The following is a 57,671-nucleotide window of genomic DNA, read 5'->3' as shown; positions in this document are numbered from 1 at the left end:
AGGGCAATTGCCCAATGGGTTTAAAAAGGTGGATACCAAACTGCTCAAACCCACCTTGATCACCAAGGAGAACATGGATCTGCTGGTGAAAGAAGGGATGTACACCCGCGAACAACTGGGGATTTGAGCCGTACCCCGTTGACGCTGATCAGAGTGGAAGAGGCGCCACAGCACTAATGCCGTTCACTTAGGTGAGCGGCATTTTTCATTTTTGGGGTTGTGCGAAGGTGTAGAAAAACGACGGGGGCGAAAATGCCCCCGTGTCGTCAAAGCAAAATCCCCACAGCTACTCAGTTCGGCACATTAAAGAGCCTTAACTGAACTGCATCAGCGCACTACTGCAGGCTTTGGTGTTTTTTTGTGCTTCTCGGTGCCAGCTATTGCCAGACGCCGAATCATTCCCATTCAATCGTTGCGGGCGGCTTACCGGAAACGTCATAGACGACACGGTTGATGCCACGGACTTCGTTGATGATGCGATTGCTGACCTTGCCCAGCAATTCATGGGGCAGATGCGCCCAGTGGGCCGTCATGAAGTCCTGTGTTTGAACTGCGCGCAGAGCAACCACGTATTCATAGGTGCGCCCGTCACCCATCACGCCTACACTCTTGACCGGCAGGAATACGGCAAAGGCTTGGCTGGTGAGTTCGTACCAGGTTTTGCCGGAATTCTCATCCACGGTTTTGCGCAGTTCTTCAATGAAGATGGCATCCGCGCGGCGCAGCAGATCGGCAAAATCCTTCTTGACCTCGCCCAGAATACGCACGCCCAGGCCCGGCCCGGGGAAAGGATGGCGGTAGACCATTTCGTGCGACAGACCAAGGGCCACGCCCAGCTCGCGCACTTCGTCCTTGAACAATTCGCGCAGCGGCTCCAGCAACTGGAGGTGCAGCGTATCAGGCAGCCCCCCCACGTTGTGGTGGCTCTTGATGGTCTTGGCCTTCTTGGTCTTGCCTCCGGCGGATTCAATCACATCGGGGTAAATGGTGCCCTGTGCCAACCATTTGGCATTACTCAGCTTGCCAGATTCTGTCTGGAAGACTTCGACGAATTCCTTGCCGATGATCTTGCGCTTGGCTTCGGGATCGGAGACGCCTTCAAGCTTGCCCATGAATTGAGCCGTGGCGTCAACGTGGATCACTTTCACCCCCATATTGCGGGCGAACATGTCCATCACCATCTGGCCTTCGTTGAGGCGCAACAGGCCGTGATCGACGAATACACAGGTCAGCTGGTCGCCAATGGCACGATGGATCAGCGCAGCGGCCACCGAGGAATCCACACCGCCAGACAGACCGAGGATCACTTCATCCTTGCCGACCTGCTCTCGAATCCTGGCGACGGCTTCGGCAATGTAATCGCCCATCACCCAGTCGGCCTTGCAGGCACAGATTTCACGCACGAAGCGTTGCAGGACTTCCGCGCCACGCAGGGTATGTGTCACTTCGGGGTGGAACTGCACGGCATAGAAGCGGCGTGACTCATCGGCCATGGCCGCAATCGGGCAGGATGGCGTGGAGGCCATCACCTTGAAGCCTTCGGGCAACTCGGTGACTTTGTCACCGTGGCTCATCCATACCTTGAGCATGCCGTGGCCTTCAGCCGTGCTGAAATCCTCGATGCCTTCCAGCAATTTGGTGTGGCCATGCGCACGTACTTCGGCGTAACCGAATTCGCGCTCCTTGCCCGCTTCGACCTTGCCGCCAAGCTGCTGGGCCATGGTCTGCATGCCGTAGCAGATTCCCAACACAGGTACGCCCAGGTCAAACACGGCTTGCGGGGCCTTGTCGGTGGCTTCTTCATAGGCCGACATGTGCGAACCGGAAAGGATGACCCCTTTGGCGCCGTAGTTGCGAACAAATTCATCGCTGACATCGGCAGGATGGATTTCGCAGAAGACATGCGCTTCACGCACACGGCGGGCGATCAACTGGGTGACCTGGGAACCGAAATCAAGGATGAGGATCTTGTCGTGCATGTGGAAAGCTCAAAGTAGTTCGGGTTAGAGAAAAATAGACTTCACGCCGCCGTGGAAGGCGCTTTTTGCCCTTCCCGATGGGTCATGACATAACGTACCGACAACACTGCGGCAAAGGCTTGTAGTACGCCACAGAAGAAGAACGGAACACCCATCAGCACACTGGTGCGATCAAGGTGCGACACCGATACCATCAGCGCCGCCCCCAGGATTTGCCCCACCACCGCAGTCAGGCTATTCAGAGAGGCTACGGCCCCCTGGATTTGCCCCTGGCTGCGTGCGTCAACAGAATTCGAAATCAGACTCTGGATCGCCGCCGACGCGCCGAAGGCAAACATGTTCATCAGGATCACGATGTACATCATCCAGCCCTGGGTTGCCAAGCCAAACAGAAAATATGCACAGGAACCGGAAGCAAGGCCGATCACCGTCAAACGCTTTGCGCCAAACTTTGCCAGCATGTGCTTGAGCAGGAAACCTTGCACGATAACGGACACCACCCCGACAGCGCACAACGACAAGCCACTCTCAAGCGGCCCCCAGCCAAAGCGGAAAGAGCAATACAGCACCCAACTGGTTTGCATGGAAAACTGGGCCAGACCAGCAAGACCAATCATCACGACCAAGGGTCCGCCACCACGCAAGCCGGAGAGTTTGATAAACGACGCTGCCGGATTGGCGGCGCGCCACGAAAACGTCTTGCGCCGTTCCTTGGGCAAGGACTCTGGCAGCACAAAATAACCGTATAACAGGTTAGCCACGGACAGAAGCCCCGCGACCAGGAAGGGCAAATGGATATTCAAGTGTCCGAGAATCCCGCCCGCCACCGGCCCAAGGGTGAAGCCCAAACCGAACATGGCGCCGAGCATGCCAAAGCTGCGTGCCCGGTTCTCAGGCGCGGTGATATCTGCTACGTAGGCGTTGGCTACTGCGGCGTTGGCCTGCATGGCACCGCCCAGGATGCGAACAGCGATCAGCATCCACATTGCCGTGGCAGCAGCTGTCGCAAAGAAATTCAGCGCCAACCCGCAAAACCCGACCAGCAGTACAGGGCGGCGACCATAGTGATCTGACAAAGCGCCCAGCACTGGGGAGCTGATAAAGTTGGCTACGGCAAAGGTCACCACGACCGCGCCATACCAGAAAGCATTCTCGGTTGGATTGGCTGTGAAGCCTCCCACCAACTTGGGGAGGACAGGGATGATCAAACCAATCGACAGCATGTCGATCAAAACGGTCAGCATGATAAAACCCATGCCTGCGTTACGCGTTTTGACCTGCTTGTTGTTTTCAGTCTCTGCCTGGGGCATCGTCGGTCTCAATCAAGAACAACAAAGGGCGCAAACCATCCGGCTCGCGCCCTGGAACCTACCAAGTTGCTTGCGATCTTGCCCAGGTTTGGCGAATCAGGACAAGATCGCTACACACCACACAGGTTTAATCCACGTGGTAGTTAGGTGCTTCCTTGGTAATCTGCACATCGTGAACATGCGACTCACGCATCCCGGCCGACGTGATCTCCACAAACTGCGCACGGGTACGCATGTCTTCAATGCTAGAGCACCCTACGTAACCCATGGAAGAACGCAAGCCCCCCATCAGTTGATGGATCACTGCAGCAACGGGGCCCTTGTAAGGCACACGGCCTTCAATGCCTTCCGGCACCAACTTCTCTGCGTTGGATGCCTCGTTATCTTGGAAATAACGGTCAGCCGAGCCTTGTTGCATGGCGCCCAATGAACCCATGCCTCGGTACGCCTTATAGCTGCGGCCCTGGAAGAGCACGGTTTCACCCGGGGATTCTTCCGTGCCGCCGAACAGCCCACCCAACATCACGCAATAGGCACCGGCTGCAATCGCCTTGGCAATATCACCCGAGTAGCGGATACCACCGTCAGCAATGAAAGGCACACCTGAGGCTTCAAGCGCACGCGCCACATTATCAACTGCCGTGATTTGCGGCACACCGACACCGGCCACAATCCGGGTCGTGCAGATGGAGCCTGGGCCGATCCCGACCTTGACGCCGTCCGCCCCTGCATCAACCAGCGCCAGCGCGGCTTCGCCCGTGGCAATGTTGCCGCCGATGACGTCCACTTGCGGGAAATTCTTCTTGACCCAGCTCACACGATCCAACACGCCTTGCGAATGGCCGTGTGCGGTATCCACCACGATCACATCCGCACCAGCCTCGGCCAGCAATTCGCAGCGTTCTTCCGTGCCAGCACCTACGCCAACAGCCGCGCCAACACGCAGACGACCTTGTGCATCCTTGGCTGCCAGGGGGTGTTCGGTGGCTTTCTGGATATCCTTGACCGTCACCAGGCCATACAGCTCGCCGGATTCTTTCATCACCAACACACGCTCCAGGCGATGGCGGTGCATCACAGTCTTGGCCTCTTCCAGCGAGCAGCCTTCCTTGACCGTCACCAGACGGTCGCTAGGGGTCATGATCGCCGCAACGTTCTGATCCAGGTTGGATTCAAACCGCAAGTCACGGTTGGTGACGATACCCACCACACGTCGGCCATCCACCACAGGCAGACCGGAAATCTTGTACTGTCGTGTCAGCGCAAGAACTTCCCGGACAGACATCGTCGGAGGGATTGTGATGGGGTCACGCAAGACACCTGATTCAAAACGCTTGACCCGGGCGACTTCCTGGGCCTGTTGTTTTGGCGTAAAGTTCTTGTGGATGATGCCAATCCCACCTTCCTGCGCCAGTGCAATGGCCAAGCCGGATTCCGTCACGGTATCCATGGCAGCAGACACTAAAGGGAGATTGAGTTGAATATTACGCGACAAACGCGTTGCGAGATTTACGTCGCGGGGGAGTACATCAGAATGGGCAGGAACAAGCAGGACGTCATCAAACGTCAGTGCCTTCTGGATCAAACGCATGTCTATAATCCTTACCAGCAAATCAGCATTATACAGAGTAGCCGGGCAGCTTGAAAGTATGTCCAGGCAAATCAATCAGTAACCGGAGCAATCCTATGAAGGGTACCAAATTCCTCGTCGCCTTGGCTGTGCTTTCAGCATCCACTCTTGCCTCGGCAGAAATCTACAAGTGGAAAGACGCCAACGGACACGTTCATTTCTCCGACCAACCACCTGCAGACGCCAAGGCCAATACCACAACGCTCAAAGGCGGAGCCCCGGTAGCCACGCCCGCATCGGCGCCTGACAGTGATGCCAGCAAACCCGCTGGCCCCAAGACCTGGCAGGAAAAGGAACAGGAAGCCCGTCAACGCAAGGCCGAGCAAGCCGCTGCCGACAAGAAAAAGAAGGACGAAGATGATCGCGCAGCCGACAAGGAACGTTATTGCACCAACCTGCGTAACAATCGCGCCATGATGCAACAAGGTGGCCGAGTCGGCACCCCGAATGCCAAGGGCGAAATGGAACTGTACTCTGACGAGCAGATGGCCAAGAGAATCGCCGAACTCAACGACAAGATTGCCAAGGAGTGCAGCAAGTAAAACGCGAGGATCTGCGCCGGGCTCAGCACCGGCATTGCGTCTGGTGCAAGGGCCGCAACCGGGAAGCGCTCCTGATCAAGGCCCCTGCAACCCGCTACAAAATCAGGCCGCCGGAGGCAAGTCTCCGCCCCCCTTCTTCATGGCCTTGCCTTCCTCGGTGCGTTTGCGGCGCACTTCTTTGGGGTCTGCAATCAGCGGGCGATAGATTTCCACTCGATCCTGATCCTGCAAGGGGGTGTCGAGCTTAATAAGCTTGCCAAACACCCCCACCTTGAAGCGATCCAGATCAATATCCGGGTGTTTTTGTTGCAGGCCCGAAGCTGCAATTGCTTGCGAGGCGGTACTCCCCGCCGGCAGCTTGAGTTCTACAAGATCCTGGCGCTGCGGCAGCGCATAGCAAACCGCCACATTAATGAAATCGCTCATTGTAACTTTCCTTGGGATTGGAGTTGTTCAGCGCGCTTGATAAACGCATCGACAAAGGTCGTGGCAATGTGGTTGAACACCGGCCCCAGCACTTTATCGAGCAAACGGCTGGAAAATTCGTAGTGCAAAGAAAACTCTACTTTGCACCCCACGTCCCCCAACTGGGTAAAATGCCACTGCCCTTCCAGCTTTTTGAAGGGGCCTTCACGCAGATTCATTTGCATGGCAACAGGCGCCTGCTTGGTGTTACAAGTTGTAAAATGGGCTTTGACGCCATGGTAGTGGATATGGAGCGTTGCCACGGTGGTGGTGGGGGAACGCTCCAAGACCTCAGTTCCGCCACACCAGGGCAAGAACTCGGGATACGCTTCAACCTGATCAACAAGATTGAACAAATCCTGTGCGGAGCGTTCAACAAGTACGACTTTCCTGACATCCGCCATTCTGTTTCCAAGCTTCTGCGCGCGACGCTGGTAAAATGAGAGATTGTAACGGAAGCAAGGCGCTTAAGTTTGCCTGCCCCGCATTAGCAAGAACAACAAGCCACAAATTTAAGAAATTTCAGACACCTCATGAGTATCATCGATAACCGCAAGGCGTTCCACGACTACTTCATCGAAGAACGCTTCGAAGCCGGACTTGTGCTTGAAGGCTGGGAGGCGAAGGCCATCCGTGCCGGACGTGCCCAGATCAAGGAAGCCTACATCATTCTGCGGGGCGCGGAAATCTTCGTCATCGGCATGCACATCAGCGCACTCCCCACCGCTTCCACGCATATCAACCCGGACCCCACGCGCACGCGCAAGCTGCTGCTCCACGCAGAGGAAATCGACAGCCTGATCGGCAAGGTGGAACGCGCGGGCTTTACGATCGTGCCGCTGGATCTGCACTACACCAAAGGTCGCATCAAGCTGGAGATCGGGCTGGCCAAGGGCAAGAAGCTCTACGACAAGCGTGAATCGGAAAAGCAGCGCGACTGGGACCGTGAAAAACAACGCCTTGTGCGCGAAAAAGTCCGCTAGGCAGGCTCACTATGATTGATACCATCATCTTTGACATCGGCAATGTGCTGATCCCCTGGGAGCCCAAATGGCTCTTCCGGGATTATTTCGATTCCGATGAAGCTATCGACCACTTCCTTGCCGATTCAAAATTCCATGAATGGAATCTTGCGCAGGATGCCGGGCGTAGCTTTGCGGAGGGCGTTGCAGCCCATCGTCAGGCATTTCCGCAATATGCGAATCTGTTCCAGGCCTATGCGGAACGTTGGGAACAAGCCTTGGGGCCAGCCATTGAGACATCGGTGGAGCTTGTTCATCATTTCAAGCAGGCAGGGTTTCGGGTGCTGGCGCTCACCAATATGTCGCATGAGGCATTTCCACGGATTCGGGAAATCTACCCCTTCCTGAATGAATTTGAAGGCGTGCTGGTTTCCGGACAAGAAAAGCTCGTCAAACCGCAGCCAGAAATCTACGCGCTATTCTGCCAACGTTTCAAGGTAGAACCCTCAAAAGCACTTTTCATTGACGACAGCGCCAAAAATATTGCTGCCGCCCGCGCCTTCGGCCTGCATGCCGTGCTCTACACCAATGGCGGCAATGTACGCACCGAATTGCGCCAGATCGGTCTGCCCGTCTGATGGATTTGTGCGCTATTGGCAGTGCGTTGTGCATCAAGTAGTTCCAGGGAACTGGAGTGGCCTGCTGTATAGCGCTTGCGCGTGAGCGAAAGCGCATTGAATGCGGCATGCGCTGTTGCCTGATAAGCGGCTTGTGCCTCTGCATATCCCGCGCGATTCTTCCGCCGACAAAGAAAAACGCACCCAAACCCGATCGGTCTGGGTGATCGTGGTCAGCACCGTGTCACTGCCTTGCGTCAGAAGGCATCCCTATGACTTTGCTGCACAGCCAGCAATGCCGAAAATCGGGACAATGACTAAAGTATAAAAGAGATTCGGCTCTGCATTTCGAAATGCAGCACGTGCTGATTCAAAATTTGCCAGGGCGAGTTCTTTGTTTGTACTACTTCGTCATATTCGCATTGCGATATGACTTTATCCTTAGCAAGTGGCTTAGGGCGCTTGGTCTCACCTTGGGCCTGTTCTGCCTGGGCCTGCCATTGTGCAAGTTCAGCTTCCATTTCCGTAAAACATGGCGCCAGCGTACCAAATAGCTGCTGACCTCTCTCGGCAGGGTGATGCTGCGTGTGTCGTGTAGGGCTTTGTTGTTTGTGGCGAGGGGAGATTTGAGCGTCTCTGGCAGATATCGGCATCTGTTCATAAATGATGAAGTAATTCAAATGCTTATGACAAAAATTTCGGATGTCGTAGCTTTCATGGATGTACATAAAAACGAAATTTCTCCATGAAGTAAAGATATCCGTTCATCCGAAATTTTCAAACCGTAATGAAAAACTTTATTTGCTGTGGTAAAAATCTGCAACTAAAGCACTAGGTCTGATTGCGCTTGCTTTTTCCATTTTTTAATCAAAATTAGATGTATTTGAAATAATAAAAATATCTATTAGGTAAAAGAGCGTCTTGTTTTGTAGTGCGTTTATGACTTGCGCAGGGTTTTGTGTTGCCTGTTTTTTTAGTTTGTATGGCTTGAGGGCGTCATTTGTTTTGGTGGGAGCGGGTTAATTTTTTTATTGTCTTTGCTTAAAAAGGTGGCTTTATGCTATGTAAAAAGTATTCGCTCAGGTTTTTTGCGGTATTTGTTGGTCTTCTGTTTTCAGGGGCGTCTGTTGTACCTGCTATGGCCCAAGATGGGGCTCGTGTCTCTATTCAGCAGGATTCTGTTGCAAATACCGTCTCGACTGTTGGGCGTTCATTCGTAGATCCTCAATTGCTCATGGTGTATCAGCAGTACATGAACAATGCGGCAAGAGGTAAAGCTGCGAAAGCGAGTGGAGGCGGTTTCTCGGGGCCTGCGATTGTCAATGGGGTCGTTTCAATCGAAGCGATGGCTGTAGATGCAAAGCACGATAGCGCGTTGATGGCGGAACTGAAAGATGCCGGAGTTCTAGAGATCAAGCAGACGGGAAATCTGATTGTGGGCAAGATTGATCCAGCCAAGATCGGTGCTTTGATCAAGCTTACCACTGCGCGTTTTGTGCGTGCTGCGCCAGGGCACGGCAGCAGTATTGGGGCCGTGACTTCACAAGGTGATGCGGCTCAAAAATCCAGTGCCGTGCGCCAATCAATGGGGTTTGATGGAACGGGCGTGACCGTAGGTGTGACTTCCACCTCGTATAACGTGCTGGGCGGCGCAAGCAAGGATGTTGCTACCGGAGATCTCCCCGGAGCGGGCAATCCATATGGGCATTTGACGCCGGTAAATGTGCTTAAGGACAAAGCAGCGAATTCAGGAGAGAATGACGAAGGCAGGGCGATGCTGCAGATTGTGCATGACGTTGCGCCGGGAGCCAAACTCGCCATTTATGCGCCCGATAGCATAGTAGATCATGCAGCGGGATTACGAGCCTTGGCACGCGCTGGTGCCAATGTTATCAGTGATGATTTGTTCTGGTACAGTGACCCTTGGTTTCAGGAAAGCCCGATCAGCGTTGCTCAGCATGATATTCTGGTCAACAATAATGTAGTGACTGTGAATGCAGCAGCGAACCAGGCAGATAAATCGGCGGAAGCCAAATTCCGCCCTTTGCCTGCCCGCAATCTGTTTATCAATGGTTCTTCAGCCGGACGTTGGAGTCTGCATGACTGGGGTAATGGTCAGGTAACATTTCCAGTTGTGTTGCATAAAGGTGCTGCGGTAACTTTGGTTTTGCAATGGGATGAACCTTTTGCATCCTTTTCCAGTACGCGTACCGGTTCGGCATCTGATCTGGATTTGATTGCATTTACTGACTCTCAAGGTAGCAATATCAATTTTTTCTCCGGTAATCGTAATGTAGGCGCAGATCCATTCGAGTCTGTGTATGCTTACCTGAATTCAGATGCCAGTAGCGATACTTTTACCATTTATGTTGGCGTGGCGATGCCTGAGAATGTTGGGAAACTGCCCGGCCGCTTCAAAATTGTTGCCTTTTCACCCGATATTTCTTATGTCGATTGGCCTCAAGGTGCTGCGTTTAAAAACAGCACAATCGTTGGGCATAATGCTTCGGAGTGGGGGCTTACTGCCTGTGCTGTGCGCTATAACAGAGTCAATACGGTTTTTGGGCCGCAACCAGAACCCTTTTCTTCTTTAGGTGGTTTTGTCCGTACCCGTGATGCAGCTGGAAAACTGTTGTCTTCGCCACTGGATACAAGGAAACCGGATGTATGCGGCCCAGACGGCGTGGACACAACGTTTTTTGGTGAAGGGGATGAGGAGCCGAATGGGAAACCGAACTTTTACGGAACTTCTGCCGCATCGCCACATTTGGCCGGAGTTGCTGCGCTGATGCTTCAGGCTTCACGCATGAGGTTGAAGGCAGGTCAAATTGGATCGGTGATGAAGTCCAGTTCTATCGATATGATGAACTCGAACGATCCCCAGTTGGGCGTTGGCTATGATAGAAAGTCAGGTTACGGTTTTATTGATGCCATTCGTGCGGTATCCGCCGCTCAGGCATATTGAAACCTGCCACGCAATGCATATCCAACTGCCGGTAGTGTATTTGAATAGTTATTGATTGCACTAAAAGTTGGTGTGCCGAAGGTATTTTAAAAATGGAAGGGGCTGAAATAGGGCCCCTTCCATTTTTTTACGCCCATTCAGGTCAAAGCCATTCAGGCAGGTTTGCCAACAGCCCCAACTCGGTTACATCTGCTGGATGTGCCATGTAGTGGCCTTTGTGACTTTGGGTCGATCTGCTGTGCGGAGGGCGTAAGCTTGTATCCTTACCAGGGATGCAATCTGAAGGGGGCTTGATGAATACTGTTCATCCACGTACATCGCTTGAGCAATGGCTGGTGTTGCAGGTGGTGGTGGAGGCGGGCGGCTACGCGCGGGCAAGCGAGATTCTGCACCGCAGCCAGTCTTCCCTGAGCTATACGACCTCCCAGTTACAGCAGCGCCTGGGCGTGCAGTTGTTGCGTACCGAAGGTCGGCGTGCGGTGCTGACCGAGGTGGGGGCGGTGTTGCTGGCCGAAGCCAAGTCTTTGCTTGCGGGTATGGGCAAGCTCGAAGCCTTGGCGGGCACGCTGGCGCGTGGTTTGGAGCCGCGCGTGCGCCTGTCGGTGGAGAGTCTGTTTCCCAAGCCTTTGCTCTTTGAAGCTTTGGCGCAATTTCATCAGAGTGCCGAGGCCACCTATGTGGAGTTGCGCGAAACAATGCGCCTGGATGTGGCGGCGGAATTGGTGGAGGACCGTTGTGATTTGTGTGTGGGGATTACCATCCCCTCCGGTTACCTGGGAGACCCTTTGCTGGACGTCGAACTGATTGCGGTGGCTGCTCCCACGCACCGTCTGCACGGTTTGGGGCGAGCCTTGAGTCGGGATGACCTGATGCATGAGGTGTTCATCGCCCTGGAGGATGCCACGGCCAAGTCTCCGGCTTCGCGTTCCTGGCTCGTTACCAATCAGCGTTGGACGATGAGCACGGTGGAAAGCGCTATCGCTGCGGTGTGTAGCGGCATGGGCTTCGCGTGGTTACCGCGTCACCGCATTGAAGAGCATTTGCAGAGTGGGGCGCTCAAGCCTCTTGTTCTTAAGACGGGGGGTGTCCGCCTCGTCCATCTCTACCTTGTCCATGCCAGTGCACGTCAGGCAGGGCCTTCCACCCTGGGTTTGGCCGAGGCGATCCAGTCTGTCTGCGCCAGCCAGCGCTTGGTCTGAGCGTGGCAACACATCGAAAATTTCGATGTTTTTGTGCGGATCTTTGAACTGTTCTTTCGTCTGAGGCACTCCTAGTATTTCTCTTATAGAACAAGCCTGATAGCTCCTTTGGTGGGGCTTGGTCAGCATAATGAGACAGGAACCTTTGCGCCTGAATGCGCGAGAAAATGGTTCATCCAACCGTCCAGACAGAGACCGCTTTTGCTACATCCTATGGTGAGACGTTCATGGACAAGAAACACGAAGTGCTTTTTTCGCCGATCCGCATCGGCAAGCTGGAAATCAAGAACCGCTATGTGATGGCGCCCATGGGCCCTGGTGGCTTGTGCGACCCGGATGGCTCCTACAACTATCGCGGCGTTGAATACTATGTGGAGCGTGCCAAGGGCGGCACCGGCCTGCTGATGACAGGCGTGACGATGGTGGAAAATGAAATCGAGAAGTGTGCCTTGCCCTCGATGCCATGCCCAACGCTCAATCCGCTGAATTTCATCAAGACCGGCAAGATCATGACCGAGCGCATCCATGCCTATGATGCGCGGATTTTCTTGCAACTCTCTGCCGGGTTTGGCCGGGTCAGCATCCCTTCCATCGTTGGCAATACCGCAGTGGCACCGTCGCCCATTCCCCATCGCTGGATCAAGGGGGTGACCTGTCGTGAATTGACGATTGAGGAGATTCACACCTACGTACGCAAGTTTGCCGATTCGGCTGAAATTGCCAAGAAGGCAGGCTTTGATGGCATTGAAATCCATGCGGTGCATGAAGGCTATCTGCTTGACCAGTTTGCCATCTCAATGTTCAACCAACGTACCGATGAATACGGCGGCAGCCTGGAAAACCGCCTGCGTTTTGCGGTTGAAATCGTTCAGGCGATCAAGGCCCGCTGCGGTGAAGACTTCCCCGTGTCGCTACGCTACAGCATCAAGAGCTTCATCAAGGATTGGTGTTCCGGGGCGCTGCCGGGTGAGGAGTTTGAAGAGAAGGGCCGTGACATTGAAGAGGGGATCGAAGCCGCGAAGCTGCTGGAAGCTGCCGGGTACGATGCCTTCAATGGTGATGTAGGTTCCTACGATTCGTGGTACTGGAGCCATCCGCCCATGTATCAGGCCAAGGGGCTGTACCTGCCGTACAACGAGATACTCAAACAGCATCTGAAGGTGCCCATCATCACCGCTGGGCGCATGGATAATCCTGATCTGGCTGTCGCTGCCATCGAGAAGGGGCAGACTGACATGATTGGCTTGGCCCGCCCGCTGTTGGCAGACCCGGCACTACCCAACAAGGTTCGCACGGGCAAGATTGATCGCATCCGCCCGTGTCTGTCCTGCCAGGAAGGCTGCATGGGCCGCTTGGCGACCTACGCGCAGATTTCCTGCGCGGTGAATCCGGCTTGTGGGCGTGAGAGTGATTACCCCATTGTGCCTGCGCTGGAAAAGAAAAATGTGATGATTGTTGGCGGTGGTGTGGCCGGGATGGAGGCTGCACGTGTCTGTGCCCTGCGTGGCCACGCAGTTACGCTCTACGAACAGTCTGATCGCCTGGGCGGGGTGGTGATTCCGGGTGGCGTACCTGACTTCAAGGAAGATGATCATGCCCTGATTGATTGGTATGAGCGTGAGTTGCGCGCGTTGAAAGTGCCGCTGGTCTTCAATACCAAGGTGACTGAGGATTCCATTAGCAAATCCCAGCCCGACGTGCTGATTGTGGCAACCGGATCACGCCCCAAGGTGCTGAAGATTGGGGACGCGGAAAACGTCTATACGGCTGAAGATGTGCTCAACGGGGTCAAGCAGGCGGGTGAGAAGACCATCGTGATCGGCGCCGGGCTGGTGGGCTGTGAAACTGCGCTTTGGCTGCACGACCAAGGTAAGGATGTCACCATTGTTGAAATGCAGAAAGATATCCTGGCGCTGGCGGGCCCGTTGTGCCATGCCAATCACGACATGCTGCACGATCTGCTCCACTACAAGCGTATTCCGGTGATGTGCTCCAGTTACGTTGCGGCACCAACCGAAGGTGGCTTCATCGTCAAGACGGGCGACAAGGAAACCGTGGTGGCCGCCGATTCGGCAATCATCGCGGTGGGCTACACCTCTGAGCGCAGCCTGTACGAAACGGTGCGCAACAAGGTGGGCGAATCCTACGTGTTTGGGGATGCACGCAAGGTGCAGAACATCATGTATGCAATCTGGGATGCCTACGAGGTAGCACGCGGGATCTGATCTGCAACAGGCAATCAGGGGGTCATGGGCTTGCCATGGCCCCTTTTTCTTTTTGCGCAGGTAGGTATAGTCCATCTCAAGCTCGCCATGGTGGCGATGCGCGGGTGGATTCGGGAGGGGCTATGGATGGCTTCATGCTGGTACTGGTGCTTCTGGTTTTGGGGTTTCAACTCTTTGTCTCCTGGCGCCTGCTGGCGAGTACGGAGCTGACCACCACTCAGAAAGTGGCCCAGATCTGTCTGATCTGGCTGCTCCCCTTGCTTGGCGCGCTGGTGATCCATTTGTTCTTGCGCAACCTCAATGGGCAGGCACCAGTTCTTGATCGTCGGTTTGTGCAGCAGGATGAACAAATGACGGACTTGCTTGATTGATTATTGCTTGAAGAAATAGCGTTCCACGCCTACAGGTTAACCAGAATTCTTGATTTTTGTCAGTTGTGTCCTTCCATGCCGACAAGGGGGCTTCGCATTGGGCGAAACTTGATTAAACTGGCGCCTCACGAATGTGTCTGACAAATTCCGTTGATTTGCCTGAGCGTCCGTGCTGACACCTGATTTCACTCTTTGCTGGAATGGAACCGATGGAAAAGAAATGTCGTATTGCGCTGCTTGGCGAATGCATGATCGAGCTGCGTGGCCAGATGTTTGGCGTGATGCATCAGAATTTTGGTGGTGATACGCTGAATACCGCAGTCTATCTGGCCCGCCTGGGCGCAGACGCAGGCATTGAAGTGGCCTACGCGACACAGCTGGGTACCGATGCCTACAGCGATGCCATGGTGGCAGCGTGGCAGCAGGAGGGGATCGATACCGGGTTGGTCAAGCGTGAAGCCGGGCGGATGCCGGGCTTGTACACAATCCAGGTGGATGAAACCGGGGAGCGTACCTTCTATTACTGGCGGGACTCCAGCGCGGCGAAGGGCTACTTTGAAGGCCCTTCCTGTCTGCTCGAAGATGCGCTGGACAATCTGGATGCGTTGTATTTCAGCGGGATCAGTTTGGCGGTGTTGCCGGTTTCAGGGCGCGAACGCTTGTTCAAGCTCATCGACAAGTTCCGCGCCAAAGGCGGGCAGGTATTCTTCGACAACAACTATCGTCCCCGCCTCTGGGCCAACGGGCATGCCGATGCACGTCTCTGGTACGACCGTGCGTTTGCCAGTTGCGACATGTGCATGATCACGCTGGACGACAACCAACTGCTCTACGATATTCCCGATGAAGAGGCCGCTGTTCGCCATGCCTTCTCCTTGCCGCCGCGTGAGGTGGTGATCAAGCGTGGTGCTGCACCCACCATGGTACGCGTGGCCGGGCAGGATGAGATTGTGACGGTGCCTGCCTTCAAGGTGGCCAAGGTGGTCGATACCACAGGGGCAGGGGATTCGTTTGCAGGGGGCTATCTGGCGGCGCGGATGCAGGGAATGAACCCGGAAGTCTCCGCCCGTTCAGGCAACAAGATCGCTTCGATTGTGATCCAGCACCCTGGCGCCATCATCCCCAAAGAAGCAATGCCGGTCTTCTTCTTCGTCTGACCCACATTAGAACGGCTGGAAGATGCCCCCGCCAAGCCTGCGGGGGCATGGAGCGATTCGTTGCAGCTTATTTCTTGGCTGTGCGCCGCGCGCAGTTCGGGTTCAGGCATTCCACATACAGATGCATTGCGTGTTCGCGCACCTTGAAGCCACGTTCGGCAGCAATCTCATTTTGTCGCGCTTCAATTTGCGCGTCGTAGAACTCTTCGACGTGGCCGCAGTCAACGCATACAATGTGGTCGTGGTGATTGCCGCTGTCGAGTTCGAAAACGGCTTTGCCTGACTCAAAGTGCAGACGCTTGAGTAGTCCGGCTTGCTCAAACTGGGTCAGAACGCGATAGATGGTGGCCAAGCCCACATCGATCTGTTCTGCCAGGAGTAGGCGATAGACATCCTCAGCGCTCAGATGGCGGTCTTCTGAGCGATGGAACAGGTCAAGAATCTTTAGGCGAGGCAAAGTTGCCTTCAGGCCCATATTCTTGAGGTTTTCAGGTGTAACCATGTCTTCTCCTGCTGGGTTGTAAAGCGTTGCGTATGATATAGTCGGCCGCTTATTCTTGGAAACGCATTTCGGCTTGCCTCCTATTCTACTTGGCCCAAGCCGGGGTTACTTACTCATTGGTCAGATGCTGCCTCAAATTATTCGTACTTCAGTCCGTGTGTGTACCGGCTTGCTTGTGATGGGTTCTCTGGTGGCGCTGCCTGCCTGCTCCCGCTTTCCATTCAAGATTGATGTCCAGCAGGGGAACTACATCACCTCTGAGAGCGTGGCCCGGATCAAAACTGGCATGCCGCAGGAACAGGTGCGCTCGCTTTTGGGGGCCCCCTTACTGGTCGATGGTTTCCATGCGAACCGCTGGGATTACATCTATCTTTATACCCCCGGCAACGGCGGTGAGAAGATTCGCCGCCATATGGTAGTGTCTTTTGCTGATGGCAAGGTCAGCAATATCGACATCCGGGCGATGGACCCTATCCCCAATGAGGTGCCTGCGTCTGCCGTGCCGCATGCGCTGGACCTGGATGTGCCGCCTGCCACCGAGGCAAAATAAGATTTTTGCTCCCGTTTTGTTCTGCAAGGATTCGTCATGAGCGTCAAAGTTGCCATTGCTGGTGTGTCCGGTCGCATGGGCCGCCTGCTAATTGAAGCCATCCAACAAACGCCCGGTGTGGAACTGAGCGCTGCTCTTGACCGGGCCGATAGCCCATTCATTGGCCGCAGTGTAGGCGAGCTGGTAGGCAATGCCTGCAAGGTAACAATCGGGAGTGACGTGGCTGCCGCGTTTGCTGTGGCGGATTGCCTGATCGACTTTACCCGTCCAGAAGGCACGCTGGCTCATATCGAACACGCCCGCAAGGCCAAGAAGGCCATGGTAATCGGTACCACCGGGCTCAAGCCCGAAGAGAAGGAAATCATCGCGCAGGCTGCACGTGAGATTCCCGTTGTGTTTGCCCCCAATATGTCGGTGGGGGTGAATGCCGTGTTCAAGCTGCTGGATGTGGCCGCGAAGATTCTGGCTTCCGGCTATGACGTGGAAGTTTTCGAAGCCCACCACCGCTTCAAGGTCGATGCTCCGTCGGGCACCGCTTTGCGCATGGGTGAAGTGGTGGCAAATGCTTTGGGGCGCGATCTGGAAGAATGTGCCGTGTATGGTCGTGAAGGCGTTACCGGTGAGCGCGATGCGCAAACCATCGGGTTTGCCACCGTGCGTGGGGGCGATATCGTGGGGGATCACACGGTGATGTTCTGCGGCCTGGGCGAGCGCGTGGAAATCTCCCACAAGGCGGGGAGCCGCATGCCTTACGCCACGGGCGCATTGCGTGCTGCAGCCTTCCTGCAAGACAAGCAAAATGGCCTGTACGACATGCAGGATGTGCTGGGCCTGAAGTAAGTTTTTCTGGCGATAAACATCAAAAAGCCACGACCCGATCGTGGCTTTTTTGCGTCAGCGAGCCGCATGGGCGAGGGTTTAGAGCGGGAACATCTTGCGGCAGTTGGCTGCCAGGGCATCTTCACTTTGCTGAAGGCTGCTGTGTTCGCTCGCTTGGGCTGCGGAGCTTGCGACACCGGGTTCCTTGATCTGGTTGAATTTGTCGCCTAGCCAGACGCTTAACGTGGCGCCTGAGGTGATAGCGGCCAGGGATTCGGTTGCGCTGCAGCGGTAGGAGGCAAAACCCGCTTCCGGGTTGCGGGAGAAATACATGGCGTCGCCGTATTGATCCAGGGTGATGCGCAGCACATCTCCCCATTGCTCGGTGATGCTGATCCGGGTGAGCTGCTTGATAAAGGCTGCTTCTAGCTTATCTGCCGAGCAGCTGACCTGCTTGGCAGAGATCCCCTTGAGCCACAAACGCCCCTGCTTCGTGGTGGTGGCATTGGCGACGGCCTGTTTGCAGGCTGTGTGGATAGTGGCCTGGCTGTTGCCCAGCCCCATCCAGTCGTCGCCGATCTCTATCCAATAGTCTGCGGCATGCGGCGGGCCGATATAGTCGAGGTAAGACGTGCTTCCCATCCAATACCAGCGCTGTTTCTTGGCAATGGGCAGGGCTTCGGTCTGGACTTCGGGTTGTGAGCTGCATGCGCCAAGCATGATGATGGCACCTATCAGTAGCGCTAATGTGCGCCCAAACTGTCGCATGGAGGTTCCCCACGTGTATTTTCTGTGTAAAGCATTGTATGCGAGCTTGTCCATTCTTGGGGAACCGGTAATCCGTGCGTAGGCAGGAAGACGCCAGCAGGCATACAATGCCCGCTCTTCTTCGCACCATGTAATCGCATGAAGGCTTTCGGATTTGCAGGCTGGTCTGGTTCGGGTAAAACAACGCTGATTGAGCAGCTCATTCCCTTACTGATTGCAAGGGGACTGCGTGTGTCGCTCGTCAAGCATACCCACCACGGCTTTGACCTGGATCGTCCTGGCAAAGATTCCCACCGTTTTCGCACGGCGGGTGCGGCCGAGGTGATGCTGGCGGGGGCTCACCGCTGGGCGTTGATGCGCGAGCTGGATGAAAGTCAGCCACCTTCGCTTGATGAATTGATCGCTCGTCTTGCTCCGTGCGATCTGGTAGTGGTTGAAGGGTTCAAGACGGCTGATTTGCCCAAGATTGAAGTGTATCGCCCTGCGGTCGGCAAACCTTTCTTTCACGCGGATTGCCCGAATGTGCTGGCGATTGCCAGCGATGTTGCCTTGGATGTTGGCTTGCCGGTGCTGGATTTGAACAATCCCCCAGAGATTGCTGATTTTGTGTTGAACTACACGGGTTTGGCTTGCAGCGCTCAACGAATGTGTTGAACGTGTCGCCTGAACTTGGACGACCCCAGGAATAAATATTATGCTCAGTTACGACGAAGCCCTCTCAACCCTTCTTGCTGCAGCTAAGCCAGTTGAGCGCAGCGAAATGGTACCTGTCCATCAGGCCCTGGGGCGGGTGTTGGCCCAGGCTGTGGTTTCCCCCATCAATGTACCGCCCGCAGATAATTCGGCGATGGATGGTTATGCAGTACGCGTATCAGACTTCAATGCGTCAGATGTCTGTTTGCCGGTTGGTCAACGTATTCCAGCTGGTAGTGTGCCAGTCCCCTTGGCAGCGGGGAGTGTCGCCCGCATCTTTACCGGGGCACCGATTCCCACAGGCGCAGATGCCGTGGTGATGCAGGAAAAAGTCCGGGTTCAAGCCGAAGGCATATGTCTGGATACGCTACCCACTCTTGGCGAGAATGTTCGCCGTGCGGGCGAGGATATTGCTCAGGGTGCCGAAGTGTTGCCGCAAGGCACGCGCCTGGGTGCTGCACATATGGGCTTGATTGCTTCAGTGGGGATTGCAAAGGTCAAGGTATATGCCCGTCTGCGGGTGGCGGTGTTCTTTACCGGGGATGAGTTGTTGATGCCCGGTGAGGCTTTGCTTCCCGGTACAATCTATAACTCTAACCGCTATGTGCTGCATGGCCTCCTGGGTGCATTGGGTTGTGAGATCACCGACCTGGGGATTGTTCCGGACAATCTGGAAGCCACGCGGGCTGCGCTTCGGCAGGCGGCTGCAAACCACGACCTTGTCATCACCTGCGGCGGTGTTTCCGCTGGCGAGGAAGATCACATCAAGGCTGCCCTGCAGGCAGAAGGAGCGCTTGAGACCTGGAAGATCGCCATCAAACCCGGCAAGCCCTTTGCATTTGGGCGGGTAGCGCAAACGCCTTTTATTGGTTTGCCGGGCAACCCGGTGTCCAGTTATGCAACTTTCTTGATGCTGGCGCGTCCTTATTTGAAAAAATGCCAGGGGGATCAGGATTGTGTGCCGCGTGCCATTTGCATGCGCGCTGATTTTAACTGGCCGCGTGCGGCAATTGTGCGTGAGTTTTTGCGGGTACGTCGCAACGAAAACGGCGGCCTGGATTTGTTCCCCAAGCAGGGCAGTGGGGTACTCAGCTCTTGCGCCTGGGCAGATGGTTTGGTGGATAACCCACCGGAGAAACCTATCTGCGCAGGGGATCTGGTGCGGTATATTCCTCTGGAAGCATAAATGCCTGAGTGGGCGTGGAGTATGTCATGGGTATAAAAATACTATACTTTGCCAGCCTGCGGGAAACTGTAGGATGTGCGGAAGAAGTGCTGGAGAGCCTGCCTGCCGGTGTGGCAACGGCAGGCGCATTGCGCGAATGGCTCTGTGCCAGAGGTGGGGATTGGACTGCGCTGCGTGCCGGGCAGGCGATACGAGCGGCAGTCAACCAGAATCTTGCCCATGCGCACACGGCCATTGCCGAAGGCGATGAGGTCGCATTCTTTCCACCCGTTACAGGAGGCTAGGATGAGTGTCAGCGTTCAGCATACGGATTTTGATCTTGACGCAGAAACAGCACATCTTGCATCTGTGAGCCACAATGTGGGCGCAGTGGCTACGTTTTTAGGCTATGTGCGTGGGGATGATGCGCTGGCAGCTATGACGCTGGAACATTACCCTGGCATGACAGAAAAATCTCTGGCCGATATCGTCAGTCAGGCTCAGGCGCGTTGGCCCCTGCTGGCCGTGCGTGTGATTCACCGCATCGGTCGATTGTTGCCAGGAGAGCGTATCGTGTTTGTTGGCGTCGCCAGCCGCCATCGTGGCGCAGCATTCGATGCCTGCGAATTCATCATGGATTACCTCAAGACCCGAGCGCCTTTTTGGAAGAAGGAAGAAACTGAGCAGGGTGCGCGCTGGGTGGATGCGCGTGACAGCGATGAAAGTGCCTTGGAGAAGTGGGGCAAGTAAAGAACAAGGAGTTTGGCGTGGTGGATTTGCGCAAATCCGTTGTTCATGGTCGCGCTCGCTTGTCATGTGGTAATTCGCCCTGAATTACCTGACCATGATGTGAATATTTGTAGCAAGGCGCTTGGGCGCCTTGCTACAACCGCGTGACTGGACGTTGTTGGGCGGTTTAAAATCCCAATGCCCACTTATTCCTTCTGTATTACCTTCTTTTTTTCGTGTTGTGGTGCTCTTCTTTTCAAAGCATAGCCATTGAGCCGTTAATTTTTGTGGCTTGCTCTTGTCGTATATCGCCCCATTGAAGCGATAAATCCTTGCCACAATTGCGTTCTCAGGCATTGTGTCTACACGCTACAAATCTATTTCTTTAGGCGTAACAAGATCTTGCGTTTGAGGGCTTATTTGATTTAGATCAAACCATGACAATAGCGAAACAACCTATGGAGGTGCGTGATGAGTGTTTCGATGCGTTTGATTGTTTTGGTGGGTTCGGCCCTTTTGGGGATGGTGCTTCTGGTTTCTGTTGCGACCTATGAAACCGACGCGGTGTATCAGGAAACCAATTATTCGAATGTTAACGTCATTCCAAGCATGCTGGTGTTGAATCAGGCCATGCTTTCATTCAGCCAGATACGGGTGCGTACCTATCGCCACGCACTGAATACTGATCAGGCAGCGATGCAGGATCTGGATGGAAAGATCCAGGAAGCCCGGCTTGGAGTGGAAAAAGCGCTGAAAGACTATGAGTCATTGACCAGTGGTGGGGATGACAAGCGCTTGTTGGAAGCTGATCAGACTACATATTCAGAGTATGCCAAGGGACTGGATTCTACTCTGGAGGCCTCACGCCATGATAAAAAAGACGATGCGCGTGATTTGCTCACCAAACACGCGGGTCAGGCAGAAGCGTTCAACTCAGCGTTGGTTGACCATATGAAGTTCAACAGGGAGCTTGGGGTGAAGTCAGAGACCGCTGCGGCTGCGCGAAAGGCGCGAGCGGTCAATGTTTCAGTGGGGATTGCTGCATTGGCATTGTTAATCATGGGCGGTTTTGGTTATCTGACCTATCGTTACCTGATATCTAGCATCGCCAATGCCAATGAAATTGCCAAACGCATTGCGGCCGGAGATTTGCGCGAAGAGTCGCTCCGCAGCCCAATTGCCAAGGATGAAATTGGGCAATTGTTGGGCGCGATGCAGAAGATGCGTGCTGATCTGGCCGACACCATTCGGCATGTGGTTGATAATGCGCGGGAAGTGGCCTCCTCTGCTGAAAACCTGTCGTCTACCGCTGATCAGGTTGCCGTCAGCACGGAAAGGCAATCCAGTTCTGCGGCTTCTGCAGCGGCTTCCGTAGAGGAACTTACGGTAAGCATTGATCATATCGGTTCTGGTGCCGACGATGCGAATGGGCGTGCCAAAGAGGCAAGGGAATTGGCTGTCCATGGTGGCAAATCGGTGGATGGTGCTTCAGTCCAGATTGCGGAGGTGGCAAGCCGGATTGAGCATACTGCCGAGCAATTGCAGAAGCTCTCTGCACAGGTACAGCAGATTGGTGGTATTTCGGCTGTGATCCGTGACGTGGCCGATCAGACCAATTTGTTGGCGCTGAATGCAGCGATTGAAGCAGCACGTGCAGGTGAGCAGGGGCGAGGTTTTGCCGTGGTAGCCGACGAGGTGAGGAAACTGGCTGAGCGTACAACCAAATCCGTGCAGGAAATCAGTACCGTGATTGGTGCGATTGAGGAGGGGGCCGAGGCTGCAGTGGATAGCATGCAAACCAGTCGGGCGGTTGTGGGCGACGTGGTTGAAAGCGCGAAACAGGCGGCTACGTCGATGACTGATATCTGCACTTCTGCAGATACGGTGCGGAGTTCCGTCAGCGATATTTCTGCTGCTTTGCAGGAGCAACGTGCGGCTTCCACCGAGTTGGCCAAGAGTGTTGAGGCGATGGCACAGATGTCGGAGGAAAATGCTGCCGCCGTGTCGTCCGTGTCAGCCACGGCTCATCAGCTCGTTAGCGTGTCTGATGCATTGCGCAATGGGGTTGCACGGTTTCATCTTTGATGCAGAAGGCATTGCCTGGGTGATCCAGGTAATGCCTTCTGCATGTCCTGCCGCGCTATTCTGCGCTGGGCCCTTCTGCGGTCTCTGGTGATTCAGGTGCGGCGTGTTCTGCCTTCGGGTTTTTCTTGGCCGGGGCTGCACGCCAGAAACCATCCGCACTGAACTGAGTCCACGCCCAGCGTACCCACTTGAGCACGCTACTGGCCAACCAGATTGCCCATAGCAACATCAGGCCACGGTAGACCCACATTGAAACCGACACTACCCAGGCGACTGGGGCCGGGCCAGTGATGCGATCTTGATACCAGATCAGGTTGCGGTCATACGAGCCATTGCCGGTGATGTACATATCTGGCGAGCCCAGCAGCCCGGTACGGATGGCATCAAAGAGTTCGCCGATGGCAATCAGTGACGCCAGTACCAGGAAGATCTGGAACAGGTTGAAGGCCCAGCGGGGGAGTTTTTCGCCCACCCGCCCACGTGCAACAAGCAACAGGAACCAGGCCGTGACGATAACCGCCCCCATCAGGCTAGCTTGCGCCAAGCCCAGGCCGAGCAAGGTCCAGGCGCCAAAGCCCAATGGCGTGACCCGGCTGCGGGCCAGCGGGAAGGCTACTGCCACCACCACGATCAGGATGCCCCAGATCAGTATGGCCGGGCCCAGCCTTGGGCCGCCCACCGCCAGAATCCAACGGTCAGCGCCAAGTTGAAGCGTGGTACTCACATTGACGCCTGCTACCCCGGCGTCGAACGCAGCGGATGATTGAACGAGGCTTACGCCCTTGGCTTCACGCCATGTGATGTCGATGCGTTGGTTGCCTGGGTGAATGGGCAGATTGATCTTGCGGCCTTCCGCACGGATGGTCTGTGGTGCACCGTCTATGCGGATGTCTTGCAGGGTTGCGCCTTCCGGCAATTGTACGACATGGGTGCCGCCCAGGCTGGAACGCAGGGTGAGCGAGGCGGTGACATCCGTGATACGTGCACCCGGCTTGGCTTGAAGGCTCAGGCCATCAAGCGTCAGACTGGCGCCGGGCACACCTTGCGGACGGGTAATGTCGAGCGTGACACTCTCACCGGGCCAGGGTTGCCATTGCGGCAGCCAGAATTCGCCCTCCTGATGCAGCACGGGTGCAAGCCCACTGTGGCTGAGGTGCCAGCGCGTATCTGCATTGACGCGCCAACGCTCAACCTGATTCGGCGCCGCGCCTGCTTTCAGGGTGATACGTGGCGTGTTTGGTAAGGCACTACCAAAGCTGGCTTCTTCTTCCGTACCCAAGGTCAACACGGCATTGCCATTGACTTGGCGAACGTTGCTATCGGTGATCTGCTCACCAGCCAGCAAAGGGATGCTGACCTGAACGGGTGCCAGACTGGGAGCAATGCGTTTGACATGGGTTTCAACTGTCCAGCGGTCTGCAAAGTTCAGGGTGCGTTCCACGACCACCAAGGGTGGTAGCGCATCGCGTGTGGTTTCCGAGGCGGCCTTGCCTCCGCCCGCATTACGGTTCAAGGTCAGTGCACCCTGGGGAATGCCTTGGTCATTGACACCGGATAGGCTCCAGCCTGAGAGATGGGTAGCCAGATAGCGTGGTTCCAGGGGCAGCGCGAGATTGACTGCGGGCGCCTCGGAAATGTCAGCTTCCATCACAATCTGGTGCACGCCTTTGGGCAGGTAGATCCATAGTTGGCCGTCATCATCCCGACGGATGCTGGCCGGTTTGCCATCAAGCACTACATTGTGCAGCGCCAGTTGTGCGCTTTGCCCAGGTAGTGGCACAGCAGTGTTGGCGGCAGCATGTGCTTCCAGGCGTAATGACAAGAGCTTGGCGTCTGCACTCAGTTCCATGCGGGGGAATTGCGCACAACTTGGCATGCAGTCTGGCGCCGCGGTGAGTTTGTCGCGCAGTTCATCCAGCCAATGCTGGAAGCCTTGGGCATCCTGGCTTACCTGTGGTATCTCGGCTGCCAGCGCATCGGGTGAGCTACCCATCAGCCACAAGGCGCAGAGCGCTCCGCCAAACAAGGCCAGACGGGAGTCTGTCTTGGGCCAGGACCACTTCCGGCCACGCAAAAAGACTTGCCAGAACGCTAGCCCAAGGAGGACGAGTGTCATAATTCTCAACAGGGAGTAGGTCACAGGGGGAAGCAGCCACAGATCGATTTTTTGCTCCGCGCTGACCGGGCCTTGCAGATTCAAGGTGTGGCGGCGCCAATTCCATTGTGGCAGGCCTGGGCCCGTCTGTACCTGGGTGCCAACATCCTGCGCGTAGCGGGAAACGGAGGAGAGGATGCCCTTAGGCTTTGCCGCCTTGATTGCGGGCGTGGCCATGCGTTGCTTGTTAGCCAGGTCATAATCCTGCCTGCTCAATGTATTTTCTGCGTCGGCAGCAGGGGCCGCAGCAACGGGAGGCGCTTCAGGCATAGGCTCAGCCTTCTCTTGAAGCAGTGAAGTGGTCAGCGAGCCACTGGTTTGTGCATAGCCCATTTCGGCATATTCCAGCGCCGGATAAATGGCCAACCTAACCTGTTCTACGCCAAACGCCAGGAGTTGCAGCAGGATGACGGCGGCAAGCATGCCCTGCAGCCAGAGTAATGGCTTGGCAAGCTTGGTGCCAGCCAGCGCTTTGGCTGCAGCAATCGTAGCCAGGGCAGGGAGCCACATCCAGGCAGGGGCGCCTGATGCATGCCAGGCCAATACCAGGGCGCAGCCCAGCAATGCACCTGGGATGCGACCGCAGGTTTTCCATGCGGCCAGGGCAATGAGGAGGACAAAGAAGAAGTCCCACAGCGTCCAGGCTGCAATCCAGGAGCCATAGGCGCGATCCACTCCGCCGGCATGCAGCAACATCCAGCCAGGGGGCAGGTTCAGCGTGGTTTCCAGTTGCTGGAAGTCGGTATTCCAGCCTGCTGCGGAGAGGGTATGCGTGCCGCCTTCAATGCGGCTGTCTGCCACGATGTTGGCTTGCCCGTGCCGAACTTCGAATCCGGGTTGGGCGTCGGTTTTGAGGCGGGTGATGTATTGATCGACGCCATCGCTGGTAACGTGCCCGAGCGCCAGCGGGGGTTGTGCTTCCAGGCGCCAGGAGCGTGAAATTGTGCCGCTGATATGGTCCTGTACGGTGAAGCCACCCCCATCAAAATCCAGCCACAGGTTGCGTGTCAAGCCCAGCTTGTCAGGGTCCGGGTCGGGATTGCCGCGCCGTTGCTCAGTGATCTTCAGGGTGTCGCCTGCGCGCAGCACGTAGGCAGGCAGGGCTTGCCATGCAGGGGGAACGCCGGATTGCTTGGGGTCGACGGTATTGCCCGCAATATCCACCACGCGTAATTCGCGGTGGGCCTGCCAAGACCAGACTTCGTCTCGCCCCGCACTCTTGGGCAGGGTCAGGGCCAGCACGCGATCCATGCGTCGTCCCTCAACCTCAATGACATGTACGCCAGCCCGAGCCTGGAGCCGCAAGGAGCCATCCGGCCCGAGGCGGGCAGGGAGCGGGCTGTTGAGCGAAACGGGTACAAAACCGGGCAGCAGGGCGTTGTCCAGCGCGATTTCGCGTGGTTTGCCCGCAAAGGTCAATTCAAAATGGGCGAGTACACGCAGGGGCTGATCGTCATTGATCTGGCGGAAGCTGCGTACGCTGAGTTCTTCGCCGCCCCCTTCGCTGGCTGCCTCTGCCCGCAGCCAGATCTGGCCGGATTCATCTACTTGGCGGCTTGCCCAGGCGTTGCCCGCCTTGATGTGCACGATGGCCAGATCGCCCGGCACCTGCAGGCTTTGTGGCATTTCGTTCCACAGGAATTTCCCGGTGATGGTGTGCCGCCCTTCGGGCAGCACGATGACGGGGGCGTCTTCATGCTCCACTACCGCTACCGGTTTGCCATCAAGCGTGACGGCCTGAGGCCAATACTCCGCACTACCCGGCAGGCCCAGGCGAGTCTGTTTGCCGAAGCTCTCTATTGTGAGGCTGAACGTAGCCCCTTGTGCGGTGGGCGCCAGCTCCAAGGTGGAAGGCCAGACACAGGCCCGTTGTGCGGCGTCATTCCAATCCGGTGGGCAGGCAATCATCTCCTGCCCGTGCATCACCCAGGGAACCCAGCTCTTCAGCCCATCGGGCACTGCGTCTTGTGGCAAAGGGCCTGCATGAGCGCGACATAGGGACAAAAGAGCCAGGCTGGCAACCAGCAGGAGACGCTGTGCGACACAGGCGTGATGGGACATGTGCTGACCTCATTCCGTGAGCATTGATGAATTATGCCGTATATGCCGCTAAACGGCGGTACCGATCATCTATCTAACGGGCAAGCTCAGCACTTTGGGTTGATGCATCAATTCTTTTGCAGCAGATCCTGCAATTGGGCTTCGCTCAAGCTGCCTTCCCAATCGAACTTGGCGCCTTGGGCATAGGCATGCTGCACTGCCGGGCGGTCTCCCATGCGTCGCAGGTAGGCTGCAATGTTGGGGAAGTGGGCAAGATCCTGCTGCTGGCGCTCATACAGCAACACCCAGGGGTAGATGGCCATGTCGGCAATCGAATACTCCCCGGCCACGTAGTCACGCCCCTCCAGTTGCTTGTTGAGCACACCATACAGACGGGCAGTTTCATCGGTATAGCGCTTCATGGCGTAAGGGATTTTTTCTGGGGCAAACTGGTTGAAGTGGTGGTTTTGCCCCGCCATCGGGCCTAATCCGCCCATCTGCCAATTCAACCATTGCAGCACTTGGGCCCGGGCATGGCCTGCTGCGGGCAGGAAGCGGCCATGCAGTTCGGCCAACACAGTCAGGATGGCGCCCGATTCAAACAGCTTGAGTGCGCCACCGGGGAAATCGTGATCAATGATTGCCGGGATGCGGTTGTTAGGGGCCACATCCAGAAAACTGGGCAGGAACTGGTCGTTTTTGCGGATGTTGATGGGGATGATGCGATAGGGCAGGCCCAATTCTTCAAGCAGAACGGAGATTTTGTGGCCGTTGGGGGTGGGGGCGTAGAAAAGGTCGATCATGGTGATGTGCTCTTGTTGTTGGATTGGGAAAGGATTATTGCTTGACGACATCCATCTCACCCAAAAGGGTGACAGACAGTGGTTGAGCCAGCAGTGGGGTGAGCTTGTCCCGCATGGCCAGGAAATGCGCTGATTGGGCATGTGCTTCAAGTGCGGCCTGGTCGGCGTAAATCTCAATCAGGTGGAAAGCCGGTACTGCCTTGAGATCACGATACAGGTCGTATTGCAAACAGCCTGCTTCGGCGCGGCTCAGTGGCAGTATGGCACGCAGTTCGGCTTCGACAATGTCTTCTTTGCCTGCAAGTGGCACAAGGCTGGCGAAAATGGTAATGGGCATCTGAACAACTCATGATTGGGCTTCAACATGTGAAGCAATACCTCATTCTGGCGCAATTGGCGTGCCTTGTGCTATTTGGCGGGGATGTTTTTCGCTCCGGGTATTTCACGGCAACGCAAAATCGTCGTATCGTGATGGCTTGTATGTTTTTGATAGCGTATCCCCCATGTCTCAGATTCTTGATTACCGGGTTGAACTTTTTAACCCGCAGGCTCACCTGTTCCGTGTCACCTTGCATGTGCCGACTCCTGCTGCTGAGGGGGAGACAGTGAGCCTGCCGGTCTGGATTCCCGGTAGTTACATGATCCGGGAATTTGCCAAGAACATCGTTGAAATCCACGCCAGCCAGGGTGGCACCCCGGTCGCCCTCGACAAGCTCAACAAGCATGCGTGGCGCACGGGTAGGTTGGACCCGAAACAGGGTCTGGACGTGCAGACTGTGGTTTATGCCTGGGATCTATCCGTGCGTTGTGCACATCTGGATATTACACATGGCTTCTTCAATGGCACGCAGATGTTCCTTGCTGTGGCAGGGCGGGAAGAGGCGCCTCATCGCGTGGAGATCATCCACCCGGAGGGTGAAACTTATGCAAAATGGAAAGTGGCAACCAGTCTGCTTTCCGCCGATGCGGGGCGTAAGGGGATAGACAAGGCCGGTTTTGGGAAGCGGCTTGCCTCGAACTATGACGAATTGATTGATCATCCTGTTGAAATCGGCGATTTTGCCTCGGTGAAATTTGAGGCGGCAGGCGTGCCACATGAAATGGTGATTACGGGCAGGGTGTGCTTTGACACCAAGCGATTAGCAGAGGATTTGCAGAAAATCTGCCAAAATGTAATTGGCATTTTTGATAAAAAACCGCCTTTTTCAAACTATTTGTTCATGACCATGGCAGTGGGTGATGGTTATGGCGGTCTGGAACACCGCGCCAGCACGGCCCTGATCTGCTCGCGTAATGATCTGCCTGCGCTTGGGGCAGAGAAGATGGATGAGGCTTACCGTACCTTCCTGGGTTTGTGCAGCCATGAGTATTTTCATGCCTGGAATGTCAAGCGCATCAAACCTGCTGCGTTTGTGTCATATCGTCTGCATGAGGAGAATTACACTCGCCTGCTGTGGGTGTTTGAAGGATTTACTTCGTATTACGACGATCTGGCGCTTATCCGCGCCAAGCGGATTGCGGAAACGGAATACCTGGGCTTGCTCGCCAAGACGATTGCTGCCGTTGAGCGTAATGCAGGGCGCCTGAAACAAAGTGTGGCCGAGTCTTCATTTGATGCGTGGACCAAGTATTACCGTCAAGATGAGAATAGCCCCAATGCGATTGTGAGCTATTACCAGAAGGGTTCATTGGTGGCGTTGGGCCTGGATCTGACGATTCGTGCCAAAACGGGCGGCAAGCGTTCGCTGGATGACGTGATGCGCCACCTGTGGCAGCATTATGGCGAAGGCAGTGCGGGCCTGCCCGAAGGGGCCATGCCCGAAATTATCAAGGCTGCGACTGGCGTGGATGTGCGCAAAGAGATCGCCCGTTGGGCCGAGGGTACGGAGGATGTGCCCCTGGCACGCCTGCTCAAAACCTTTGGCATTCACCTTGCCCGTAAGGCTGGAACGCGTGCCAGTGGCCTGGGTATTCGCACCCGTGCTGAGGGGGCGAACCTGCGTTTGTCCCACGTGCTTGATGGCGGGAGCGCCCAGCAGGCTGGTCTATCCGCTGGGGATGAGTTGATTGCAATCAATGGATTAAGGGTAACAGCCAGCAACCTGGAGAGCCTGTTGGCGCGCCATTTACCCGAGAGTCTGCTTGACGTACTGGTGTTCCGGCGCGATGAGCTTCTGCGTTTTACTGTGCCACTTCGCGCTCCCGCGATAGAGGAGTGCGAACTGCAGATCGCTGCCGTGCAGCCGCTGGAAGGTTTGCGTCTGCGACAGGCGTGGTTGGGGATTTGAGAAATTTGTGCTTGGATGTTGAGAGAAGCTTGACCCTTCGTCGGAAGGGCGGGAGTTCCCCTATAAGGGCTGTTGTACCTGAAGCGCCTTGTGTGTTGCAATCTTGAACCCATCCATGCCAGTGATTTGGCATGGTAACCAACATAGTGCAGATGGAGGAAGCGTGTTGAGGATTGCCTTGATGAATGTGGACGGCGTGCCTGTCCAACGTTCGCTGATGGCAGAATTTACCCAGGCTGGAGGGGGTATCGGACGCGATCCACGTAATACACTGGTGCTGCCGGATGCTGAACGGCGCCTGGCACGGGTACAGGCAGTTGTACGCTTTGAGCAAGGTGCATATCGTTTATACGATCAGGGTTTGAATGCCACACTTGTAAATGGAGTGGCTTTGAAAAAGGGCATTGGACATCCCCTGCTACATGATGATTTGATTGAGGCGAATGGTTTTGTGATGCGCGTTACTGCGGTGCGTATCCCTTCAGGTGTTCCTGTGTCGGCCTCCAGGCCTTGGGGGGTTGGCACTGTGGGGCAGGATGCGCACAGTGCATCCGCCAGGGGTGGCAATGCGCAATATGTCGATACGCAGGTAGTTGATCCGTTTGATGAACTGCTTGCTGCAAAGCCTGCTGCCCTGCATATGCAATACTGTCATTCCGGTCGCGTGGATACGACCTGTGAGGAGTTGAGGATTGGCTCGGGTGGCCCACGTCATGACGCTTGAACTGCAAACAGAATATCTATCTTGCATTGGCGGTCGTTCTCGTAACGAGGACGCCTGTGCTTTCTGGTACTCCGAACAGGCTGGTTGCTGGGTTTTGTCTGATGGGGCAGGTGGGCACGGGAGTGGAGATGTTGCTTCACGGCTGGTTGTGGAAGCCGTGATCGACAGCTTCCGGAAAAATCCTGTAGCGGATGAAGAGCAGGCCGCCAAATTGTTGCAGGCAGCGCAGGATGCCGTGGTAGGCGCCAAGCAGGCCAATCTCAATGGCGATGACATGCATGCCACATGCGTGATATTGCTCATTGACAGGCTGAGTGATCAGGCCGTATGGGGGCATGTAGGCGATTCGCGTCTCTACCTCTTCCGGGCCGGCCGACTTTCTTACCAAACACGCGACCATAGTTTGGTGCAGAATATGATTGATGCCGGTTATGGGGCGCCTGAGATGATACGCAGCCACCCGAATCGTAACCTGTTGACATCGGCAATTGGCAACATTGGTGATCTTGAGGCGACTGTCAGCGGTGCCCCACTGACCTTGATGCCAGGGGATACCTTCCTGATGTGCACAGACGGCTGGTGGGAATATGTTGTTGAGGATCGTATGGCCGAATTGCTTCAGAAAGGCGCTCCTTTGCAATCATGGCTGCACGACATGGCCGGGCTTGTGTCTAAAGACGGAGAGAGCGGGCTCGACAACTATACGGCCATTGCTGTCGCCATGTCACCAGATGCAGGCAGGGATTATGATGCGACGGTTTTGATGCGTTCCATGAACCTATAAGAACCTATTTACGATCTTTTGAGTAGTGCGTTCATAAAGGCCACATCTATGAACGGTATGTTGGTGTTGGTCCGACGCCCTGCGTTCTTCCTGCGTTGCGGCATGACGGCAAAGGTATGCGGTTCTTTGTGTTTAGAGACTGATTTTGGGGGAAGTGTGAAATGAATAGACGACTTCTTTCTGTTGCGTTGATTGCTGCAACGCTCTTGCCTAGTTGTGCCTCAATGGATAGCAAAACGGAAGGCGCAGCGATTGGCGGTGGCATCGGTTGTGCCGGGGGAGCCATTATTGCAGCGGTGACCAAGAATAATGTGGGCGCAGGTTGCGCGGCGGGGGCCATTGTAGGGGGCCTGATTGGCTACATGAAGGCACGGGATACCGAGTTGGCCGATGCCCAGAAGGCGACGGAGACGGCGGCCAAGATTGAGGGGGCAAAGGTGAGCCCGGTTGAGACCGACGTGGTGCGGGTGACCGACAAGGCCAGTAATAAGAAGGAGCTGGTTGAAACCTTCAAGTCTGTGTCAGTGGATATCCCAGTCCGTCAGGTCGACACGCCTGATGGCAAGGCGGCCATTGCCAAGCTGGAGGAATATGCCCGCAAAACCGCTGCCCAGCGCCAAGAAATTGTCGATATGACTTTTGCAAGCCGCCCGGAAAAGAGTACGGGCGCTGCCAAGGTTACCCTCAAGCAGACCCTGGAAACCGCTGGCAAGGGCAAGGTACGCCGTACCTATGTAGCAGACCCGCGCATGCCAGGCAATGTGCAGCGGATCAAGATTGAGGTGAAGAACAAGGATGATATCGAGGTCTGATCTGATTCTTGTTGGGTGAAGATGCAAAAACGCGGAGGCTTTTGGCCTCCGCGTTTTTTATTGGGCATGAACAACGTTCATTGGTGATAAGGATGCCGCCTATTTGCTCAGCATTTTGTCCAGATCCTTGTTGAGCTGTTTCATGTATTCACGCTCTGCGCGTTCTGAGTCATCGGGTTTGGGCTTGTTGTTTGGTTTGCTGGTGGCTGTATTGGGTACCAGTGTGGCTGCATCGGGCTTTTTGATGACAAGTTTCTGCGTCTGGGTTGCTCCAGCTTGCTTTTCCGTTGTTCCACTGAGCCAGCCGTAGCGGTCTTCGCATGCTTGTGTGCCACATGAAGCTTTGCCAATCAGCGTTTCCAGTCCGGCTCCTCCGGTAAAGATGGAGTCCAGCGCCGCGCGTGTTGTGAACATGAAGTTGCCATCTGTAGCAAGCGGGGAGTTGGCCATGTCACGTGGGTGTTCCGAGAAGAGCGCGAATACCTGTAGATTTCCTTCGGGAGCGCGAATCGGGAAGCTCCAATTCGTCTGCCCCGCGTGTGGCAAAGCAAAGCCTGCGTCTGCCGCCAGCGCCGTGTTTTTGTCCAGCGCGTTGGGGAATATGCGATAGAACTTGTCGTCCGTTTTGTCCCATGCAAACAGGTAGAGGTGACCTGCCTGTTTGGCCTTGATGTCAAGCTTGAGACCTTCTCCGCCAATCGTGGTAGTTGTGGGTAATAGCAGGGATGGCACCCATTCTGCACGTGATGCCCTGGTCAGTGCTGCCATCGCCTCATCCAGTGAGTGAAAATTCTGGACGACAGGCGTAGAGGGAACGTCTTTCACTGCAGGGGCAACCGAGGCAGGTGTGAGTGCAAGGGATGTTGCAGCCGGGGTTGATTGCGTGGGAACCACCGGTTTCTCTGCCGTGCGATTCATGATCAAGTAATACCCTGCGCCCCCTAGTGCAAGAGTTGCCACAGCGCCTGCTACGAGCATCGGAAGCAACTTGCTACCGGATTTTTGTGCAGATTCTTTTTGCGGCTGCGAGGCCGGTTGGTATGTAGGTGCGGCCGCTGCTGGCGCTGGTGTCTGCGCCAAAGTGGTCGTGGCAGTGGTGAGGGCGTTAAGCAGTTGGCGCATTTCTGCCATGCCCTGGGGTCTTTGCTCCGGGCGCACGGTCAGGCACAGATCCACGCCTTTGAGCAATGCATCGCTATAGCGCCCGGCAGCAATCGTTGCCAAGGGTTCGTAATGATCCTGCACAATGCGGCTTACTGATGGAGGCGGCAATTTGCGGGCAATCATGAAGTACACGACGGCTGCCAGTGCATACACATCAGTCCACGGCCCTTGCTTCATGCCCGGCATCTCGGCGTATTGCTCAATCGGCGCGTAGCCAGGTTTGAGGATGACCGTCAAGGCCTGTGTCATGTCGCCAATCACACGCCGTGCAGCGCCGAAGTCAAGCAGCACAGGGCGGTCACCCGGCAACAGGATGATGTTGTCTGGCGCAATATCGCGGTGGAAGCAGTTGTCGCGGTGGATGAGTTCCAGCGCATCGATGATTGGAGCGAGGATCTTTCTGATCCAGGCTTCCTCCGGCGGGGCCGTGAGGGCGCTCAGCACTTCACCCAAGGTTCGGCCATCGTAATACGGCATCACCATGTAGGCCGTACCATTCGACTCCCAGAAACGATAGACCTTAACCAGGGCAGGGTGGTCGAACTGGGCCAGCAGGCGTGCTTCATTCACGAAACTGCGCCGCCCGATCTCGAAAGTCTCTTGATGGCGTTCTGAGCGCACAACAACTGCCGCATTGGCCCCGCGTGAAGCAAGCGAGGCGGGCATGTATTCCTTCAGCGCGACCCGGCGTTGCAAAGAGTGATCTTGCGCCAGATAGACGATGCCAAACCCGCCTTCGCCGATAAGCCCGATGATCTCAAATTCACCAAGCCGCGTGCCGATTGGCAAACGATTGTGCCCAGCCTCATCAAAACGGGTGGCAGGGCGCGTTCCAAGGGCCGCAGCATCCCCCATGGCAGCATTATCAGGCGGTAGGTTATCAGGCACGGCAAGACTTCCTCGTCAAGCACACTTATAGCAAAGCGAAAGGCTCTCAGGCCGACTGGGCAGAGATGGTCGCAAGCATGGCGTATTTGGCGTCATGGCGCAATCAGGCCCAACAAACGGTAGGGATAGACGAGGAGATTGGTCGCGCATACCTCCGTTATCGAGAGACAGAGGATGGATGTTGCAACCAGACGAAGGCCAGATAGATGGATAGTCGCCGAGGGGCGACTCATGGTTTCTCTGCGCTTTGGCACTCACCATTTCAAGTCATGGGCTTTGCCGATGGTGTTTGACGTAAGTGTTCTGATCTGGCTATCAAGAATCTATATATTTGTCAAGTACCCAAAAGATCATGTCTTAAGCAGGAAATGGCAGTCGGATGCAGATGCCTCCGTGTAGCTTGCATGTATTTCCTTCAATTTTGGCAATTTGCTTGTGCAGGATGTTTTCCAGCTATGCGCCGTTGGGCAAGGGAATTAGTGATCTAAAATGGTCTCGAAAACCAAAATTATCACTTTTGTCATTTATGGCAAATATGTTCTATGCCGACTGTACAGAAGCGCCAATTTAGGCGACGAGAGGTTGTTGCAGAATGTTAATTGTCGGTATTATTGCTACTTGTGACGGATTTTTACGATTTTTGTTCCGTAAATTGTTTGTCACTTTGGGCTGCCACACTTGGGTGTCACCGCTTGATGATTGTTTTGGTTGTGATTAAGTGTATGTATTAAAAGGATAAATGGCGGATGTTCCGTCCTTCGCGCCTCACGAGAACCTAGCAAAGACGAGTGAATGATGTGTTTGAACGAGCTGCCCTATCGATGCAACCAGACCAACGGAAGGTCGCGTGGGCTTTGGGGTGCTGTTGTCATTCCCGTTTTCTTTGTGCTGTTTGGGGGCGGATGTGCATCCAGGGTATTGGGATTGAGTTTTTTCAAACAAGTATGTTTGCATAGCCTTTCATCTATAGCAAATAATGCAAGATGACTAAGTTATCAATGATCGAGAGAAATTACACGGATTGTCCGACCGACGGCAGTCTGCATTACGGGGTTGTATGTCTTTGTGATGGGTTCGATTTTAGGGGAAACATGCAGCAAATGTGAGATTGCTTTGCATGTGGCATGTAACGAACTTGTCAGTCAATGTCAATATCGAAGGTGCTCGCCAAGTGGGAGGTGTCTGTTTTTGATATGAAATTTTCAAGCATATGCGTGTGATATGAAAAAAGACACATCCGGCATGTAAAAATACATAAAGATTATTCGCCGTGCCGCTCAGGAATTTTTCATATTGTTAGTATATTTTTAACTCTGGCTATCTTCGGACTATCTGTGAATATTTCGCGTCGTGCGTTGTTTGGGAAGTTGACCACAAGGCTTTTTCAAAGCATTGAATCGGCAACGGCTTTTGCCAAACTAAGGGGGAACTCATACGTAGAGGTTTGTCATTGGCTTTATCAGATGTGGCAGACGCCTGGGAGCGATTTTCACAAGATTGCCGAGCGCTATGGCATTGACGGCGTGCAGCTGGTGTGTGATTTTGACCGTTCTTTGGCGCGTTTGCAGACCGGGGCAACCAGTCTGACTGATTTTAGTCATCATATTCAATTGGCGGTGGAGCGAGCCTGGGTCTTGGCGAGTCTGGTGCTGGGGGAATACAAGATCCGTGGGGGTACGCTCATTGCGGGCATGTTGCTGACGCCGGAACTTAGATCGGTACTGATTGGGATTTCCCCGCAGTTCCAAAAAATCGCAATCGCTGGGCTTTCTGAGGATCTTCCCGGCATTGTTGCAGGATCATCTGAAGAAAATGATCCTGTCTATGGCAAATCTGGATTTCAGGAAAGCGTTCCGGGAGAGCAAAGCTACGCAATAGCAGAGGAAGACGATCGCGGCCAGTCTGCACTTTCCAAGTATTGTAGCGACCTGACGGAATTGGCCCGGCAGGGAAAGATTGACCCGGTCATTGGGCGAGAGCACGAAATTCGTACCATGATCGATATTCTGCTGAGGCGCCGCCAAAATAATCCCTTGTTGACGGGGGAGGCAGGTGTCGGGAAAACGGCTGTTGTAGAAGGGCTGGCCGTGGCCGTTGCGCAGAGAAAAGTTCCGCCCTCATTGTTGGATATCCGCCTGTTGTGTCTGGATGTCGGCGCTTTGCTGGCGGGGGCCAGCATGCGTGGAGAATTTGAAGCGCGCTTAAAAAAGGTGCTCCAGGAAGCAAGCAATGGCGAGCGCCCCGTTATTCTGTTTGTAGATGAAATTCATACATTGGTAGGGGCGGGCGGGCAAGCTGGCACTGGCGATGCTGCCAATCTACTCAAGCCAGCGCTGGCCCGGGGTACTCTGCGTACCATCGGCGCCACGACTTGGAGTGAATATAAAAAGCATATTGAGAAGGACCCCGCATTAACCCGGCGCTTCCAGGTTCTACAAGTGCTTGAGCCTGAAGAGATTAGAGCGATCGAGATGGTCCGGGGTTTGGCGGATACATTTGCACGTCATCATGGCGTGATGGTACTCGATGAAGCCATTCGGGCCTCCGTTACGCTTTCCAACCGTTATATCCCTGCCCGTCAACTGCCCGATAAAGCAATCAGTCTGCTGGATACCGCGTGCGCGCGAGTGGCAATGTCATTGCATACGCCGCCCGCTTCGATTGAGTTTCTGCATCAAAAGCTGGAAGGCCTGAAGAGGGAAGCTGAAATTCTCTCGAACGAAGTCCTTCTGGGGATGGGGGACAAGGAAAGATTTGAGCAGATCAAGCTTCAGATAGAAGCTGAACAGATTACGCTACAGAAAGCGCAAGAAGAGTGGTCTGCTGATCAAAAAATCGTTGTTGAGATTTTGTCTGTTCGCAAACAGCTGCAGGAAGCAAACGATCAAGAAGCGCCTGCTGAAGCGCTGGTCGAAACGCTTAGAACATTGGAAGACGCGTTACTGCAAAGGCAAGGTGACGTTAAACGCGTTCACACACAAGTCGATGAAGATGTCATAGCTGCGATTGTTGCTGATTGGACCGGAATTCCTGTCGGGCGCATGGTCCGCGACGAGGTTCGGGCTGTGCTTGAGCTTCAAGGCGATCTTGAAAAAAGGGTGGTCGGGCAGCTGCATGCTTTGTCGAAGATTGCAGAGCGCGTCAGAACATCAAGGGCAAAGTTATCTGACCCGAATAAACCGCTTGGCACTTTCTTGCTGGTTGGCCCATCAGGCGTAGGCAAAACGGAAACGGCGCTGGCTTTGGCCAGTGCTATTTATGGTGGTGAAAACAATCTGATCACCATCAATATGAGCGAATATCAGGAGGCGCACACCGTATCGAGCCTGAAGGGCTCGCCTCCCGGATATGTCGGTTATGGTGAAGGCGGGGTGCTCACCGAAGCCGTGCGGCGGCGTCCGCATAGCGTGATTTTGCTGGACGAGATCGAAAAGGCTCACCCAGATGTGCACGAGGTCTTCTATCAGGTATTCGATAAAGGTTGGATGGAGGATGGGGAAGGTCGGTTGATCGATTTCAAAAATACCCTGATTTTATTGACCAGTAATGTGGGTTCGGAGTTGATTGGCAGTCTTTGTGAAGATCCTTCACTGATGCCTGAATCAGATGCGTTGGCCGATGCGCTTCAGCCGGAGCTAAGAAAAGTGTTCCCCGCTGCATTTTTGGGGCGGGTTAATATTGTTCCGTATTTCCCTCTGGACGAAGATGTTTTGCAAAGCATTGTTGAATTGCAGCTTGGAAAAGTTGTACGCCGAATGGCTGATCAACATGGCATTGATTTACAATTCACCGCTAGTGTTAGCAAATACATAGTGTCCCGATGTGGAACGCATGAAACGGGAGCAAGGCGTGTCGGTCAGTTCATTGAGCAAAATATTCTGCCCAAACTGGCTGAAATATGGCTTCTTGCGATGCAAGATGGAAAAAGAATCATATCTGTTGCATTGAGTGATCAAGAAAACGGGGAAGACAGCGAAAACAAAGATGGCGGTGATCTCGGTCTTTCCCATGCAGGTATTTGTTTTGATGTAAAAACAAGTTGAATGACTTGTTAGGTGACGGTACATGATGCGTCAATGAGAATTGACGAGGAAATATGTGCTCAAGACCATTTTGTGGTGGCTTTGTTGGTTAAATTTTCTTCAACTTGAAGGGGGTCTTCATGAGCGGCAATAACAGCAGTCAGAAGTTTATCGCGCGTAATAGAGCACCACGCGTCCAGATTGAATACGACGTGGAAATATATGGCAGTGAAAAGAAAATTGAGCTGCCTTTTGTGATGGGCGTTTTGGCCGATCTTTCGGGCAAGCCCGTTGAAGCACTGCCGGATGTGGCAGAGCGGAAGTTCTTCGAAATCGATATCGATAATTTCGACGAGAGAATGAAGGCCATTTCTCCCCGTGTTGCTTTCAGCGTTCCCAATACGCTGACCGGAGAAGGGCAAGTCATGGTCGATATTACCTTCGAGAGCATGGACGATTTTTCGCCAGCCTCAGTCGCTAAAAAAGTGGATGCGCTCAAGCAACTGCTGGATGCTCGGACCCAGCTTGCCAACCTGCAAACTTACATGGATGGTAAAGCAGGCGCCGAAGACCTTGTTAGAAAGCTTTTGTCAGATCCCGCGTTGATGAAGTCTCTTGCTGCTCAGCCGAAGCCAGTTGCACAAGATCCCGTCGCGTAATCGTGATCGATTAAAAGCAAACAATCTATTTATTAGGATGTCATCCAATGGTCACACAATCTGCTGCCGGTAATCTCGATACCAATACTCAATTTGCCGATTCAGGTGTTTTTACTTCGCTTCTTGATAAAGAATTCAAACCCAAGGGGGATGAACAGCGTGAAGCGGTAGAAGCCGCTGTTCGCACCCTATCGGAACAAGCGCTCGCCAATACCGCCACGATGAGTGACGATGCTTATGCAAGCATCGAAGCCATCATCGCGGAAATCGACAGGAAGCTGACTGCCCAGATCAATCTCATTCTGCATCACGAAGATTTTCAGAGTCTTGAAGCCGCCTGGCGTGGTCTTGATCACCTGGTTTCCAATACGGAAACTGATGAGATGCTGAAAATCCGTTTCATGGATATCAGCAAAGTGGATTTGCGTCGGACGATGCGCCGCTACAAAGGCGTGGCTTGGGATCAAAGTCCGCTGTTTAAGCGCCTCTATGAAGAAGAGTACGGCCAACTCGGTGGCGAGCCCTATGGCTGCTTGGTTGCCGACTACTATTTTGACCATACTCCGCCCGATGTTGAACTGCTGGGTGCCATGGCAAAGATTGCTGCTGCAGCGCATGCCCCGTTCATCGCAGGGGCCGCACCTTCGAATTTGCAAATGGACTCCTGGCAGGAATTGGCCAACCCGCGCGATCTGGCAAAGATCACGGGGAACCTGGAGCATGTAGCCTGGAGTTCGCTGAGAGAAACCGAAGATGCACGTTACATCGGTTTGGCCATGCCGCGTTTTCTTGCACGTCTGCCTTATGGTGCCAAGACCAGCCCCGTGGATGAATTCGACTTCGAAGAGGATACGCAGGGGGCCGATCACAAGAACTACGTCTGGAATAATGCTGCATATGCCATGGCTGTGAATATCAATCGCAGCTTCAAGTTGTATGGCTGGTGCACCATGATTCGCGGTGTTGAATCGGGTGGCACGGTGGAAAATCTGCCTTGTCATACTTTCCCGACGGATGATGGCGGGTTTGACATGAAATGCCCGACTGAAATTGCGATTTCTGACCGTCGTGAAGCAGAACTCGCCAAAGCAGGTTTCATCCCCTTGGTGCATCGGAAGGGAACCGACCACGCCACGTTTATCGGCGCCCAGTCGTTGCAGAAGCCTCAAGAATACATGGACCCGGATGCCACGGCCAATGCGAATCTGTCGGCACGTTTGCCCTACCTCTTCGCCAGTACCCGTTTTGCGCATTATCTGAAGGCGATTGTGCGCGACAAGATCGGTGCGTTCAAAGAACGCGAAGATATGCAGCGTTGGCTCAATGAATGGATCATGAACTACGTTGATGCTGATCCTGCAAATTCGAGCCAAGAAACAAAGGCTCGTCGTCCCTTGGCTGCCGCAGAGGTCGTCGTAGAGGATGTAGAGGGTAATCCGGGGTATTACAGCGCAAAATTTTTCTTGCGCCCACATTTCCAGCTCGAGGGCCTGACTGTGAGCCTGCGACTGGTCGCCAAACTGCCGTCTGTGAAGGCTGCAGCGTAACCGTTCGTAGTTTTAACTCAACAAAAAAGGAAAGGGGCCTTTATGGCACAAGATATTTTTCTGAAGATCAATGGCATTGACGGCGAGAGCCTGGATTCCAGCCACAAGAATGAAATTGAAGTTCTGAGCTGGGATTGGCAGGTTCTGCAAGAGTCCAATATGCACACCGGCTCTGGCGGTGGTTCCGGCAAGGCTACGGTCAAGGATTTGAACTTCACGCACTTTGTTGACCGTTCCAGCCCGAACCTGATGAAGTTCTGCCTGACCGGCAAGCATATTTCGGAAGCCACGCTGGTTGTCCGTAAGGCGGGTGGCAATCCTCTGGAATACCTGAAGATCAGCATGACCGATGTGGTGATCACCAATGTATTGCCGGGAGGTTCCAATACCGAAGACGGCGTAAAGGAACAAGTCAGCCTGTCGTTTGCCAAGGTCAAGCAGGAGTACACGGTGCAGAACCAGCAGGGCGGTTCGGGCGGCGCTGTGACGGCCGGCTACGACATCAAGCAAAACAAAGAGGCCTGATTTTTGTAATACCGGATGCCTCTGGGTGTTCGGAATTAGCGGAAGAAGCCGTATCCTTAGGGATTCGCTTCTTCCGCGATTGTGCCTTCTCTATGGCTATCCACTTTTTAAGCGCGAACGATGAAGACTTTCAGAATAATGAGCATCGTGACTTTTCTGTCATTAGGCTTGTTGTTTTCTGTGATAGCCAGGGCAGAAGACGCTAAGGAACCTACAAAATTGCTTCTGAAGATTGAAGCAACGCAAGGCGTCAACCCTGATCAGGGGGGAAGACCATCACCGATCAAGGTTCGGGTATACGAATTGAAGGACAGCGCTTCGTTTTTGGAAGGCGACTATTTTGGGCTCGACACGTCGGATAAAACCATGCTTGCAGCAGATATGCTTGCAAAGGATGAGTTTATTCTCAGGCCCGGGGAAGTCCGTACTATCGAAAGAAAAACCAAGTCGCAGAGTACGGCGATAGGTTTTCTGGCTGGTTATCGGGATCTCGCCAACGCGACTTGGCGGGTTGTCTACAAACTCAAGGAGGCGCCTGATGCAGCATGGTATCGAACGTTGATGCCAGCCAATAAGGCGGTTCTCAATGTGCAACTCTTGCCACAAGGCATCACCATTTCCGGGGAATAAAGGCTTTTAGCTTTTCTACGATTATGTCTTGGACCAATAAAGTTATCTGGAGCGAGGGGCTGTTCTTGCGTCCCCAGCTTTTCCAGCAGCAAGAGCGATATTTTGAGACTTTCGCGCACAAGCGTTGCCAGCCCATTTCGCCTTTTTATTGGGGATTCAGCCATTACAGGATTGATAGCGAGTCCTTAACGTTAGGCAAGCTAGTCCTGGCCAACGCGGCGGGGATTTATGCAGATGGCACCCCATTTGAGTTGCCTGGGCAGACTCCTCCACCTCCACCGTTGTCGCTCCTGCCGGAGCATCTTGGTCAAACCATCTATCTTGCGTTGGCCACACGCGTACCGAACGGGGAAGAGACCTCGTTTGACAATGCTCCCGGTTCAAGCGCACGTAATACGGTGTTTGATGCTGAACTTCCCGATTCAAACTCAATCGGCCAAGGCCCGAAAACGGTACAACTTGGGCGTCTTCGCCTGATGCTGGTTCCTGAGAAGGAACTGACCAGTGCGTGGATGGGATTGCCCTTGGCAAAAGTGGTTGCATTGCGCTCAGATGGCAGCGCAGAAATTGAAAGCACCTTTATTCCTCCAGTCAACTGCTATGGCGCAAGTGATTTGCTGACCCAGTGGTTAAGCCAATTGCATGGCACCACCCGGCAGCGTGCGGAACAGCTTGCGCAACGCCTAAGTGGAAGTGTTGGAACGGGCGCGACCCAGGCGGCGGAAGTTAGCGATTTTCTATTGCTTCAGATTTTGAATCGTTATGAGCCTTTGCTCGATCACATGTTGCGTGTGAAGGAGACCTCGCCAGAGGATGCCTATACCCTCTTGCGTAGTATGGCCGGGGAGTTGTCGACCTTTATCCGGACGCAGACGCGACGTCCCGCTCAGGTTCCCGCATATCGCCATCTAGATCCTTACAACACGTTCAAACCACTGGTCGAGGATACGCGTGAATTGCTGAATAACCTGCTGGTCAGAAGCGCCCAGTGTATCGATCTTGTTCAGAAACAGCATGGCATGTATCTGGCCAGCCTTGACCCGGCCGAGATACGTAGTTTCAGCAATCTGGTCTTGGTTGTGACTGCGAATATGCCGGGCGATTTGCTCTCGCAGAAATTCCCTGCTCATTGCAAGCTCGCGCCAGCTGATCGGCTTCCCGAGCTTGTTCGTCTTCACTTGCCTGGGATCGTATTGCGTGTGTTGCCTGTGCCTCCTCGCCAAATTCCGTTTAATGCGGGCTATGTCTACTTCCAGATCGAACCGCAGGGCGGGCTTTGGGAACACATGCTCACACATGGCGGTATTGGTTTGCATGTGGCAACACAATTTCCTGGTTTGCGTATGGAATTATGGGGGGTGCGCTGATGGGACGAAAAATTATTGTGCTGGGTGATTCGACTGATCATGGTGGCACTGTGATCAGTGGCTCTTCGACCCACCAGATTGATGGCAAGCCCGTGGCGAGACTGGGAGACAAGGTGAATTGTCCAGCCTTGTTTCCAAATGGTCAGCCTCATGGAGTCAATCCCATTATCGAGGGGGAATCCGGCTGCCTGATTGATGGCATTCCAGTGGCATTGGAAGGGCATAAAACTGTTTGTGGTTGCAGTCTCATTGGGTCGGTTACGGCTACATATGGCTAGTTTTGTCGGCTGAAGGCAGAGAGATTCGGCGGTCTCGATAAATCCATGATTGATGCTTGGTCATGAATTGGTGCGGAAGCATCAATGCCAGTTGTTTGCCATGAGTGCGGATCTGTCAGTCGTAGCAGTACAGGGAAAATGCAAGGGGAGAGCTGCTGTCCGTATGATCAGGAAACATTTCTTGAGTATCTTGAATGTATTCGTGCGGCGTTGTTCGGAAGAAAACAGGGATTTTCCGTGTCTTGAGTTAAGACAGGAAATTAGGCGATGAGAGTGGAAGCGAGCATGATCGAGAACGAATTTTCGGAAGCGGCGGGGATAGAAGACTGGGCAGCGCGTGGGGCCGAGACCGGCGACAGCGGTGCGGCGTCTTTCCCCAGGGATGCAGCGCCGATTGTGTTGAGCTTTGAGCCTGGGTCGAACAATGAGGAACGCTTGGCTGCCGTTCTGCATGCTCAGGAGGTTCATCGTAATCCTTTCCTTGAGGCGGCCAGCGGATTATTGCGTTGCCTGGCTGAGATGCCCTCGAATCTTGATCGGCAGGGTGTCGACGGATTGCATCAACTTCTGATGCAGGAAGTGCAGACCTACACGCGATTGTGTGAGCAGGCCAATTTGCGCCAGGATCATATGCTCGCGGTACGTTATGCTTTATGCACAGCGCTTGACGAAGCTGCGAACCTCAAACCCTGGAGTCGTGATGATTTGGGCGGCACTGGCATGTGGTCGACGCGTTCTCTGCTGAACAAGTTTCATGGTGAAAGCCAAGGGGGAAAGACCGTATTTTTGCTCATTGGGCGCTTGGCGAATTCTCCCCAAGAACATCTATATGTGCTGGAAGTCATGCATCATATCCTGAGCCTGGGCTTCATGGGGGATTACCGAATCCAGCCCGATGGCCATCGGATGATAGAAACTATTCGTCATCGTCTTTACACGATGGTGGCTGCGAGCCGGGAGCCTGTATCAAGAGAGCTGTCCACGCATTGGAAGGGCGCCGGTCAGGGCAAATTTAAGTTTTTGCGTGCAGTTCCCGTTTGGGTTTCGGCAAGTGTGTTGGGGCTTGCGCTGTTCGGGCAGTTTGCCTGGTACAAGTATCAGTTGTTACATGAAGCGGATGCCCTTGAAAAGAAGATTGCCGCTATTCGTGAGATTGACGCGCCTTCTGCGCCCACGGGGCGCTCCTTACGTTTGGCCGAAATTCTGGCGCCTGAGATTGCTCAAGGCAAGGTTCGCGTTGACGAGAACGATGAGCATTCTCTGGTGGTATTCAAAGGGGATGGAATGTTTGCCGGGGGGCTCGCGCAGTTGAGTCCGACTTCAAGAGCGATGATCGACAAGGTGGGTGAGGCCATCAACGATGTGAAGGGAAAGGTACGTGTGGTGGGCCATACCGACAACCAGCCCCTGCTAAAGCCTAGACCACAGTTTGCGGATAACCAGCAGCTCTCAGAGAAGCGGGCTCAAAGTGTGGCAGAGGTTTTGACCGAGAAGGGCGTGGACTCGGCACGGATCGAAATTGTAGGAAAAGGCGATACGCAACCTGCGATGCCAAATACGACGACAGCAGGACGTGCGCTGAATCGTCGCGTGGAGATCGAGGTACTGAACGATTCGGCAAAGTCGGACGTTCAAGGGAAATAACAGGGACAAAAGACCATGCAACAGTTTTTCAAATCACAGATGTTTAAGGCCATCCTGGCTTTCTTGGCCTTGATTCTGCTTGGCCTGGCGATCTGGTTTGTTGGTCCCTGGTTGGCGTTTGGTGGGCTGCATCCGCTTGAGACCGCTGGCATGCGTGTCACGGTGATCGTGATGTTGGGGGTATTGGTTATTCTGGGCCTGCTTGGGTGGTCCATGTCCATCGTGGGGGTGACCGCCTTAGCGCTTCTTGTCTGGCATGCTGGCCCTCTGTTTGCATTTGGTACGCTCCATCCGCTGGAAAGCGTTTGGGTGCGTGTGGGGGTGATCGTTTTCATCCTCGTGTGTTACGCGGCCTGGGGTGTGTACAAACTGTGGCAGCTAATCCGTAATGATGAGGCCTTTGCCCAACGTCTCTTCAAGCGTTCCGAAGGTCGCCAGAATCTGGCCAAGGAAGAGATTCGCGCAATAAGCGATCTGGCCAAAAAAGCGGTAGCGCAATTGAAACAGATGCACATGACCGTGGCCGGCGGCACAGGGTCTATCTGGGCGGGCTTGCGCAGGTTGCTCGAAGGGAAGCGTTATCTCTACGAACTTCCCTGGTATATGATTATTGGTAATCCTGGGGCGGGTAAGACAACGGCATTGCTGAATTCTGGCTTGAGGTTCCCTGTTGCTGAGCAGCTTGGCGCTGCCAGTGCCAAGATAACCTTGGCGCAGAATACCGGAACGCAGCAATGTGTCTGGTGGTTCACGAACGAGGCGGTGTTGATCGATACCGCAGGCCGCTATACGGCACAGGACGATGGCGAAAAACAAGCTCCGGTGGAGACCCTTGGGCAGGATAACGGTGAGAAGAATGGCAGCCCTGCCGAGAAGCCAGCCTCCCAACAACAGATCAATACTGCAGAGTGGCTCGGATTTTTACGTGTACTGCGCCAGACCCGGACGCGAGCGCCAGTCAATGGGGCCTTGCTGGCTGTCGATGTCGCCGAATTGTTATCCAGCGATCATGGCAAGCGCATGGCGCATGCCGCACGTCTGCGCGCCAGATTGGCGGAACTCAGACAAGAACTGGGGATACGCTTTCCTGTTTACGTTCTGCTGACCAAAGCAGATGTTCTGCGTGGATTTTCTGAATACTTCAGCAGTTTGACGACCGAAGCGCGTTCCCAAGTCTGGGGATTCACGCTGCCTTGGGATGAAAAGAGTAAGGGTGCGGCAAAAGATCGAAAAGCCGATACAGCCAAAACTGAAGCAGCAGGGGCGAAAGATTCTGATTCCGGGGCTCCTCTGCGTCAGCAGATCGGCAGCGAACTTGAAGCACTTGCGCGTCGCATTTCCGAAGGGGTGGCTACACGTCTGCAGGAAGAATTTGAACTGGACCGCCGCCAGTCCCTGTACTTGCTTCCTTATGAACTGGCAGCTTTACAAGCGCCCTTGATCGAGTTGCTTGATGCCGTATTTACGGATTCACGGTTTGATACCACACAACTGACGCATATGTTGCGAGGCGTTTATCTTACCAGTGCGATGCAAGATCCTTCCCGCCAGGTTGTTGCAGATCATAAGGCTTTGGTGCCGAGGCTGCGGCGGGCATTGGCGAATATTGCGCAGAGTATTACGGGCGCGACTAAAAGCGGCGATGAGCGTCGTTCGAGTACGGTCGGTACCCGAAGCTATTTCGTCACCGAGGTGCTGATGCGGGTAATCTTCCCCGAAGCGCATCTGGTTAAGCCCAATTTAAGATGGGAGGCAAGGCTCAGGCTCTTGCGCTTGATCGGGCATACTCTGGTTTTGGTGATTTTTGTATGGATGACAAATGCGTTAGCGCTGAGTTATGGCAATAACCAGGCTTTTCTCAAAGAGGTGGGCTCGAAGACCACTGAGCTGAGCAGCGAAGTGCGTCAGCTCTTCGAGAAGATGGATATGGGGCAGGTCATCCAGGTCTTGACGTTGGCAAAGGAACTGCCGGTTCACCTCGGGTTGGACTTGAACGACCCATCGAGTACCTATCTTTACGGGCTTTATACCGCAGACCAGGTCAACGTGTCTTCGGGGCAGATTTATGCATACCTGCAAGACAAATTGATGCTGCCGGTGATCGAAAATCGTATGGAATATGTCATGCGTGATGCGATTGCTTCTGATAATTCCAAACTGGCCTACGATACGTTACGGGTGTATCTCCTGCTGCACGATGCACAGCAGTTTTCGGGAACTCAGGCTGCTGCGGCTGACCTGCGGAGTTGGGTGATTAAGGATTGGCAGGATAGTTCCGGCAAGGAGCAGGAAAAGTCCAAGAGCGGAGACACGGGGAAGACCAAAGTACAACAAGTGCCCGGTTTGGCGCAGAGCTTCAACAATAGTGCTGCCATGGTGGCGCATTTGGAGGCCATGTTCTCAGGGAACCGGGTGGTGCAGTCCTCTTCTGCGCGCAACGAGGCTTTGGTTCGGCAAGTTCGAAGTTTTCTCGACAAGACTTCCAGCAGTGAGCGCCTGTACGAGCGTGCCAAGGCTGCTATCAGCCAGGATACTCCGCAGGATTTCACCTTGGTCAGCGCACTAGGGCCGCACGCAAGCACATTGTTTAGTCGCACATCCGGTGAAAGCCTTGAAAAAGGTGTGCCGGGCTTGTTTACCTATGACGGCTATCACAAATTCTTTGCCAAGAAGCTGCCTGAATTGGTTGCCGTCGCCCTGCAAGATGACGCTTGGGTGATGGGGCGTCTGGAAGCAACAGGCGGGCAAAAAAAAAGCGATTCGGATATTTCCGCAAACAAATCTGAGTCGGCCGCGCTGGTTGAGGAAATCCGGCGCCTCTATCTGACTGAATATGCGCAGTTGTGGACAGCCTTTCTTGAGGATCTGCGTCTGGTCCACACCGAAGGCCAAGGAACCCTTGCATTTAACCTGAATGTATTGCGTCAGCTGGCTGCGCCCAATTCTCCGTTGATTCGGTTGGGGCGTATGGCTGCGAGAGAGACCACGCTATCCAGACCGCTTAAGTTGGGAGAACAGGAAAGTTCATTTTTCGACAAAGCATCGGCACAGCTGGAAGAGCAAAAAAGCAAAGTAGACAAAAATTTTGACTTGCGCCCGGAACAGCGCATTGAACGCCAGTATGTCGACGAGCGTTTCGGCGCTCTACGTGAGGTTGTGATCGGACAATCCGATGCAGGCGGGCAGCCTGGAGGCAAGGTTGCGCTGGATACGATCACGAATTTGTTAAGCGAATATTACACCGTTCTGGTCGTTGCCGATACTGCGATCAACTCGGGGAGCCTACCGCCAGCAGGAACTGAAACGGAAACAAAGCTGAAAATAGAGGCAGAAAAACTGCCCGCACCGTTTCGTGAAATCTTGCTTGGCATTGGCGCGAGTGGTTCCGAGCGCGTAGCACAGGGGGCTGCCAACATTCTCCGGGTGCAGGCTCAGGCTCAGATGGACCAGTTGGTTGGTATGCTTTCACTCATGGTGGGGGAGCCTTGCCGGAAAAATATTGCAGGGCGTTATCCATTTGCCGCAAGTGCCCAGGAAGTTTCGATAGACGACTTTAACGCTCTGTTTGCAGCTGGCGGGGCAGCAGATGAATATTTCACCAAGTACTTGATGCCTTTGGTTGATACATCAAGTCGGCCTTGGCATTACAAAAGCCCTGAATTTGCAAACCTGCAGGTTGGCGCCGGAGCCCTGGCGAATGGGAAAGCGCCGGAAGCTGCCAAAAGTGGACCTACTTTGACAGGTGAGTTGCTCAAGCTGCTGGCGAAGGAAGGCCCTAATCCCGATTCATTCGCCCAGATTGCCCAGATTCGTGAGTTGCTGTTCAAGGAACCCGGGGCAAAACGGATGGCATGGAAGGGGGATGTCAAGGTTCAATTGTTGGATCCCACGATCACGGAATTGGTCCTCGATGTCGACGGCCAGATCATGCGATATGCTCATGGGCCCGTTCAGTCTATGACGATTCCATGGCCAGGAAGTCGCGGTGGTGCAATGGCGGAAGTGACGGCTAATCCGCGCATCAAGGCAGACACCTCTTCTATTCAGATGCAGGGGCCTTGGGCGCTATTCCACTTGATGGAACGGGGCAAAATGATCAATACGGCAAGCGCCGGGCGGGTTGCCGTTGAATTTGAATTCGAAAACCGTCGTGCAGTATTGGAAATAGATAGTAGTGGAGGCAATCCGTTCAGTAGTTCTTTGCTGAGGAATTTTTCCTGTCCAGGGCGTGCAAGTTGAGGAGCCTCTCATGCGTGAAGATTGGTTGGGCGCCTTCTTAGGGCGCCGGCTGGTGGAGCGGCCAAGTATTTGGGGGAAAATGCCTGGATATGGAGACTATGTTCGCCATAACGTAAAGGCTGGAGAAGCCCAGGTTTGGCAGAAATGGGCGAGTGAAGTCTGGCTGCAACGCAGTAGTCGGCGCGTTGCAGCACAGCCACGAGCAGAGAATTTTTCAGATGAATGGATGCATCTGGATTACGTCAGAAATGCATCTGATCAAGACCGGGTGCCTGTTGCGTTTGTCATGGCGCCAGGAAGTTTAAGTTTTGCTCCAGGCCATTACGTGCAAGGCGTGGTTGTTGACTCGCAAGACCGGGTAGGGCGGGCATGCCCGCTGGTTATTTATCAACGTGTGACACCGGCCTGGGTGGCGCGGACTTGGCAGGATGCAAGCAATGAAAATGGTTTGCACCTGTTGTTTTGGCTTGCTCGATTGATGGCCGGAATTCACGATGAGAAATCTGATATCAGTGCTCTATCCCAGGCTGTTGAAGAGGTATGTCGTCTGCATTCAGCAGGGTGGCGTCAGTGCTTAGGGCTGGCCACTGCACGGCCGGATGCGGGTAAGTTGCGTCAAGTCGTCAAAGGGTTTTGCGAGGATCGAAAAGATGAGGCTGCGGGTCTGAAAGGTGTTCGCTATTTGCCCTGGGCGGATTGGCCGCGACGGATGTTTCGGCATGAAAATCCGCTGCCTGCGTATTGGGTTCAGGATCTTGAGGGCCGGTATGTTACCGCCAGTGATGATTTACTCCGGCTTTGGGGAGGGCGCATATGACGTCGAGCAGTTCTATTGATGCGCTTCCACCGAGGCTGGTTTTGCAATGTCAGTATCATCACGGACACGCCACGGAGTGGATCTGGCAGTGGCCCGAGGCGGGAGAAAACTTTTGTTTTTCGGATGTGCTGAATGGTTTGGTCGACGTCGATCATGACTATCTTGGGCAGATCGCAGAGATCCGATTACAGAGCGAGGGGGCTGCATTTCAGCGCATTTGGTGGATCAGTAACCATAGCCGCGCATTGATGTGCGTGGTCAATGGTTCTCCCTTGCCATACGGCCAGCAGATGCGCTTGAACGAAGGGGACGAGGTCGAAGTTGGGGTAACGGGTTTCGTTGTACTGTTATCGCTGCCCGATTTGGCTCTCTCCAATATTGAACCGACTTTCGGTGCGTCATTTGTAGAGTCTCCCTCCAGTCAACAAGGGGGCGCAAGCGATTTTGATTTGACGAAATTGGCGCCGACCCAGGAGGAAAATGGTTTCGCTGAGAGCGGCTTGGAGATGTTTTCCGGTTGGGTCGATACACCCGATAGCATAGAGCCTGTATTGCTCAAGGGTGAATTGGGCTCTAGCCAACAATCCAGTGCGCTTGAGACCACACCAATATCCGTTGAGGAGAAAAAAGAATCTGCGGCGACCGGGGTCGCTTGGGAGAAAGACAGCGATTTTGAGATCTCAGAAGATGAACTGATGGTTTCTTTGCACCGTCAGTATCTGGAAGTGCTGCACAATCCCGGGCATTTGGATGATGAGCATTTGTGGGTGCGCATAGATCGAGGTGTTAAGCATGACATCGTAGATCCAATGCAGGTACTGATGAGCCAGGCAGGTAGTCATCACGGTGTCAGTGATCTCCTCGGGCAAGTACAAGGTATCGATGAAGTGATTACCAGGATCGACGGTCTCGGGGAAACAGATATTCTCGCGCCGGCTCCTTTCCCAAACGTGATGCAGCTGTTCGCACCAGAATCCATGTTGAGGGAGGAACAGCCGCCTTCACTTCTCCGGCCTGCACAGGTTCCATCCCTTACCCTGAGGGAGCATCACGTTGTGTCAATTGACAGTGGGATGAACGTTGCTTGGCGCAATAAAACATCCAAATCCTCATAACGTCTTTTAAGTGTCTCTAAAATGAAACCTCTAGGCATGAGCATCACTTCTGTAAAAAATATCCATCCTGGACACTTGGATGAGCTGACCAGTGAGATTGAGGCACGAATCCGCAAAGAGCCCGGCAATGAGGCCAATCGTTGGGCTCTGGTTGAACTCTTGTGCATACAGGGACATTGGGAAAGAGCGCTGCGACAAATTCAATCGATGGCAAAGCTCTCCGAAAAGTGGGAACCCAATGCACACTTGGTACGGGGGCTGATCCGCGCGGAGTATATGCGCACAGAGGTTTTTGAGGGCCGACAGGCGTCTGCCCCTGTGATTGATTTTCCTGAATGGATGCAAGGTATGGCGGAGGCTATCAAGCATAACGCCTTGGGGGCGCACGAGAAAGCCGACGAGCTTAGGAGGGGCGCGCTAGATCAGGCGCCGACAAATCCAGGTGTATGTCATTGGGTTTCTCGGCCAGATGACGAAGAAGAGATTTCTTCAGGTATTGACTTGGGCTTGAACAAGACAAAATTTGAATGGATCGGAGATAGCGATTCCAGGCTGGGGCCGATATGCGAAGTTGTGGTTGCTGGAGGATATCGCTGGCTTGCCTTTGCCGATATCGAGGGCCTCTCTATCGAGCCACCGCATCGCATCCTTGATCTGATATGGCTTCCGACCAAGCTCAAGTTGCGGGGAAATCACTCGCAAGCCCGGGAGATCCATTGCTTTTTACCTGCCCGCTATTATGGAACCGAGAAATTCCATTCTGATACCAGCCTCGATCACCATGAGGCAAGATTGTTATCCCGGCTGACGAGCTGGAGAGACGTTGGTGAAACTGGCGTGTTTGCGTTGGGGCAAAAAACATGGATGACCGATGGCATCGATTGGCCGCTGCTGGACATTCGGGCTTTGTGTGATGATGAGGAGAACCCCGGAGACAAGGACGAGATTGCGGCTGAGGAGTCGTTCGAATGAGTGGGAAGAACGCTGCACTGGCCTTGCATCCTGGTGCCCGGGAGCTGCCCTCCATGCGCGAGGAAAGCAGCAAGCGTCTTCATGACAACAAGTTCATGCCGACGCTTTTTGATCGGCTGTGTGATGATGCCCCGCATGAATCGGTTGAGGCGGCGGAGGTCTATGCAACAGGGCGCGCAAGAATGCGGGAAATCGTTCTCCGTGATCTTGCATATCTGTTGAATACCACCAATCAGAGCGATCTGATCAACGCACAAAAATATCCGCACGCATCCCGGTCGACAATCAATTTTGGGGTTCCTGCATTATCGGGAGGGTATCTGTCTGAGAAAAAGTGGATGGATATTGAAAATATGATCAGGCAGGCGATCAAGAATTTCGAGCCGCGCCTGATTCCAGATACCTTGATTGTCAGGCCGTTGCTTAAAGAGGCTGATTCAGCGCACTACAACGTGCTGACTTTTGAAATATCGGGCTTTCTTCAGATGACGCCCTACCCCTTGGAGTTTACGGTGCAAAGCGCTGTAGACCTTGAGAGTAATCGTATTGAGTTGCTTCATCGTTAAGCGTCATAAAATAGAGAACGAAAATAAATATGGACCCGCAACTGCTCAATTACTACAACGAAGAACTGACCTACATGCGCGAGAGCACAATGGAGTTTGCTGAACTCCATCCAAAGATCGCTCGTAGACTCGGCATGCAGGCAGGCGAAGTTGCTGATCCTTATGTTGAACGCCTGATCGAAGCGTTTTGTTTCATGTCGGCTCGAATCAGGATCAAACTTGATGCTGAGTTTCCGCGATTCACACAACGTCTGCTTGAAGTTGTATATCCCAATTACGTTTGTCCGACCCCTTCAATGGCTGTCGCGCAATTGCATCCCAGTATAAGCGAAGGGGATTTCAGTAAGGGGTTCGCGGTTCCGCGCGATACGGCTTTTTTTGCGAAGGTGCCTCAGGGTGAGGAAACCTCATGTCAGTTCCGTTCTACACAGGATGTCGTGCTATGGCCCATAGAGATAGTGAGTGCCAAGCTTGCTGGAATACCACCAGACATTCCTGCGCTGGAGCGGTATCTACCTGCTTACGTCAAGGTGAGCGGCAGTCTGCGTATCCGTTTGAGAGTTACCGGAGAACTGAATTTTTCTGATCTCAGCGGTTTGGATAAATTGCCTGTTTATTTGACTGGCGATGAGCAGGTGGCATCTCATCTGTACGAACTGTTGCATGCGGGGGCTGTTGCAAGTTTGACAGGTGTCCCCGGAGATATGGCCAATCATCCGCATGTTGTAACCGATGCGGCCTTGGTTCATGAAGGACTCTCTCCTGAGCAGAGCATGCTCCCGCTCCATTGGAATTCATGGTACGGGCATAATCTGATACATGAATATTTTTCTTGCCCAACCCGCTTTTATTTCTTTTCCCTGCAGGGCTTGGCCAAAGGATTGGCACATATTCATGGCAAGGAAGCCGAAATTATTGTGTTGTTGTCGCAAGCTCCTGGACCGCTTGCGGGCTTGGTCGATGAAAAGCAATTTGGTTTGTTTTGCACGCCTGTCATCAATTTGTTTCCCCATCGGACCGATCGTATTGAAGTATCGGCAGGTCAAACGGAGTTGCACCTTGTGCCGGATCGTTCCCGGCCTTTGGACTATGAGGTATTCGGCATTTCAGAATTGGTTGGGCAGAGGGCGGATACGAGCAAAGCTGTTGTATTTAGGCCTCTGTATCAAACCTTGAATCAGGACGAGGGCAATCACGGGCGTTATTTCTCTGTACGCAGAGAACCGCGTTTGGTCTCGCAATCTGCACGTAAATACGGTACTCGGACTCCCTATATCGGCACCGAGGTTTTCATTAGTCTTGTGGATCAGAAAGAAGCTCCATATAGCGAGAAATTGCGTTACCTGTCAGTGCACGCAATGGTCACTAACCGCGATCTGCCTCGATTGGTCCCGCGCAATGGCCGCGATGATTTGCTGGTTGCCGAATCCATACCTGTCAGCGCTGTCGGCCTCGTGCGTCCGCCTTCGCCGCCCAAGCCTCCATTTGCGCAAGGAGAATTGGCTTGGCGCCTTATTCGGCAGTTGGGGTTCAACTATTTGTCGCTAACCGATATGTCGCACCGAGAAGGAGCCCAGGCATTACGCGATATGTTGCGTTTGTTCATCAATTCAGATGATGTGGTCTCGGAGAAGCAGATTGCCGGTTTGATTAGTTGCGATATCAAGCCTGTTACGAGGCGCCTGCCGGGAGTCGGCCCACTTGTTTACGGTCGTGGTGTCGAATGTAAGGTCACTGTGGATGAGACTGGATTTAGTGGTATCAGTCCTTACTTATTTGGGTTGGTTCTTGAGCGGTATTTGGCCAGACATGTTTCGATCAATACATTCTCGAAGATGAAATTGGCATCCATGCAGCGTGACCAGATTGCAGACTGGCCGGTACGCATGGGGACAAGAGGAGGGGTTTGATGAACGGTCAGGGTACTGATCATCAATTGCGCGAAACACTGGAGGACGCCAGCATGCAGCCCTGGCGTCATGGTTTCTTTTCGCTATTGCGCTCAATTGCGGCACATTCACCAGATTTGCCGGCAATTGGGAAAAGCCAGCGCCCCCAACAGGAAATGTTCCGCTTGGGGCAGCAGGCGAGTCTGGCTTTTGCTTCACGTGAAATCGCCAAGGTATTCGAACGTGATGGATTAACCCATATTCATTTGTATGGCTTGGGAATGTTGGGGCCCAATGGCGCACTGCCCATCCATTTTACTGAGCAGGTTCGTGAACGTAGCGAGGCGCGCCGCGACCATACCTTGGGTGATTTTCTGAATATTTTTCATCATCGGGCTTTCACGCTTTTGTATCGGGCTTGGTCGCAGAGTCAGTCTGCTATCGGCCTGGACCGGGTCGACGATGAGACATTTACACCCTACATTGCTCGCCTGACCGGGGATGAGCCGGAAGAAGTAGCAAATAGCGTATTGCCCTCGCATGTGCGCTGGGCCAGTTCTGCGCATCGTATTCGTGCCTCGCATGATCCTGAAGGGCTTGTGAATACCTTGCAGCGTTTTTTTGATGTGCCGGTTAGGATTGAAGAATATCGTTTGCAGTGGATGGACATTGAACCCCAGGATATTTGTCGTCTTGGTTATCCAAGCATCGCAACGACGATGGGGCAGGGTGCCATGCTCGGAGAAAAGATTCCTGATCGGCAAACGCGTTTTCGTCTGATTATTGGGCCTTTGGATCTGGAGTCCTATTTGCGTATGACTCCCCAAGGTGTGAAAAACGGGCAGAACCTCCCCGTTTTGGTTGAGCTGGTGCGTTCGTTTATTGATTTTGAATATGTTTGGGAGGTGGAGCTGCTGATATTGCGCGATGCTGCACCAGCCGCTCGTCTTGGCGGTGATACGCAATTAGGGTGGTCCACCTGGATGTCTCCATCTGGAGGCGGTTCGTCATCGGATATAAGCGGCATGATTCTGGAGCCTGAGAATTATGTCACTGATTCGGGCGTAGGGAAATGTAATGGCGTCAGTCTCTATGATTAATATGGTTCAAATGAATAAACTAAAAAGAGTTTCTGATGCTGTCGCGGACCTTGTTCGTCTGGCTGAGTCGGATATTCTACGTGAGTGGCTGGAACCCTATAGCCCGAGCAATCCATGTGGTTCCAGCCTTGAGTACGATGCTGAGTATTCCGTGCTTCAGGCTAGGCTGGTACCCAAGGTGGATGTTCAATATGGCGATTTTTTGGCTCAGTCTGCACCTCCGGACTGGGTTGAGATTGACCGCGACTGTCGCCGCCTCATGTTGCGCTGTAAAGATATTTCAGTACTCATCTGGTTCACGCGAAGCCGCGTATGTCTAGCGGGGGCAGAGGGACTTTTGCAAGGGTTGTCTGCTCTCAAAACATTGCTTTTGAAATACCCTGTTGATATCCATCCGCAGCTTGAAATTGAAGGTATGCAAGACCCTGAAGTGCGCGCTAATGCCCTGGCGGCTTTGTGTGATCCAGAAGGGTTGATGGCGGATATTCGTGATGTTGTGGTGTCAAGTAACACTGCATTTCGCTTGTCTGTACGAGATGTGGAACGCGCTTTTTCAGTTCCAAGGCCGGTCAATGCAATGGACCAAGAGGTGGTCAAGAGACAGTTGCAGGATTTGGAATCCAGAAATGATAATGTACTGAAGACTTTGTGGGCTTGCGCTGTTTGTGTTCAAGATATTGCTAGTTGGGCCAAGGAAAACCTGGGAGACCAGGCTCCGGCTCTCCAGCCATTGCTTAGACTGCTTTGTGCTTTGATTTCAGTCGATGCTTCCAATCAAGTGCCTGAGCCCCAAGCGGTTGAAACAGAGTCTTCCGTTCTTGAGTTACAGGAGCCGGTTGCGTCCTTACCGGAGCCTGAAGCAATCGAGCTACCTGACGATACTGTTCTTCAGAGGCAGGAATCCTCTCCTGTGAATCGGACTGTTATGACAGCAGTCGAGCAGCGCGAACAGGTTAGGCGTTTATTAGGGCAGGCGCGGGAGTGGATTGAACAAAACGAACCCAGTAGCCCGGTGGTGATCTTGCTGAAGCAGGCCGAGCGTATGTGGGGGCGGAGGTTTTCGGAGGTGGCGGGAATGATTCCGGCAGATTTGCTACAGGCTTGGGATCAGGATTGATTTTTCGGTTCGCCGCCAATCGGGTTGCGAACATTTATAAATGATGCTCGGATATAGTCGTATGCTAGGAGGGTTGCTATGGCCATGAGTTTATTCAAAAGTTCCCGTGCCTTGACAGTCAAGAGCGCCGCGATCCCCGAAGTGATGGGCCAAGCGGCCCTGGTGCCGCTGAAGCTCGAAGGTCACGAAGGCATCAATAGCCTCTTCGAATACACCCTCACGCTGCAGACCCCGGATGCACTCAACTTCAAAGCCGGACTGGGCAGCAACTACGCGCTGGAGACCTTCATTGGTCAAGAGATCAGCTGCCAGATCGAACTCGAAGGCTATGGGCACTTCATGGAAGGGCTCTCGGGTGCGGCGGGTGCTGTTAATCAAGGTGCAGGCGTGCGGGAGATCAACGCACTCATCACCGATGCCCGTTTCCTGGGCGAAGACAGCCGTCATGCCCTCTATGAACTCACGCTCCGTCCCTGGCTGCATCTGGCTACACTGACCACCGACTGCAAAGTCTTTCAGGACCAAACCCCTGTCCAGGTCATTGACGCCGTCCTCGCCGACTATCCCTTCCCCGTTGAAAAACGCCTGATCGAAACCTATCCCGTCCGCGACTACTGCGTCCAATACAACGAAACCGACTACGACTTCCTCACCCGGCTCCTGCAAGAGTGGGGCATCAACTACCACTTCGAACACCAAGACAGCCACCACCGCCTCATCCTCGCCGACCATAACGGCGCCTACCGCCCCAACCAACCCGATGAGGCCACCAGCGCCTACCACCGCATCCCCT

50 protein-coding genes (1 of these 50 running past the window's edge) are annotated in these 57,671 nt (G+C 54.1%); 37 read left to right on the top strand and 13 right to left on the bottom strand.

What is annotated here, in order from left to right; translation table 11 throughout:
* Positions 1–127, top strand: partial view of a substrate-binding domain-containing protein gene (locus B145_RS0110980; RefSeq protein ID WP_018607319.1) — the final stretch only. Its footprint begins 884 nt before the window's first position; only the last 127 of its 1,011 coding nucleotides appear in the window; the start codon falls outside the window, past its left edge; the stop codon is at positions 125–127.
* 268 nt (positions 128–395) lie between these two features.
* Here the strand turns inward: B145_RS0110980 and guaA are convergent, their stop codons facing one another.
* From guaA to guaB, 3 genes are all read right to left on the bottom strand, one after another.
* Positions 396–1,979 (bottom strand): glutamine-hydrolyzing GMP synthase, encoded by a 1,584-nt coding sequence (guaA, locus tag B145_RS0110975; protein ID WP_018607318.1) that lies wholly within the window; start codon positions 1,977–1,979, stop codon positions 396–398.
* A 41-nt stretch (positions 1,980–2,020) separates the two neighbouring features.
* A complete protein-coding gene (locus B145_RS0110970) occupies positions 2,021–3,289 on the bottom strand; it encodes an MFS transporter (protein ID WP_018607317.1) in 1,269 nt (422 codons plus the stop codon).
* A 127-nt stretch (positions 3,290–3,416) separates the two neighbouring features.
* Positions 3,417–4,880, bottom strand: coding sequence for an IMP dehydrogenase (gene guaB / locus B145_RS0110965; protein WP_018607316.1), 1,464 nt, complete (start codon positions 4,878–4,880; stop codon positions 3,417–3,419).
* A gap of 95 nt (positions 4,881–4,975) precedes the next feature.
* On the opposite strand from guaB, the gene B145_RS0110960 reads away from it, so the two are divergent.
* Positions 4,976–5,461: a DUF4124 domain-containing protein gene (locus tag B145_RS0110960; protein ID WP_018607315.1), complete on the top strand. Its 486-nt coding sequence runs from the start codon at positions 4,976–4,978 to the stop codon at positions 5,459–5,461.
* Between the two features lie 102 nt (positions 5,462–5,563).
* Here B145_RS0110960 and B145_RS0110955 read toward each other — a convergent pair whose 3' ends face one another.
* Together B145_RS0110955 and B145_RS0110950 are read right to left on the bottom strand one after the other, a co-directional pair.
* A complete protein-coding gene (locus B145_RS0110955) occupies positions 5,564–5,887 on the bottom strand; it encodes an RnfH family protein (protein ID WP_018607314.1) in 324 nt (107 codons plus the stop codon).
* Positions 5,884–6,330, bottom strand: a complete 447-nt coding sequence (locus B145_RS0110950; protein WP_018607313.1) for a type II toxin-antitoxin system RatA family toxin — start codon at positions 6,328–6,330, stop codon at positions 5,884–5,886. The genes B145_RS0110955 and B145_RS0110950 overlap by 4 nt, the downstream gene beginning before the upstream one ends.
* A gap of 129 nt (positions 6,331–6,459) precedes the next feature.
* Between B145_RS0110950 and smpB the strand changes: the two genes are divergently transcribed.
* Both smpB and B145_RS0110940 read left to right on the top strand, forming a co-directional pair.
* Positions 6,460–6,909, top strand: a complete 450-nt coding sequence (smpB, locus tag B145_RS0110945) for an SsrA-binding protein SmpB (RefSeq protein WP_018607312.1) — start codon at positions 6,460–6,462, stop codon at positions 6,907–6,909.
* An 11-nt stretch (positions 6,910–6,920) separates the two neighbouring features.
* On the top strand, positions 6,921–7,526 hold the full coding sequence (locus B145_RS0110940; protein ID WP_018607311.1) for an HAD family hydrolase: 606 nt from the start codon (positions 6,921–6,923) through the stop codon (positions 7,524–7,526).
* A gap of 296 nt (positions 7,527–7,822) precedes the next feature.
* Here the strand turns inward: B145_RS0110940 and B145_RS0110935 are convergent, their stop codons facing one another.
* The gene (locus tag B145_RS0110935) at positions 7,823–8,233 is read right to left on the bottom strand and encodes a hypothetical protein (protein WP_018607310.1); all 411 of its coding nucleotides are present in this window, start codon (positions 8,231–8,233) and stop codon (positions 7,823–7,825) included.
* A 329-nt stretch (positions 8,234–8,562) separates the two neighbouring features.
* On the opposite strand from B145_RS0110935, the gene B145_RS0110930 reads away from it, so the two are divergent.
* The 5 genes from B145_RS0110930 to B145_RS0110910 all read left to right on the top strand — a co-directional run bounded on the left by B145_RS0110930 (position 8,563) and on the right by B145_RS0110910 (position 15,422).
* Positions 8,563–10,470, top strand: coding sequence for a S8 family peptidase (locus tag B145_RS0110930; RefSeq protein WP_026259037.1), 1,908 nt, complete (start codon positions 8,563–8,565; stop codon positions 10,468–10,470).
* A 293-nt stretch (positions 10,471–10,763) separates the two neighbouring features.
* Positions 10,764–11,669 (top strand): LysR family transcriptional regulator, encoded by a 906-nt coding sequence (locus B145_RS0110925; protein WP_026259036.1) that lies wholly within the window; start codon positions 10,764–10,766, stop codon positions 11,667–11,669.
* 227 nt (positions 11,670–11,896) lie between these two features.
* On the top strand, positions 11,897–13,894 hold the full coding sequence (locus B145_RS0110920) for an oxidoreductase (RefSeq protein ID WP_026259035.1): 1,998 nt from the start codon (positions 11,897–11,899) through the stop codon (positions 13,892–13,894).
* Between the two features lie 122 nt (positions 13,895–14,016).
* Positions 14,017–14,265 (top strand): hypothetical protein, encoded by a 249-nt coding sequence (locus B145_RS0110915; RefSeq protein WP_018607306.1) that lies wholly within the window; start codon positions 14,017–14,019, stop codon positions 14,263–14,265.
* A 209-nt stretch (positions 14,266–14,474) separates the two neighbouring features.
* Entirely contained in the window at positions 14,475–15,422 is a 948-nt protein-coding gene (locus B145_RS0110910; RefSeq protein ID WP_018607305.1) for a sugar kinase, read from the top strand.
* 67 nt (positions 15,423–15,489) lie between these two features.
* On the opposite strand, the gene fur is transcribed toward B145_RS0110910, so the two are convergent.
* Complete coding sequence (gene fur, locus B145_RS0110905; protein WP_018607304.1) at positions 15,490–15,924, bottom strand: ferric iron uptake transcriptional regulator; 435 nt, start codon at positions 15,922–15,924, stop codon at positions 15,490–15,492.
* Between the two features lie 124 nt (positions 15,925–16,048).
* Here fur and B145_RS25285 point away from each other — a divergent pair, with 124 nt between their 5' ends.
* Together B145_RS25285 and dapB are read left to right on the top strand one after the other, a co-directional pair.
* Positions 16,049–16,474, top strand: coding sequence for an outer membrane protein assembly factor BamE (locus tag B145_RS25285; RefSeq protein WP_083917719.1), 426 nt, complete (start codon positions 16,049–16,051; stop codon positions 16,472–16,474).
* A gap of 36 nt (positions 16,475–16,510) precedes the next feature.
* Entirely contained in the window at positions 16,511–17,314 is an 804-nt protein-coding gene (gene dapB / locus B145_RS0110895; RefSeq protein ID WP_018607302.1) for a 4-hydroxy-tetrahydrodipicolinate reductase, read from the top strand.
* A 78-nt stretch (positions 17,315–17,392) separates the two neighbouring features.
* On the opposite strand, the gene B145_RS0110890 is transcribed toward dapB, so the two are convergent.
* A complete protein-coding gene (locus tag B145_RS0110890; protein ID WP_018607301.1) occupies positions 17,393–18,061 on the bottom strand; it encodes a hypothetical protein in 669 nt (222 codons plus the stop codon).
* A gap of 138 nt (positions 18,062–18,199) precedes the next feature.
* Here B145_RS0110890 and mobB point away from each other — a divergent pair, with 138 nt between their 5' ends.
* Genes mobB through moaE form a run of 4 tightly spaced genes read left to right on the top strand, consistent with a single transcriptional unit; the run spans position 18,200 to position 20,669 of the window.
* The gene (gene mobB / locus B145_RS0110885) at positions 18,200–18,715 is read left to right on the top strand and encodes a molybdopterin-guanine dinucleotide biosynthesis protein B (RefSeq protein WP_018607300.1); all 516 of its coding nucleotides are present in this window, start codon (positions 18,200–18,202) and stop codon (positions 18,713–18,715) included.
* 40 nt (positions 18,716–18,755) lie between these two features.
* Positions 18,756–19,940: a molybdopterin molybdotransferase MoeA gene (locus B145_RS0110880; RefSeq protein ID WP_018607299.1), complete on the top strand. Its 1,185-nt coding sequence runs from the start codon at positions 18,756–18,758 to the stop codon at positions 19,938–19,940.
* A gap of 26 nt (positions 19,941–19,966) precedes the next feature.
* Positions 19,967–20,224, top strand: a complete 258-nt coding sequence (moaD, locus tag B145_RS0110875) for a molybdopterin converting factor subunit 1 (RefSeq protein ID WP_018607298.1) — start codon at positions 19,967–19,969, stop codon at positions 20,222–20,224.
* A gap of 1 nt (position 20,225) precedes the next feature.
* Positions 20,226–20,669 carry a molybdopterin synthase catalytic subunit MoaE gene (moaE, locus tag B145_RS0110870; protein ID WP_018607297.1) on the top strand — a complete coding sequence of 148 codons (444 nt, stop codon included), beginning with the start codon at positions 20,226–20,228 and terminating at the stop codon, positions 20,667–20,669.
* Between the two features lie 84 nt (positions 20,670–20,753).
* Here moaE and B145_RS29075 read toward each other — a convergent pair whose 3' ends face one another.
* Entirely contained in the window at positions 20,754–21,005 is a 252-nt protein-coding gene (locus B145_RS29075) for a hypothetical protein (protein ID WP_157288372.1), read from the bottom strand.
* A 114-nt stretch (positions 21,006–21,119) separates the two neighbouring features.
* Between B145_RS29075 and B145_RS25280 the strand changes: the two genes are divergently transcribed.
* Complete coding sequence (locus tag B145_RS25280; protein WP_018607296.1) at positions 21,120–22,733, top strand: methyl-accepting chemotaxis protein; 1,614 nt, start codon at positions 21,120–21,122, stop codon at positions 22,731–22,733.
* Between the two features lie 55 nt (positions 22,734–22,788).
* Here B145_RS25280 and B145_RS25275 read toward each other — a convergent pair whose 3' ends face one another.
* From B145_RS25275 to B145_RS0110845, 3 genes are all read right to left on the bottom strand, one after another.
* On the bottom strand, positions 22,789–26,949 hold the full coding sequence (locus B145_RS25275; RefSeq protein WP_018607295.1) for a hypothetical protein: 4,161 nt from the start codon (positions 26,947–26,949) through the stop codon (positions 22,789–22,791).
* A 107-nt stretch (positions 26,950–27,056) separates the two neighbouring features.
* Positions 27,057–27,731, bottom strand: coding sequence for a glutathione S-transferase N-terminal domain-containing protein (locus B145_RS0110850; RefSeq protein WP_018607294.1), 675 nt, complete (start codon positions 27,729–27,731; stop codon positions 27,057–27,059).
* 34 nt (positions 27,732–27,765) lie between these two features.
* The gene (locus tag B145_RS0110845) at positions 27,766–28,068 is read right to left on the bottom strand and encodes a putative quinol monooxygenase (RefSeq protein WP_018607293.1); all 303 of its coding nucleotides are present in this window, start codon (positions 28,066–28,068) and stop codon (positions 27,766–27,768) included.
* A gap of 166 nt (positions 28,069–28,234) precedes the next feature.
* Here B145_RS0110845 and B145_RS0110840 point away from each other — a divergent pair, with 166 nt between their 5' ends.
* The 4 genes from B145_RS0110840 (at position 28,235) to B145_RS0110825 (ending at position 32,339) form a co-directional block, all read left to right on the top strand.
* The gene (locus B145_RS0110840) at positions 28,235–30,019 is read left to right on the top strand and encodes a M61 family metallopeptidase (protein WP_018607292.1); all 1,785 of its coding nucleotides are present in this window, start codon (positions 28,235–28,237) and stop codon (positions 30,017–30,019) included.
* A 163-nt stretch (positions 30,020–30,182) separates the two neighbouring features.
* Complete coding sequence (locus B145_RS0110835) at positions 30,183–30,743, top strand: FHA domain-containing protein (RefSeq protein ID WP_157288371.1); 561 nt, start codon at positions 30,183–30,185, stop codon at positions 30,741–30,743.
* Positions 30,733–31,527 carry a PP2C family protein-serine/threonine phosphatase gene (locus B145_RS0110830; RefSeq protein WP_018607290.1) on the top strand — a complete coding sequence of 265 codons (795 nt, stop codon included), beginning with the start codon at positions 30,733–30,735 and terminating at the stop codon, positions 31,525–31,527. The genes B145_RS0110835 and B145_RS0110830 overlap by 11 nt, the downstream gene beginning before the upstream one ends.
* A 161-nt stretch (positions 31,528–31,688) precedes the next feature.
* Positions 31,689–32,339 carry a hypothetical protein gene (locus tag B145_RS0110825; protein WP_026259033.1) on the top strand — a complete coding sequence of 217 codons (651 nt, stop codon included), beginning with the start codon at positions 31,689–31,691 and terminating at the stop codon, positions 32,337–32,339.
* 99 nt (positions 32,340–32,438) lie between these two features.
* On the opposite strand, the gene B145_RS25270 is transcribed toward B145_RS0110825, so the two are convergent.
* A complete protein-coding gene (locus B145_RS25270) occupies positions 32,439–34,391 on the bottom strand; it encodes a serine/threonine-protein kinase (protein ID WP_018607288.1) in 1,953 nt (650 codons plus the stop codon).
* A gap of 1,334 nt (positions 34,392–35,725) precedes the next feature.
* On the opposite strand from B145_RS25270, the gene tssH reads away from it, so the two are divergent.
* From tssH to B145_RS25250, 17 genes are all read left to right on the top strand, one after another.
* A complete protein-coding gene (gene tssH / locus B145_RS25265; protein WP_083917717.1) occupies positions 35,726–38,434 on the top strand; it encodes a type VI secretion system ATPase TssH in 2,709 nt (902 codons plus the stop codon).
* Positions 38,435–38,553: 119 nt separating this feature from the next.
* A complete protein-coding gene (gene tssB / locus B145_RS0110810; protein ID WP_018607286.1) occupies positions 38,554–39,072 on the top strand; it encodes a type VI secretion system contractile sheath small subunit in 519 nt (172 codons plus the stop codon).
* A 47-nt stretch (positions 39,073–39,119) separates the two neighbouring features.
* Positions 39,120–40,619, top strand: a complete 1,500-nt coding sequence (gene tssC, locus B145_RS0110805; protein ID WP_018607285.1) for a type VI secretion system contractile sheath large subunit — start codon at positions 39,120–39,122, stop codon at positions 40,617–40,619.
* 42 nt (positions 40,620–40,661) lie between these two features.
* On the top strand, positions 40,662–41,144 hold the full coding sequence (locus B145_RS0110800; protein ID WP_018607284.1) for an Hcp family type VI secretion system effector: 483 nt from the start codon (positions 40,662–40,664) through the stop codon (positions 41,142–41,144).
* A gap of 138 nt (positions 41,145–41,282) precedes the next feature.
* Positions 41,283–41,774 (top strand): type VI secretion system lipoprotein TssJ, encoded by a 492-nt coding sequence (gene tssJ, locus B145_RS0110795; protein WP_157288370.1) that lies wholly within the window; start codon positions 41,283–41,285, stop codon positions 41,772–41,774.
* 23 nt (positions 41,775–41,797) lie between these two features.
* The gene (gene tssK, locus B145_RS0110790; protein WP_026259032.1) at positions 41,798–43,141 is read left to right on the top strand and encodes a type VI secretion system baseplate subunit TssK; all 1,344 of its coding nucleotides are present in this window, start codon (positions 41,798–41,800) and stop codon (positions 43,139–43,141) included.
* Complete coding sequence (locus B145_RS0110785; protein ID WP_026259031.1) at positions 43,141–43,419, top strand: PAAR domain-containing protein; 279 nt, start codon at positions 43,141–43,143, stop codon at positions 43,417–43,419. Before tssK ends, B145_RS0110785 begins: the two co-directional genes overlap by 1 nt.
* Positions 43,420–43,704: 285 nt before the next feature.
* A complete protein-coding gene (gene tssL, locus B145_RS25260) occupies positions 43,705–45,063 on the top strand; it encodes a type VI secretion system protein TssL, long form (RefSeq protein WP_018607280.1) in 1,359 nt (452 codons plus the stop codon).
* Between the two features lie 321 nt (positions 45,064–45,384).
* Entirely contained in the window at positions 45,385–49,302 is a 3,918-nt protein-coding gene (gene tssM, locus B145_RS0110775) for a type VI secretion system membrane subunit TssM (protein ID WP_211209811.1), read from the top strand.
* A gap of 10 nt (positions 49,303–49,312) precedes the next feature.
* The gene (locus B145_RS0110770; protein ID WP_018607278.1) at positions 49,313–50,119 is read left to right on the top strand and encodes a TagF domain-containing protein; all 807 of its coding nucleotides are present in this window, start codon (positions 49,313–49,315) and stop codon (positions 50,117–50,119) included.
* Entirely contained in the window at positions 50,116–51,234 is a 1,119-nt protein-coding gene (locus B145_RS0110765) for a TagK domain-containing protein (protein ID WP_018607277.1), read from the top strand. The genes B145_RS0110770 and B145_RS0110765 overlap by 4 nt, the downstream gene beginning before the upstream one ends.
* 36 nt (positions 51,235–51,270) lie before the next feature.
* A complete protein-coding gene (locus B145_RS25255; RefSeq protein ID WP_018607276.1) occupies positions 51,271–52,206 on the top strand; it encodes a type VI secretion system accessory protein TagJ in 936 nt (311 codons plus the stop codon).
* The gene (tssE, locus tag B145_RS0110755; RefSeq protein ID WP_018607275.1) at positions 52,203–52,772 is read left to right on the top strand and encodes a type VI secretion system baseplate subunit TssE; all 570 of its coding nucleotides are present in this window, start codon (positions 52,203–52,205) and stop codon (positions 52,770–52,772) included. The genes B145_RS25255 and tssE overlap by 4 nt, the downstream gene beginning before the upstream one ends.
* A gap of 29 nt (positions 52,773–52,801) precedes the next feature.
* A complete protein-coding gene (gene tssF / locus B145_RS0110750) occupies positions 52,802–54,682 on the top strand; it encodes a type VI secretion system baseplate subunit TssF (protein WP_018607274.1) in 1,881 nt (626 codons plus the stop codon).
* Positions 54,682–55,761, top strand: a complete 1,080-nt coding sequence (gene tssG / locus B145_RS0110745) for a type VI secretion system baseplate subunit TssG (RefSeq protein ID WP_018607273.1) — start codon at positions 54,682–54,684, stop codon at positions 55,759–55,761. Before tssF ends, tssG begins: the two co-directional genes overlap by 1 nt.
* Complete coding sequence (locus B145_RS0110740; protein ID WP_018607272.1) at positions 55,754–56,878, top strand: type VI secretion system protein TssA; 1,125 nt, start codon at positions 55,754–55,756, stop codon at positions 56,876–56,878. Before tssG ends, B145_RS0110740 begins: the two co-directional genes overlap by 8 nt.
* Positions 56,879–56,962: 84 nt before the next feature.
* On the top strand, positions 56,963–57,671 hold a 709-nt coding region (locus tag B145_RS25250), incomplete at its 3' end, for a type VI secretion system Vgr family protein (protein WP_245541838.1).

This window comes from Uliginosibacterium gangwonense DSM 18521, from assembly GCF_000373965.1.
Taxonomy (GTDB): Bacteria; Pseudomonadota; Gammaproteobacteria; order Burkholderiales; family Rhodocyclaceae; genus Uliginosibacterium; species Uliginosibacterium gangwonense.
Note: the sequence above shows the minus strand (reverse complement) of the source record. Positions and strands in the feature narration are given on the sequence as shown.

Coding starts and splice junctions, on each gene's coding strand:
- tssE (WP_018607275.1), top strand. CDS start 52,203: ATGAGTGGGAAGAACGCTGCACTGGCCTTGCATCCTGGTGCCCGGGAG.
- B145_RS0110925 (WP_026259036.1), top strand. CDS start 10,764: ATGAATACTGTTCATCCACGTACATCGCTTGAGCAATGGCTGGTGTTG.
- B145_RS0110930 (WP_026259037.1), top strand. CDS start 8,563: ATGCTATGTAAAAAGTATTCGCTCAGGTTTTTTGCGGTATTTGTTGGT.
- B145_RS0110800 (WP_018607284.1), top strand. CDS start 40,662: ATGGCACAAGATATTTTTCTGAAGATCAATGGCATTGACGGCGAGAGC.
- B145_RS0110950 (WP_018607313.1), bottom strand. CDS start 6,330: ATGGCGGATGTCAGGAAAGTCGTACTTGTTGAACGCTCCGCACAGGAT.
- B145_RS0110770 (WP_018607278.1), top strand. CDS start 49,313: ATGCGTGAAGATTGGTTGGGCGCCTTCTTAGGGCGCCGGCTGGTGGAG.
- B145_RS0110910 (WP_018607305.1), top strand. CDS start 14,475: ATGGAAAAGAAATGTCGTATTGCGCTGCTTGGCGAATGCATGATCGAG.
- B145_RS25275 (WP_018607295.1), bottom strand. CDS start 26,949: ATGTCCCATCACGCCTGTGTCGCACAGCGTCTCCTGCTGGTTGCCAGC.
- fur (WP_018607304.1), bottom strand. CDS start 15,924: ATGGTTACACCTGAAAACCTCAAGAATATGGGCCTGAAGGCAACTTTG.
- B145_RS0110850 (WP_018607294.1), bottom strand. CDS start 27,731: ATGATCGACCTTTTCTACGCCCCCACCCCCAACGGCCACAAAATCTCC.
- B145_RS0110940 (WP_018607311.1), top strand. CDS start 6,921: ATGATTGATACCATCATCTTTGACATCGGCAATGTGCTGATCCCCTGG.
- tssJ (WP_157288370.1), top strand. CDS start 41,283: ATGAGCATCGTGACTTTTCTGTCATTAGGCTTGTTGTTTTCTGTGATA.
- B145_RS0110765 (WP_018607277.1), top strand. CDS start 50,116: ATGACGTCGAGCAGTTCTATTGATGCGCTTCCACCGAGGCTGGTTTTG.
- B145_RS0110880 (WP_018607299.1), top strand. CDS start 18,756: ATGCTCAGTTACGACGAAGCCCTCTCAACCCTTCTTGCTGCAGCTAAG.
- B145_RS0110845 (WP_018607293.1), bottom strand. CDS start 28,068: ATGCCCATTACCATTTTCGCCAGCCTTGTGCCACTTGCAGGCAAAGAA.
- B145_RS0110890 (WP_018607301.1), bottom strand. CDS start 18,061: ATGCGACAGTTTGGGCGCACATTAGCGCTACTGATAGGTGCCATCATC.
- B145_RS0110740 (WP_018607272.1), top strand. CDS start 55,754: ATGATTAATATGGTTCAAATGAATAAACTAAAAAGAGTTTCTGATGCT.
- B145_RS0110830 (WP_018607290.1), top strand. CDS start 30,733: ATGACGCTTGAACTGCAAACAGAATATCTATCTTGCATTGGCGGTCGT.
- tssF (WP_018607274.1), top strand. CDS start 52,802: ATGGACCCGCAACTGCTCAATTACTACAACGAAGAACTGACCTACATG.
- B145_RS0110970 (WP_018607317.1), bottom strand. CDS start 3,289: ATGCCCCAGGCAGAGACTGAAAACAACAAGCAGGTCAAAACGCGTAAC.
- tssL (WP_018607280.1), top strand. CDS start 43,705: ATGATCGAGAACGAATTTTCGGAAGCGGCGGGGATAGAAGACTGGGCA.
- B145_RS0110935 (WP_018607310.1), bottom strand. CDS start 8,233: ATGTACATCCATGAAAGCTACGACATCCGAAATTTTTGTCATAAGCAT.
- B145_RS0110825 (WP_026259033.1), top strand. CDS start 31,689: ATGAATAGACGACTTCTTTCTGTTGCGTTGATTGCTGCAACGCTCTTG.
- B145_RS25255 (WP_018607276.1), top strand. CDS start 51,271: ATGAGCATCACTTCTGTAAAAAATATCCATCCTGGACACTTGGATGAG.
- B145_RS25285 (WP_083917719.1), top strand. CDS start 16,049: ATGCTGCCTCAAATTATTCGTACTTCAGTCCGTGTGTGTACCGGCTTG.
- B145_RS0110785 (WP_026259031.1), top strand. CDS start 43,141: ATGGGACGAAAAATTATTGTGCTGGGTGATTCGACTGATCATGGTGGC.
- guaB (WP_018607316.1), bottom strand. CDS start 4,880: ATGCGTTTGATCCAGAAGGCACTGACGTTTGATGACGTCCTGCTTGTT.
- mobB (WP_018607300.1), top strand. CDS start 18,200: ATGAAGGCTTTCGGATTTGCAGGCTGGTCTGGTTCGGGTAAAACAACG.
- guaA (WP_018607318.1), bottom strand. CDS start 1,979: ATGCACGACAAGATCCTCATCCTTGATTTCGGTTCCCAGGTCACCCAG.
- tssC (WP_018607285.1), top strand. CDS start 39,120: ATGGTCACACAATCTGCTGCCGGTAATCTCGATACCAATACTCAATTT.
- tssG (WP_018607273.1), top strand. CDS start 54,682: ATGAACGGTCAGGGTACTGATCATCAATTGCGCGAAACACTGGAGGAC.
- B145_RS25280 (WP_018607296.1), top strand. CDS start 21,120: ATGAGTGTTTCGATGCGTTTGATTGTTTTGGTGGGTTCGGCCCTTTTG.
- B145_RS0110915 (WP_018607306.1), top strand. CDS start 14,017: ATGGATGGCTTCATGCTGGTACTGGTGCTTCTGGTTTTGGGGTTTCAA.
- dapB (WP_018607302.1), top strand. CDS start 16,511: ATGAGCGTCAAAGTTGCCATTGCTGGTGTGTCCGGTCGCATGGGCCGC.
- B145_RS0110840 (WP_018607292.1), top strand. CDS start 28,235: ATGTCTCAGATTCTTGATTACCGGGTTGAACTTTTTAACCCGCAGGCT.
- B145_RS0110960 (WP_018607315.1), top strand. CDS start 4,976: ATGAAGGGTACCAAATTCCTCGTCGCCTTGGCTGTGCTTTCAGCATCC.
- moaD (WP_018607298.1), top strand. CDS start 19,967: ATGGGTATAAAAATACTATACTTTGCCAGCCTGCGGGAAACTGTAGGA.
- tssB (WP_018607286.1), top strand. CDS start 38,554: ATGAGCGGCAATAACAGCAGTCAGAAGTTTATCGCGCGTAATAGAGCA.
- B145_RS0110920 (WP_026259035.1), top strand. CDS start 11,897: ATGGACAAGAAACACGAAGTGCTTTTTTCGCCGATCCGCATCGGCAAG.
- moaE (WP_018607297.1), top strand. CDS start 20,226: ATGAGTGTCAGCGTTCAGCATACGGATTTTGATCTTGACGCAGAAACA.
- smpB (WP_018607312.1), top strand. CDS start 6,460: ATGAGTATCATCGATAACCGCAAGGCGTTCCACGACTACTTCATCGAA.
- tssK (WP_026259032.1), top strand. CDS start 41,798: ATGTCTTGGACCAATAAAGTTATCTGGAGCGAGGGGCTGTTCTTGCGT.
- B145_RS0110955 (WP_018607314.1), bottom strand. CDS start 5,887: ATGAGCGATTTCATTAATGTGGCGGTTTGCTATGCGCTGCCGCAGCGC.
- B145_RS29075 (WP_157288372.1), bottom strand. CDS start 21,005: ATGCCTGAGAACGCAATTGTGGCAAGGATTTATCGCTTCAATGGGGCG.